Annotated in this window: 56 protein-coding genes and 1 pseudogene (2 of these 57 running past the window's edge); 24 read left to right on the top strand and 33 right to left on the bottom strand. The window is 75.1% G+C overall.

The genetic code is table 11. From position 1 onward, the window contains the following. Window positions 1–630 carry the 5' portion of a response regulator transcription factor gene (locus tag AB0C87_RS17425; protein WP_345172030.1) on the bottom strand. 60 nt of this gene lie to the left of the window's left edge, so the window shows 630 of its 690 coding nt (coding positions 1–630); its start codon is at window positions 628–630; its stop codon lies off the left edge, out of view. Window positions 631–833: 203 nt separating this feature from the next. Between AB0C87_RS17425 and AB0C87_RS17420 the strand changes: the two genes are divergently transcribed. Further along, a complete protein-coding gene (locus AB0C87_RS17420; protein WP_360578419.1) occupies window positions 834–1,841 on the top strand; it encodes a hypothetical protein in 1,008 nt (335 codons plus the stop codon). Here AB0C87_RS17420 and AB0C87_RS17415 read toward each other — a convergent pair. Next, window positions 1,822–2,256 carry a pyridoxamine 5'-phosphate oxidase family protein gene (locus AB0C87_RS17415; protein WP_345172034.1) on the bottom strand — a complete coding sequence of 145 codons (435 nt, stop codon included), beginning with the start codon at window positions 2,254–2,256 and terminating at the stop codon, window positions 1,822–1,824. The two genes, AB0C87_RS17420 and AB0C87_RS17415, sit on opposite strands and share 20 nt — an antisense overlap. A 90-nt stretch (window positions 2,257–2,346) precedes the next feature. Between AB0C87_RS17415 and AB0C87_RS17410 the strand changes: the two genes are divergently transcribed. Further along, complete coding sequence (locus tag AB0C87_RS17410) at window positions 2,347–4,068, top strand: GAF domain-containing protein (RefSeq protein ID WP_353834446.1); 1,722 nt, start codon at window positions 2,347–2,349, stop codon at window positions 4,066–4,068. A gap of 28 nt (window positions 4,069–4,096) precedes the next feature. Here the strand turns inward: AB0C87_RS17410 and AB0C87_RS17405 are convergent, their stop codons facing one another. Next, entirely contained in the window at window positions 4,097–4,678 is a 582-nt protein-coding gene (locus tag AB0C87_RS17405; RefSeq protein ID WP_353834447.1) for a hypothetical protein, read from the bottom strand. Window positions 4,679–4,916: 238 nt separating this feature from the next. On the opposite strand from AB0C87_RS17405, the gene AB0C87_RS17400 reads away from it, so the two are divergent. Continuing rightward, window positions 4,917–5,480, top strand: a complete 564-nt coding sequence (locus AB0C87_RS17400) for a hypothetical protein (protein WP_345172040.1) — start codon at window positions 4,917–4,919, stop codon at window positions 5,478–5,480. Window positions 5,481–5,598: 118 nt separating this feature from the next. On the opposite strand, the gene AB0C87_RS17395 is transcribed toward AB0C87_RS17400, so the two are convergent. The 7 genes from AB0C87_RS17395 to AB0C87_RS17365 form a co-directional block, all read right to left on the bottom strand. Next, window positions 5,599–7,077, bottom strand: a complete 1,479-nt coding sequence (locus tag AB0C87_RS17395; RefSeq protein WP_353834448.1) for an AAA family ATPase — start codon at window positions 7,075–7,077, stop codon at window positions 5,599–5,601. Between the two features lie 5 nt (window positions 7,078–7,082). Continuing rightward, entirely contained in the window at window positions 7,083–7,763 is a 681-nt protein-coding gene (locus AB0C87_RS17390) for a CBS domain-containing protein (RefSeq protein WP_360578416.1), read from the bottom strand. Between the two features lie 28 nt (window positions 7,764–7,791). Then, window positions 7,792–8,235 (bottom strand): universal stress protein, encoded by a 444-nt coding sequence (locus tag AB0C87_RS17385; RefSeq protein WP_353834450.1) that lies wholly within the window; start codon window positions 8,233–8,235, stop codon window positions 7,792–7,794. 125 nt (window positions 8,236–8,360) lie between these two features. Beyond that, the gene (locus AB0C87_RS17380) at window positions 8,361–9,140 is read right to left on the bottom strand and encodes a TSUP family transporter (RefSeq protein ID WP_353834451.1); all 780 of its coding nucleotides are present in this window, start codon (window positions 9,138–9,140) and stop codon (window positions 8,361–8,363) included. 33 nt (window positions 9,141–9,173) lie between these two features. After that, window positions 9,174–9,758 carry a rhodanese-like domain-containing protein gene (locus AB0C87_RS17375; protein ID WP_345172050.1) on the bottom strand — a complete coding sequence of 195 codons (585 nt, stop codon included), beginning with the start codon at window positions 9,756–9,758 and terminating at the stop codon, window positions 9,174–9,176. Between the two features lie 55 nt (window positions 9,759–9,813). Further along, window positions 9,814–11,199, bottom strand: a complete 1,386-nt coding sequence (locus tag AB0C87_RS17370; RefSeq protein ID WP_360578414.1) for an MBL fold metallo-hydrolase — start codon at window positions 11,197–11,199, stop codon at window positions 9,814–9,816. A 101-nt stretch (window positions 11,200–11,300) separates the two neighbouring features. Then, entirely contained in the window at window positions 11,301–11,582 is a 282-nt protein-coding gene (locus AB0C87_RS17365) for a metal-sensitive transcriptional regulator (RefSeq protein WP_345172054.1), read from the bottom strand. Window positions 11,583–11,748: 166 nt separating this feature from the next. On the opposite strand from AB0C87_RS17365, the gene AB0C87_RS17360 reads away from it, so the two are divergent. The 3 genes from AB0C87_RS17360 (at window position 11,749) to AB0C87_RS17350 (ending at window position 13,617) form a co-directional block, all read left to right on the top strand. Continuing rightward, a complete protein-coding gene (locus tag AB0C87_RS17360) occupies window positions 11,749–12,162 on the top strand; it encodes an OsmC family protein (protein WP_345172056.1) in 414 nt (137 codons plus the stop codon). Window positions 12,163–12,256: 94 nt separating this feature from the next. Continuing rightward, the gene (locus AB0C87_RS17355; RefSeq protein ID WP_345172058.1) at window positions 12,257–13,102 is read left to right on the top strand and encodes a universal stress protein; all 846 of its coding nucleotides are present in this window, start codon (window positions 12,257–12,259) and stop codon (window positions 13,100–13,102) included. A gap of 44 nt (window positions 13,103–13,146) precedes the next feature. Further along, window positions 13,147–13,617 (top strand): cyclic nucleotide-binding domain-containing protein, encoded by a 471-nt coding sequence (locus tag AB0C87_RS17350; RefSeq protein WP_345172504.1) that lies wholly within the window; start codon window positions 13,147–13,149, stop codon window positions 13,615–13,617. A 42-nt stretch (window positions 13,618–13,659) separates the two neighbouring features. Here the strand turns inward: AB0C87_RS17350 and AB0C87_RS17345 are convergent, their stop codons facing one another. The 4 genes from AB0C87_RS17345 to AB0C87_RS17330 all read right to left on the bottom strand — a co-directional run bounded on the left by AB0C87_RS17345 (window position 13,660) and on the right by AB0C87_RS17330 (window position 17,214). Continuing rightward, window positions 13,660–14,544: a universal stress protein gene (locus tag AB0C87_RS17345; protein ID WP_360578412.1), complete on the bottom strand. Its 885-nt coding sequence runs from the start codon at window positions 14,542–14,544 to the stop codon at window positions 13,660–13,662. A gap of 90 nt (window positions 14,545–14,634) precedes the next feature. Beyond that, window positions 14,635–15,408 carry an FAD:protein FMN transferase gene (locus tag AB0C87_RS17340; protein ID WP_360578410.1) on the bottom strand — a complete coding sequence of 258 codons (774 nt, stop codon included), beginning with the start codon at window positions 15,406–15,408 and terminating at the stop codon, window positions 14,635–14,637. Further along, the gene (locus AB0C87_RS17335; RefSeq protein ID WP_353834168.1) at window positions 15,401–15,841 is read right to left on the bottom strand and encodes an FMN-binding protein; all 441 of its coding nucleotides are present in this window, start codon (window positions 15,839–15,841) and stop codon (window positions 15,401–15,403) included. The genes AB0C87_RS17340 and AB0C87_RS17335 overlap by 8 nt, the downstream gene beginning before the upstream one ends. A gap of 14 nt (window positions 15,842–15,855) precedes the next feature. After that, window positions 15,856–17,214: a ferric reductase-like transmembrane domain-containing protein gene (locus tag AB0C87_RS17330; RefSeq protein ID WP_345172066.1), complete on the bottom strand. Its 1,359-nt coding sequence runs from the start codon at window positions 17,212–17,214 to the stop codon at window positions 15,856–15,858. A 114-nt stretch (window positions 17,215–17,328) separates the two neighbouring features. Here AB0C87_RS17330 and AB0C87_RS17325 point away from each other — a divergent pair, with 114 nt between their 5' ends. Both AB0C87_RS17325 and AB0C87_RS17320 read left to right on the top strand, forming a co-directional pair. Further along, window positions 17,329–18,069, top strand: coding sequence for a response regulator transcription factor (locus tag AB0C87_RS17325; RefSeq protein ID WP_345172068.1), 741 nt, complete (start codon window positions 17,329–17,331; stop codon window positions 18,067–18,069). Next, window positions 18,066–19,481, top strand: coding sequence for an ATP-binding protein (locus tag AB0C87_RS17320; protein ID WP_353834165.1), 1,416 nt, complete (start codon window positions 18,066–18,068; stop codon window positions 19,479–19,481). Before AB0C87_RS17325 ends, AB0C87_RS17320 begins: the two co-directional genes overlap by 4 nt. Before the next feature lie 63 nt (window positions 19,482–19,544). Here the strand turns inward: AB0C87_RS17320 and AB0C87_RS17315 are convergent, their stop codons facing one another. Further along, the gene (locus AB0C87_RS17315; protein WP_360578408.1) at window positions 19,545–20,663 is read right to left on the bottom strand and encodes a class I tRNA ligase family protein; all 1,119 of its coding nucleotides are present in this window, start codon (window positions 20,661–20,663) and stop codon (window positions 19,545–19,547) included. A 145-nt stretch (window positions 20,664–20,808) separates the two neighbouring features. Between AB0C87_RS17315 and AB0C87_RS17310 the strand changes: the two genes are divergently transcribed. Next, window positions 20,809–23,451 (top strand): GNAT family N-acetyltransferase, encoded by a 2,643-nt coding sequence (locus AB0C87_RS17310; RefSeq protein WP_360578406.1) that lies wholly within the window; start codon window positions 20,809–20,811, stop codon window positions 23,449–23,451. A gap of 75 nt (window positions 23,452–23,526) precedes the next feature. On the opposite strand, the gene AB0C87_RS17305 is transcribed toward AB0C87_RS17310, so the two are convergent. Both AB0C87_RS17305 and AB0C87_RS17300 read right to left on the bottom strand, forming a co-directional pair. Then, entirely contained in the window at window positions 23,527–24,897 is a 1,371-nt protein-coding gene (locus tag AB0C87_RS17305; RefSeq protein ID WP_360578405.1) for a wax ester/triacylglycerol synthase family O-acyltransferase, read from the bottom strand. A 31-nt stretch (window positions 24,898–24,928) separates the two neighbouring features. Further along, the gene (locus AB0C87_RS17300; protein WP_345172078.1) at window positions 24,929–25,510 is read right to left on the bottom strand and encodes a hypothetical protein; all 582 of its coding nucleotides are present in this window, start codon (window positions 25,508–25,510) and stop codon (window positions 24,929–24,931) included. A 278-nt stretch (window positions 25,511–25,788) separates the two neighbouring features. On the opposite strand from AB0C87_RS17300, the gene AB0C87_RS17295 reads away from it, so the two are divergent. The 3 genes from AB0C87_RS17295 to AB0C87_RS17285 all read left to right on the top strand — a co-directional run bounded on the left by AB0C87_RS17295 (window position 25,789) and on the right by AB0C87_RS17285 (window position 28,554). Beyond that, the gene (locus AB0C87_RS17295; protein ID WP_345172080.1) at window positions 25,789–26,511 is read left to right on the top strand and encodes a hypothetical protein; all 723 of its coding nucleotides are present in this window, start codon (window positions 25,789–25,791) and stop codon (window positions 26,509–26,511) included. A gap of 278 nt (window positions 26,512–26,789) precedes the next feature. Then, on the top strand, window positions 26,790–27,566 hold the full coding sequence (locus AB0C87_RS17290) for a universal stress protein (protein WP_360578402.1): 777 nt from the start codon (window positions 26,790–26,792) through the stop codon (window positions 27,564–27,566). Between the two features lie 121 nt (window positions 27,567–27,687). After that, window positions 27,688–28,554 carry a universal stress protein gene (locus tag AB0C87_RS17285; RefSeq protein ID WP_360578400.1) on the top strand — a complete coding sequence of 289 codons (867 nt, stop codon included), beginning with the start codon at window positions 27,688–27,690 and terminating at the stop codon, window positions 28,552–28,554. 75 nt (window positions 28,555–28,629) lie between these two features. Here the strand turns inward: AB0C87_RS17285 and AB0C87_RS17280 are convergent, their stop codons facing one another. The 4 genes from AB0C87_RS17280 to AB0C87_RS17265 all read right to left on the bottom strand — a co-directional run bounded on the left by AB0C87_RS17280 (window position 28,630) and on the right by AB0C87_RS17265 (window position 33,812). After that, window positions 28,630–30,081 carry an MFS transporter gene (locus tag AB0C87_RS17280; RefSeq protein ID WP_360578398.1) on the bottom strand — a complete coding sequence of 484 codons (1,452 nt, stop codon included), beginning with the start codon at window positions 30,079–30,081 and terminating at the stop codon, window positions 28,630–28,632. 209 nt (window positions 30,082–30,290) lie between these two features. Beyond that, window positions 30,291–30,659: an STAS domain-containing protein gene (locus AB0C87_RS17275; RefSeq protein WP_360578396.1), complete on the bottom strand. Its 369-nt coding sequence runs from the start codon at window positions 30,657–30,659 to the stop codon at window positions 30,291–30,293. Between the two features lie 129 nt (window positions 30,660–30,788). Then, on the bottom strand, window positions 30,789–31,379 hold the full coding sequence (locus tag AB0C87_RS17270) for a flavodoxin domain-containing protein (RefSeq protein ID WP_360578394.1): 591 nt from the start codon (window positions 31,377–31,379) through the stop codon (window positions 30,789–30,791). A gap of 117 nt (window positions 31,380–31,496) precedes the next feature. Next, entirely contained in the window at window positions 31,497–33,812 is a 2,316-nt protein-coding gene (locus AB0C87_RS17265; protein ID WP_360578392.1) for a heavy metal translocating P-type ATPase, read from the bottom strand. 229 nt (window positions 33,813–34,041) lie between these two features. Between AB0C87_RS17265 and AB0C87_RS17260 the strand changes: the two genes are divergently transcribed. Then, a complete protein-coding gene (locus tag AB0C87_RS17260; protein ID WP_345172095.1) occupies window positions 34,042–34,890 on the top strand; it encodes a universal stress protein in 849 nt (282 codons plus the stop codon). A gap of 64 nt (window positions 34,891–34,954) precedes the next feature. On the opposite strand, the gene AB0C87_RS17255 is transcribed toward AB0C87_RS17260, so the two are convergent. From AB0C87_RS17255 to AB0C87_RS17225, 7 genes are all read right to left on the bottom strand, one after another. Beyond that, window positions 34,955–36,094: a site-2 protease family protein gene (locus tag AB0C87_RS17255; protein ID WP_345172098.1), complete on the bottom strand. Its 1,140-nt coding sequence runs from the start codon at window positions 36,092–36,094 to the stop codon at window positions 34,955–34,957. Between the two features lie 67 nt (window positions 36,095–36,161). Beyond that, window positions 36,162–37,334 (bottom strand): 4Fe-4S dicluster domain-containing protein, encoded by a 1,173-nt coding sequence (locus tag AB0C87_RS17250; RefSeq protein ID WP_353834156.1) that lies wholly within the window; start codon window positions 37,332–37,334, stop codon window positions 36,162–36,164. Next, window positions 37,331–37,795, bottom strand: coding sequence for a hydrogenase maturation protease (locus AB0C87_RS17245; protein ID WP_353834155.1), 465 nt, complete (start codon window positions 37,793–37,795; stop codon window positions 37,331–37,333). The genes AB0C87_RS17250 and AB0C87_RS17245 overlap by 4 nt, the downstream gene beginning before the upstream one ends. Continuing rightward, window positions 37,792–39,087: a nickel-dependent hydrogenase large subunit gene (locus AB0C87_RS17240; protein WP_353834154.1), complete on the bottom strand. Its 1,296-nt coding sequence runs from the start codon at window positions 39,085–39,087 to the stop codon at window positions 37,792–37,794. The genes AB0C87_RS17245 and AB0C87_RS17240 overlap by 4 nt, the downstream gene beginning before the upstream one ends. After that, entirely contained in the window at window positions 39,071–39,859 is a 789-nt protein-coding gene (locus AB0C87_RS17235) for an oxidoreductase (protein WP_353834153.1), read from the bottom strand. Before AB0C87_RS17235 ends, AB0C87_RS17240 begins: the two co-directional genes overlap by 17 nt. Before the next feature lie 3 nt (window positions 39,860–39,862). Beyond that, window positions 39,863–40,714, bottom strand: a complete 852-nt coding sequence (locus tag AB0C87_RS17230; protein WP_345172108.1) for an FAD/NAD(P)-binding protein — start codon at window positions 40,712–40,714, stop codon at window positions 39,863–39,865. After that, window positions 40,711–41,193, bottom strand: a complete 483-nt coding sequence (locus tag AB0C87_RS17225) for a cyclic nucleotide-binding domain-containing protein (protein WP_360578389.1) — start codon at window positions 41,191–41,193, stop codon at window positions 40,711–40,713. The genes AB0C87_RS17230 and AB0C87_RS17225 overlap by 4 nt, the downstream gene beginning before the upstream one ends. A gap of 177 nt (window positions 41,194–41,370) precedes the next feature. On the opposite strand from AB0C87_RS17225, the gene AB0C87_RS17220 reads away from it, so the two are divergent. Further along, window positions 41,371–42,222 carry a universal stress protein gene (locus AB0C87_RS17220; RefSeq protein ID WP_345172112.1) on the top strand — a complete coding sequence of 284 codons (852 nt, stop codon included), beginning with the start codon at window positions 41,371–41,373 and terminating at the stop codon, window positions 42,220–42,222. Window positions 42,223–42,243: 21 nt separating this feature from the next. On the opposite strand, the gene AB0C87_RS17215 is transcribed toward AB0C87_RS17220, so the two are convergent. Continuing rightward, window positions 42,244–43,596: a nicotinate phosphoribosyltransferase gene (locus AB0C87_RS17215; RefSeq protein WP_360578386.1), complete on the bottom strand. Its 1,353-nt coding sequence runs from the start codon at window positions 43,594–43,596 to the stop codon at window positions 42,244–42,246. A gap of 209 nt (window positions 43,597–43,805) precedes the next feature. Between AB0C87_RS17215 and AB0C87_RS17210 the strand changes: the two genes are divergently transcribed. The 8 genes and pseudogenes from AB0C87_RS17210 (at window position 43,806) to AB0C87_RS17175 (ending at window position 50,239) form a co-directional block, all read left to right on the top strand. Beyond that, window positions 43,806–44,057 (top strand): DUF1876 domain-containing protein, encoded by a 252-nt coding sequence (locus AB0C87_RS17210; protein ID WP_345172115.1) that lies wholly within the window; start codon window positions 43,806–43,808, stop codon window positions 44,055–44,057. Between the two features lie 40 nt (window positions 44,058–44,097). Further along, complete coding sequence (acsA, locus tag AB0C87_RS17205; protein ID WP_360578384.1) at window positions 44,098–45,873, top strand: acetate--CoA ligase; 1,776 nt, start codon at window positions 44,098–44,100, stop codon at window positions 45,871–45,873. After that, window positions 45,870–46,904: a pyruvate dehydrogenase (acetyl-transferring) E1 component subunit alpha gene (gene pdhA / locus AB0C87_RS17200; RefSeq protein ID WP_345172119.1), complete on the top strand. Its 1,035-nt coding sequence runs from the start codon at window positions 45,870–45,872 to the stop codon at window positions 46,902–46,904. Before acsA ends, pdhA begins: the two co-directional genes overlap by 4 nt. Beyond that, window positions 46,901–47,926 carry an alpha-ketoacid dehydrogenase subunit beta gene (locus tag AB0C87_RS17195; protein WP_360578382.1) on the top strand — a complete coding sequence of 342 codons (1,026 nt, stop codon included), beginning with the start codon at window positions 46,901–46,903 and terminating at the stop codon, window positions 47,924–47,926. The genes pdhA and AB0C87_RS17195 overlap by 4 nt, the downstream gene beginning before the upstream one ends. Next, window positions 47,919–48,083: pseudogene (locus AB0C87_RS17190) on the top strand (biotin/lipoyl-containing protein); the annotation flags it as partial. The gene AB0C87_RS17195 and the pseudogene AB0C87_RS17190, both read left to right, overlap by 8 nt. After that, on the top strand, window positions 48,062–49,243 hold the full coding sequence (locus AB0C87_RS17185; RefSeq protein ID WP_360578380.1) for a 2-oxo acid dehydrogenase subunit E2: 1,182 nt from the start codon (window positions 48,062–48,064) through the stop codon (window positions 49,241–49,243). The pseudogene AB0C87_RS17190 and the gene AB0C87_RS17185, both read left to right, overlap by 22 nt. Continuing rightward, window positions 49,240–49,482 (top strand): phosphopantetheine-binding protein, encoded by a 243-nt coding sequence (locus tag AB0C87_RS17180; protein WP_345172126.1) that lies wholly within the window; start codon window positions 49,240–49,242, stop codon window positions 49,480–49,482. The genes AB0C87_RS17185 and AB0C87_RS17180 overlap by 4 nt, the downstream gene beginning before the upstream one ends. Window positions 49,483–49,597: 115 nt before the next feature. Beyond that, a complete protein-coding gene (locus AB0C87_RS17175; RefSeq protein ID WP_353831223.1) occupies window positions 49,598–50,239 on the top strand; it encodes a phosphoribosyltransferase in 642 nt (213 codons plus the stop codon). 63 nt (window positions 50,240–50,302) lie between these two features. Here the strand turns inward: AB0C87_RS17175 and AB0C87_RS17170 are convergent, their stop codons facing one another. Together AB0C87_RS17170 and AB0C87_RS17165 are read right to left on the bottom strand one after the other, a co-directional pair. Continuing rightward, the gene (locus AB0C87_RS17170) at window positions 50,303–50,677 is read right to left on the bottom strand and encodes a CBS domain-containing protein (RefSeq protein WP_345172130.1); all 375 of its coding nucleotides are present in this window, start codon (window positions 50,675–50,677) and stop codon (window positions 50,303–50,305) included. Window positions 50,678–50,734: 57 nt separating this feature from the next. Continuing rightward, window positions 50,735–51,673: a universal stress protein gene (locus AB0C87_RS17165; protein ID WP_353831224.1), complete on the bottom strand. Its 939-nt coding sequence runs from the start codon at window positions 51,671–51,673 to the stop codon at window positions 50,735–50,737. Between the two features lie 227 nt (window positions 51,674–51,900). Here AB0C87_RS17165 and AB0C87_RS17160 point away from each other — a divergent pair, with 227 nt between their 5' ends. Together AB0C87_RS17160 and AB0C87_RS17155 are read left to right on the top strand one after the other, a co-directional pair. Then, entirely contained in the window at window positions 51,901–52,167 is a 267-nt protein-coding gene (locus tag AB0C87_RS17160; RefSeq protein ID WP_360578378.1) for a histidine kinase, read from the top strand. 37 nt (window positions 52,168–52,204) lie between these two features. Continuing rightward, entirely contained in the window at window positions 52,205–52,675 is a 471-nt protein-coding gene (locus AB0C87_RS17155) for a CBS domain-containing protein (RefSeq protein WP_345172136.1), read from the top strand. 30 nt (window positions 52,676–52,705) lie between these two features. Here AB0C87_RS17155 and AB0C87_RS17150 read toward each other — a convergent pair whose 3' ends face one another. Further along, entirely contained in the window at window positions 52,706–53,599 is an 894-nt protein-coding gene (locus AB0C87_RS17150) for an RNA polymerase sigma-70 factor (RefSeq protein WP_360578376.1), read from the bottom strand. 95 nt (window positions 53,600–53,694) lie between these two features. Continuing rightward, a protein-coding gene (locus tag AB0C87_RS17145; protein ID WP_360578374.1) for a TetR/AcrR family transcriptional regulator crosses the window boundary here: on the bottom strand, window positions 53,695–53,914 show its final stretch. It continues 434 nt past the right edge of the window; the window shows 220 of its 654 coding nt (coding positions 435–654); its start codon lies beyond the right edge, outside the window — the gene reads right to left on this strand; it ends in the stop codon at window positions 53,695–53,697.

The following is a 53,914-nucleotide window of genomic DNA, read 5'->3' as shown; positions in this document are numbered from 1 at the left end:
GGCCTGCGTGCGGCGGCTCATGCCGAGCTTGGCGAAGATGTTCGAGATGTAGTTCTTGACCGTCTTCTCGGCCAGGAAGAGGCGCTCGCCGATCTGCCGGTTGGTCAGGCCCTCGCCGATGAGCTCCAGGATGTGCCGCTCCTGCTCGGTCAGGCCCTTGAGCGGGTCGCTCTTCTCCTGGCGGGTGCGGAGCCGTTCGAGCATGCGGGCGGTGCTGCGGGGGTCGAGGAGCGACTGCCCGGTGGCGACGGTGCGGACGGCGCCGACGAGGTCGGAGCCGTGGATCTGCTTGAGGACGTAGCCGGACGCCCCGGCCATGACCGCCTCGAAGAGGGCGTCGTCGTCGTCGAAGGAGGTCAGCATCAGGCACGCCAGCTCCGGCAGCTGGGAGCGCAGCTCGCGGCAGACGCTCACGCCGTCCCCGTCGGGCAGGCGGACGTCCAGCACGGCCACGTCGGGCCGGACGGCCGGGATCCGCGCCAGCGCCTCGGCCGCGGTGCCGGCCTCGCCGATGACCTCGATGTCGTCCTCGGCGGACAGCAGCGCGGCGACTCCGCGGCGGACGACCTCGTGGTCGTCCATCAGAAAGACCCGGATCGTCCCCGCGTTCCCTGGCGTCTGGGCGGTCATGGCTCTCGTTTCCTCGGTCCGGTGGTGACGGAATGGACGCTACCTCGCCGCCGGCCCCGTCCCCAGCCCGCGGAGGTCCCCCGCCCGCGGGACCTACGTCCCGACCCGGAACACGTCCCTGCGCCCCTTCGGGATGGACCTTCGGCCCTGCCGCGGGGGCGGGGGCCGCTGGTGAGGTGAAAGCTGAGGGGAAGGAGCGATCCATGCAAACCAGGTTCAGGACTTCCGCGGACATCGCGGACGACATAGAGCGCGCCGTCGAGGACGCGCTGTGGGCGCCGTCGGTGCACAACACCCAGCCGTGGCGGTTCGGCGTGCGCGGCCCCCGCGTCAGCCTGCGCGCCGACCCGGACCGCCGCCTGGGCGTCGCGGACCCGAGGGGCCGGGAGATGCTGATCAGCTGCGGCGCCGCGCTGTACAACCTCCGGCTGTCGCTGCGCGCCCAGGGCTACGACCCGCTCGTGCGCCTGCTGCCCGATCCGGACCGCCCGCACCTGCTCGCCGACGTGGTCCTGGAGCCCGACGAGCCCGCGGACCGGCAGATCCTGCGGGAGCACGAGCAGATCCGGCGCCGGCGCAGCCATCGGGGCGCGTTCCGTCCCGAGACCGTCCCCGCCGGGGTCCTGTCGGCCATGCGCTATGACGTCGAGCGCGAGGGCGCCCGGCTGATCGAGGCGGTCGACCCGCACGTCAAGGGGGCCCTGGCCGCCCTGACCGACGCGGCCGAGCACATCCAGCGCCGCACCCCCGCGTACTCCACGGAGATCGGCCGCTGGGCGCCCTCGCCCAGGACGGCCCGCAAGGACGGCGTCCAGGAGGGCGCCTACCCCAGGCGGACTCCCGAGACCAGCCCGAACTTCCCCGCCCGCGACTTCGCCCGCGGCCAGGGGTGGGGCGCCGAACCCGCGCACCCGGAGGGGAAGAGCACGGCGGGGGTGGCGCTTCTCCTGGTCTCCGACGGCGACGGGCCCGCCGACTGGCTGCGCACGGGCCAGGCGCTGCAGCGGGCGCTGCTGAGGGCGGCCGAGGGCGACCTGGCGGCCGCCTTCCACACCCAGGCGCTCGAAGTGCCGGAGCTGCGCGCCTTCATCCGCGCCCACTTCTGCCGGGACGCCTACCCGCAGATGCTCCTGCGCATCGGGGCGCCGGAGGGCGAGGGGCTGGACACCGTCCGCCGGCCCGTCGCCGAGGTCATGATCGTGGAGCCCTGAGCGGGACGGCTTCGGGGATGCGGCGGCCGGTGATGAGCCGGGGCCGGACGACGATGAACTGGTCGTGCTCGCCCGGCGCCCAGCTGCGCAGCGGGAGCGCGGACAGCCGGGCGATCTCGCCGGGCTCGGTGACGCGGCGGGCGGGCCCCACGGTGACCACCGACCAGCCCCTGCCGCCGTCCGCGTCGATCTCGTCGATCTCGAAGGCGACGATCGTGTCGGAGGCGGCGGTGGCCAGCCGCGAGGCCGATGACGTCTTCACCACGATGAGCTCGCCGTCGAAGACGAAGTTGACCGGTTGTACGGTGGGCAGCGCCTGGAGGGTGAACACGATCCGGCCGACCGTCGATCGGCCGAGCAGGGCCCGGCATTCCCCGTCGTCGAGGATCTCCATGCCGCTGTGGTCGAGGTGCATGACCCCAATGTGGTGCACCGGCGGCCCGGGCATCAGGGTCTAAGGTCCCTGACCTGACTTCTCGCCCCGGGGCAGGGTAATACTGGACCTGTGGTTCATGATTCGGGCGCCGGCCATGACCGGGCACGGCTGATCCTGCCGCAGCTGCAGCTGGACGATCTTCTGTCGGAGCTGCAGTCGAGGCTGGAGGCGGCGAGGTCCACCCGGGACCGGGTGCACGCGCTGCTGGAGGCCGTGGTCTCGATCGGCAGCGAACTCGACCTGGAGTCGGTGCTGCGGCGCATCACCGAGGCGGCCACCACCCTCGTCGACGCCCGCTACGGAGCGCTCGGCGTCATCGGCGAAGAGGGCGAGCACCTGGTGCAGTTCGTCACCGTGGGCGTCAGCGACGAGGAGATCGAGGCGATCGGCCACTGGCCGCACGGGCACGGGATCCTCGGCCTGCTGATCCGGGAGCCGCGCTCGCTGCGACTCCCGGACCTCGGGGACCACCCCGCCTCCAGCGGCTTCCCCTCCAACCATCCGCCGATGCGGACGTTCCTCGGCGTCCCGATCCGCGTGCGGGACGAGGTGTTCGGCAACCTCTACCTGACGGAGAAGGCCGGCGGCGGCCAGTTCGAGGAGGAGGACGAGGTCGTGGTGATCGCGCTGGCCACGGCCGCCGGCGTCGCGATCGAGAACGCCCGCCTGTACCAGGAGACCCGCCGGCGCGAGCGGTGGCTGGAGGCGTCGGCCGAGGTCTCCACCGCGCTGCTGTCGGGCACCGACCCGCACGAGGTGACCACGCTGGTGGCGCAGCGGGCGCAGGAGATCGCCGAGGCCGACCTCGCGGCCGTGGCGCTGGTGGAGGAGGGCGGCGCGCACTTCGCGGTGGAGGCCGCCCGAGGACAGGGCGCCGAGCGGCTGGAAGGGCTGCGGGTGCCGCTGGAGCACTCGGTGGCCGGGCCGGTGTTCACCGAGGGGACCGCCCTGCGGCTGGCCGACGGGGAGAAGGCGGCGCGCGATGCGAACCTGCCCACGCGGGTGCCGATCGGCCCGCTGCTGATCGTGCCGCTGGGGCTCGGGTCGGCGGCGCGCGGCGTCATCTCGGTGGTCAACCCGCCCGGCGGGGCGCTGTTCTCGGAGGGGACGCAGCGGCTGCTGGAGGCGTTCGCGGGACAGGCGGCGGTGGCCCTGGAGCTGGCCGAGCGGCGCCGGGACGCCGAGCGGCTGGCGCTGCTGGAGGACCGCGACCGCATCGCCAAGGACCTGCACGACACCGTCATCCAGCGGTTGTTCGCGACCGCGATGGGGCTGATGGCGGCGATCAAGATCACGCAGAAGCGGGAGGTCGCCGTCCGGGTGCAGCGGGCGGTGGACGACCTGGACGACACCATCCGGCAGATCCGGTCGTCCATCTTCGCGCTGCAGGGCCCCGAGACCGACGAGACGTCGCTGCGCAGCCGGGTGCACTCCCTGGCCGACAGGGCGGCGGAGCATCTGGGGTTCGCGCCCTCGGTGCGGCTCGACGGGCTGCTGGACACCTCGGTCGACGAGGAGATCGGCGAGCAGCTCCTCGCGGTCGTGCGGGAGGCCCTGTCGAACGTCGCCCGGCACGCGCACGCCACCGAGGCGGCCCTGACCATCGACGTCGGGGACGACGTGACGGTGCGGGTGGCGGACAACGGCGTCGGCATCGCCGAGGGCGGTCGCCGCAGCGGGCTCCGCAACATGGAGTCCCGCGCCGAGGGCCTGGGCGGCACGTGCACCGCCGAACGGCGCCCGGAGGGCGGCACGCTGCTGGTCTGGTGCGTCCCGCTCAAGCCCGCCTGATCTTCCGCACGCACCGGTCCCGCCGGCATCAGGGGCCGATGCGGTTGTCGAGGCGCGCCCACTCGGCGTCCCACGACCGGGAGCGGCAGCGGTCGCACCGCGCCCGGACGAGCCAGTAGAGGCAGAGCGCGGGCAGCCCCGTGGCGATGACCACGCCCGTCCCGTCCACCGCGGTGTGGATGACCGTCTGCGCGTGCCGGCGGGGCGGCGTGATCGAGACGCCGTCGGGCCCGGCCCACAGGATGAGGCGCTCCCCGACGCCGGCTCCCCGCCACGTCGTGTAGTCACCGGTCCGCCGGGTCCCGTCGGGTTCGGTCCAGGCGACCGTGACCGTGCGGCGGCCCCCCGGATCCTGGACCTTCACGATGGTGGCCTCGACGCGGTGCCGTGTGGCGGCCTGCTGGCGCTCGGCCCGCACGCCCGAGCCGTACGCGGCCTGGACGGCATGGGCGAGCAGCGGCGGCGTCGCGCTGAGGAAGACGATGAGCAGGAGCAGTCCGAGCCGCCACTGGACCCGGTCCACGTGGCGCCGCAGGTCGTTGCGGTCGAAACCGCAACTGCGACGCCAGCGGTCGATCCGTGCTGTCCAGCGGCCGGTCCGTGCTCGCATGGTCGTCGCTCCCATGACGCCGTCCCTTCACCTTCCTTCCACCCTGACGCTACGCATCCGCCCTGGACGGCTGCAGAGGCGGAAGCCCTACGCGGGAGGGACCTCCCGGGCCCTCCAGCCCTCGGAAGGCGGGACCTTGGTCCCGCCGATCATGCGCCGAACGTACCTACAGGCCAAGGGCGATCCAGGGTTGAGTCATGGGTGACGAGATCATCGATGCGATGGAAGGTGAGTGGCGATGGCACTCTCCGAGCACAAGACCCACGTGGGCCGCGACACCCTGATCCGGGTGGTGACCCCCAAGCCGCTGACCGAGTCGCACGCCGCCCGTTACGCGTGGGCCGCCGCCCGCCTCGCGCTCGGCTGGATCTTCCTGTGGGCGTTCCTGGACAAGACCTTCGGGCTCGGCCACGAGACCCCCGCGGCCAAGGCGTGGGTCGACGGCGGCAGCCCGACCGAGGGGTTCCTGGCGCACGCGACCGCCGGGCCGTTCGCCGGCTTCTACCACGACATCGCGGGAGCGGCCTGGGCCGACTGGCTGTTCATGCTCGGCCTGGCCGGCATCGGCGCCGCCCTCGTCCTCGGCGTGGGCATGCGGATCGCCGCCGCGGCGGGAGCCGCGCTGCTGGTGATGATGTGGTCGGCGGTCCTGCCCCCGGAGAACAACCCCTTCATGGACGACCACCTGGTCTACGCGATCCTGATCATCGGACTGGCCCTGGTCAGCGCCGGTGACACCCTGGGTCTCGGCCGCTGGTGGGGAGCGACCCGCCTGGTCGAGCGCCTCCCCTTCCTCAAGTGACCTGATCCGCGACACGAGGGGCGCTCTCCGTGAGCGCCCCTCGTACGCGTGTCCGGCAGGAGGGGACGGCGCGTCGGACGGCCGAGCGGTCGGGCGTGGTCGGGCGCGGTCGGGCGGGTCAGGCTGGCCGCGGCGGAGGAGAATGCTCAGGCGGACCCGCGGGATGGAGGACGGCGAGGGCCTGGTCGACCGCGCGGGACAGGGACCCGCCGGTGTCGACGGCGGCCGATCCGGGCCAGGGCGCGGAGTCCGCGCGCATGGCGGCGGCGATGCCCGCGTCGGCGTCGGAGGCTCCCCGGGGACGGGTCCGCATCCGTTCGGCGCAGACGGCCTCCGGCGCTTCGCAGCGCAGCGGCGTCAGGCGCGCGTGCTCCCGCTCGGCGACGGCGGCGACGGCCTCGCGGTCGGCGTCCGACGTCCAGGAGGCGTCCAGGACGACCGTCTCGCCCATCCGGAGCAGCCGCGCGGCGCGCGCGGCCATCTCGCGGTAGGTGCGCCGGCTCCATTCCGGCGTGTAGATGCCGGAGCCGTAGGGGGCGCCCGCGGGGTCGGCGGGGGCCAGCCCGGCGAGCTCCTTGCGGATCCGGTCGCTGCTGAGCACCGTGCAGCCGAGCCGGTCGGCGAGCGCGCCGGCCAGGGAGGTCTTCCCGGTGCCCGGGAGCCCGCCCACCATGATCAGACCGACGCGGCCGGCGCGCAGATGGCGCAGCGCGACGTCGGCGTAGGCGCGGGCGTCGGCGGCCGCGTCCGGGGCGCCCTGGCCGTGGCGCAGGCACGCCACCTTGGCGCGGACGAAGGCGCGGTAGGCCACGTAGTGGTGGCGCAGTGAGGACGGGGCCGGGTCGGCGGCGTACTCGGCGTACCAGCCGAGGAAGCGTCCGGCGAGCTCCGGGGCGCCCAGGCGTTCGAGGTCCATCGCCAGGAACGCGGCGTCGTCCAGACCGTCCAGGTAGCGGAGCCGGTCGTCGAACTCCAGGCAGTCGAGGATCCGGGGGCCGTCGTCGAGGCAGAAGACGTCGCCGGCCAGTAGGTCGCCGTGCCCGTCGACCACGCGGCCGTCGGCGATGCGGGCGTCGAACAGGGGCTCGCGGCCGGCGAGGAACTCCTCCGCGAGGTCCTCGGTCTCGGCGGCGGCCGCGGCGTCCAGGACGGCGCCGTGGAACGGCCGGACCTGCTCGAAACTGTCGTGCCAGCGCCCTCGGACGGCGTCGCGGGTCTCCTCGGCCGCGATGCGGGGACCGCGCGGCGCCCTGGCGTGCCAGGCGGCCAGGATCCGGGCGGTGTCGCGCAGCGCGTCCCGCACCGGCGCGCCGGCCCGGACCAGGGTGGACAGGCGCCGGTCGGCGGGCATCCGCCGCATCACGACCAGATGGTCGCAGACGTCGCCGCCGGGCCCGCGCACGTCGGCGACGCCGAGATAGACGTCGGGGGCGAACCGCCGGTTCAGCCGGACCTCCTCGTGGCAGGCGCGCTCGCGCAGCTCACGGGTGCTGAAGTCCAGGAACCCCAGGTCCACGGGCTTCTTCAGCTTGTAGGCGCGGTCCCCGGCGAAGAACACCACGCCGATGTGGGTCTCGGCGACGGCGGCGTCCTCCATGGGCCTCATGCCCTCGGGTGGGGGGCGGGGCCGGTGTCGTCGTAGTCGTAGCCGAGGGTCGGGACGACGTCGACGACGCCTTCCGTGGCGGCGGCCATGCGCACGACGATCGGGATCAGGCTCTTCTGCTCCACGCGCCCGGTGAGGTGGACGACCCCCTCCTGGACGCGGACGTGCACCTCGGCGGGGTCCTGCCAGAGCCGGGAGACCAGGACGTCGTCGATGATCTCGTCCCGGATGTCGTCGTCGGAGCGGTGGAACACCGAGAGCAGGTCGCGGCGGGCCACGATCCCGGCCAGCCGGCCGTCCCTGACGACCGGCGCGGCCTTGAAGCCGTGGGCGTTCAGCACGCGGGCCGCCTCGGCGACGGGCGTGCCCGGCGCGACGGTGACGACCGGCGCGCTCATCAGCCCGCGGGCGTCCGGAGCGGTGGCCCTGGCCCGCGCCTCGTCCTGGGTGCGGCGCAGCAGCCGGGGCCGGCGCGGTCCCGCGCCGCCGCCGTACTCCTCCCTGCGCAGGAGGTCGGCCTCCGTGACGATGCCGGTGAGCCGGCCGTCGTCGTCCATGACGGGCACCGCGCTGATGCGGTGCTCGGCCATCGCGTCGGCGATCTCGGTGAAGGGGGTGTCCTCGGAGACCGTCACGACGGTCCTGGTCATGACGTCCCCGACCGTGCGGCGCTTCATGGCTCTCCTCCCGGGCTCGCCGCGGGCCTCAGAGGCCGTCGCCGGCGGTGGCCCTCTGGTCCGCGCAGATCACGACCTCGCAGCGCGCCCGCTCCCGCACGACCGGGACGGTGTCGCCGCCGAGCGGGTTGCCGTGCTCGGAGTGCGTCCGGGCGCCGACCACCAGAAGTTCGGCGCGCTCCGCCGCCCCGGCCAGCACCGGGCCCGGCTCGCCGTGCAGGACGCGCAGCCGGGTGGTCAGGTGCCGGGAGCGGGGGATGAGCCGGGCGACCAGGCGGCGCAGCCGCAGCCACTCCCTGATCGCGTTGAACGGGCGCCGCGCGGGGCCGTCGCCGGGCTCCATGACGCGGACCACGTCCAGGCGCGCGTGGCGTTCGGAGGCCTCGCGGGCGGCGCGGCGCAGCGCGGCCATGGAGTTGGGGGAACCGTCCACCCCGACGACGACGGACCGTTGTTCGGGCACGACCCACATCAGCGACCTCCCTCAGTCACCTCCACCCTCCCGCCCGGCGGGATCCGCGGGTCAGTGCCGAGCGTCCCCCCGAATTAGGACTTTTGGCCTGATCCGGGCATCCGGCGCGGGTCGGCGCCGCCAGGTCATCCGGTGGCTCCCGGATGGAGGAGGGCCTGCGCGGCCACGAAGGCCGCAACGGCGAAGACCAGGTAGGCGAACCAGCGCCGCAGCCGGTCGGCGTCCAGGCGCCGGGCGAGGCGGGCGGCGGTGAGCGACCCGGCGACGGCCGCCAGGGTGAAGGCCGCGATGACGCCGTAGTCCAGCGTCGCGTCCCCGGCGTGCGCGGCGAAGCCGGCGATCGAGTTGACCACCACGATGACCAGGGAGGTGCCGACCGCCGCGGCCATCGGCAGGCCCAGCCCGACGACGAGGGCGGGGATGATGAGGAAGCCGCCGCCGACGCCGAAGAGCCCGGTCAGCACGCCGACGGCCGCGCCCGCGCCGATCGACTTGGGCAGGCAGGAGCGCCAGTCGACGCCGCCGCCGGGCAGGGCGCACGCCCCGCCCAGCCGGTCGCCTCCGGCCAGCATCCGCCAGCCCGCCGCCACCATGAGCGCAGCGAAGCCGAGCAGGACGGCCTGGTCGGGCAGCAGGCGGTTCAGGGCGGCGCCGCCGAAGGCGGCCACCGCCCCGGCGGCGCCGAAGACGCCCGCGATCCGCCAGCGCACCTGCCCGGCGTGGACGCGGGGCAGCGCGGCCGTGGCCGAGGAGATGCCCACGACCAGCAGGGACGCCGGAACCGCCGAGGCCAGCGGCAGGCCCGCCCCGTAGACGAGGGCGGGAACGGCGAGGATGGAGCCGCCGCCGCCGAGCAGCCCGAGCAGGACGCCGATCAGGGCGCCGAGGACGAGCGCGGTCAGCATGTCGTCACCTCCTTGGCGGACGCGGCCGGCGGGTCAGGGGCGCTCCGCGGCCAGCGCGCCCAGGACGGCGGCCATGTCGCACTTCGGCCCGCGGTTGTAGGGGAGCTTGGACAGGGCCATCCCCATGGCGCACGTGTTGGACAGGGCGGCGAAGGTGAGGCCGCCGCCGATGGCCGCCGCGAGCCACTTGGCGCGCGGGACGGTCGTGCTGGCCAGCACCGAGCCGAGCACGATCGAGCCCGCGACCAGGCGGACCTGGCGCTCCAGGTCCCAGCGGGGGCGTCCCGCGGCGACCGGTTCGCCCGCGGCCTGCCAGGCGCCGATGCCGCCGTGCAGGACGCGCAGGTTCGGCAGGCCCGCGGTCGCCAGCGCCCGCGAGGCCTGGCCGGCGCGCTGCCCGGAGCGGCAGACGAGCACCACCTGCTCGTCGAGGTGGGCGCGCAGTTCGGCGCGGTGCTCGCGCAGCAGGTCCAGCGGGACGTTGTAGGAGCCGGGGATGTGCCCGGTCTCGAACTCGCCCGGCGTCCGGACGTCGATGAGCCGCGGCCGGTCGACGGAGTCCAGGAGTTCGCGCAGGGCGGGGACGTCCACGGTGGACGCGGTGGGCGGGGTGGTCACGGAGTCTTCTCCTGTGTCGTGGTGTCGGATCGTCGTGCGGTGTGGTCGGTCCGGGTCAGCGGTCGGTGATGGTGAGGCCCGCGGGCGCGGCCTCGGAGTAGGCGTCGTCGATGTGCACGGTCGGGATTCCGGCCCGCTGGAGCAGGCTGGTGGCCGCGGCGGCCCGGTAGCCGGAGCCGCAGTGCACCCAGATCGTCCCGTCGGGCAGTTCTTCGAGCCGCCCGGTCAGCTCGGGCAGCGGGATGTGGACGGCGCCCTCGACGTGCCCGTCCCTCCACTCGTTGGTCATGCGCACGTCCAGCACGGCGTCCGGTGCGGGGAGGTGCCGGGGGACGCGGCCGGCGCGGGCGGCGGCCAGGTCGCCGAACGTGGCGACGGGCGTCTCGCGCAGCCGGCCGGCGTCGCCGCCGGCCCACTGCTCGGGCTCCCCGGAGGCCGCCGCGGCCGGGCGGTCGACGCCGATGCGCGCCAGCTCCCGCTGGGCGGCGGCGATCTGCTCGGGGCTGTCGCCGAGCAGGGTGAGGGGCGCGCCCCACGGCGCCAGCCAGCCGAGCCACGTCGACATCGCGCCGTCCAGGCCGAAGCTGAGGGTGCCGGCCAGGTGCCGCTGCGCGAAGGCCTTGCGGGAGCGCAGGTCGACGACCCATTCCCCGGCGGCGATGCGGTCGCGCAGCTCGGCGGGGTCGGCGGTCCGGGCGGGAGTGAGGTCGAGCAGGTCGGCGCCGGCGCTGTTGCGGACGCCCATGTGCGCGTAGTAGGCGGGGTAGGCGTCGAGCCCGTCCAGGGTCTGGGTGACGAAGTCGTCGGCCTCCAGCCGCAGCGCCGGGTTGGCCCGCCGCTCCTGGCCGATGGTCGAGGACGCGGCGTCGGACTGGCTCGCCGAGCAGAAGCTGCCGAACCCGTGCGTGGGCCAGACGTGCGCGCCGTCGGGCAGCAGGTCGGCCAGCCGCCGCGCCGACGCGTGCTGCCGCTCGGCCAGCAGGTGGGCGTGCTCGGAGCCGAGGAGGTCGGTGCGGCCGGTGGTGCCGAACAGCAGCGAGCCGCCCGTGAAGACCCCTTCGGGCCCGCCGGAGCCCGACAGGATGTAGGACAGGTGGTGGAAGGTGTGCCCCGGGGTGGCGACGGCGCGGATGCGCAGCGCGTCGGAGACGGCGATCTCGTCGCCGTCGGAGAGGGCGGTCCGCTCGAATTCGACGTCCTCGTCGGCCGAGAGCAGGTACGCCGCCCCGGTCGCCCTGGCCAGGGCCAGCCCGCCGGAGACGTAGTCGTTGTGCAGGTGGGTCTCGGCCACATGCGTGATGCGGACGTCCAGCCGCCCGGCGAGGGCCAGGAAGCGGTCGATGTCGCGCTGCGGGTCGACGACCAACGCCACCCGCCCGTCGTGGGCGAGGTAGCTGCGGTCGCCCAGGGACGAGGTCTCGACTACCTGGACATGTACCATCTGCGTTCACTCCTTATACCCCGGGGGGTATGCTTCGGTCAGATCGCGGCCATGGTCGTATTCCCCTCGTCGAACGATGAGGGGCGGCCCTTTCGCCGTCCTCAGGAAAGGGCGAGGAAGAGCTTCTCCAGGCGCTCCGTGCTGATCGGCGGCTTCTCGCCGCGGTCGGCCGCCGCCTGGCAGTGCCGCAGCCCGGTCGAAATGATCTTGAACCCGGCCCGGTCGATCGCCTTGGAGACCGCCGCAAGCTGGGTCAGCACCCGCTCGCAGTCGTCGGCGTTCTCGATCATCGAGATCACCCCGCCCAGCTGGCCGTGCGCCCGCCGGAGCCGGGTCAGCGCGTCCGCCAGGGCGGTCGCGTCCATCTCCAGATGCTCTTCCATCGTCCACCTCCGGCGCCCACCATACCCCCTGGGGTATCCGTTCGCGCGTGAGGTGCCTCACGCCCCCACCGGGACCTCCGGCAGGACGTTCGGCTCTACCTGCGAAGACTCCCGAAAACGAGGCTTGGGTCCAAGCGAGGAACCGTCAGCAGAGGAGGTGGCACCGATGAGCGAGATGCTGGTCGTCCACCGTGAGGACGACGCCTTCGCGGTGATCGTCCGCGACCACGTGATCCACGTGGACCAGCCGTACATGGGGGGAGGCATGGACGCCGGGCCGACGCCGGTCGAGCTGTTCGTGGCGTCCCTCGCCGCGTGCACCGCGCACCACGCCCGCCGCTACCTCAAGGCGCGCTGCCTGCCCGCGAACGGGCTGGAGGTCGCCGTCGACTACGCGATGAGCCCGGAGGGCCCCGCCCGGGTGTCGCGCGTCGAGCTGCGCCTGCGCCCTCCCGTCCGGCTGCCCGACCGGGACGTGGGAGGACTGATGGCGGCCGTCATGGCCTGCACGGTCCACAACTCGATCCTCGACGCCCCCCGCGTCGGCGTGCGCCTGGAGAGCGAGCTCACGGCGGCCTGAGCGGCGCCGGAGGTCCCGCCGCCGAGGGCCGTTCGGCCCTGGGGAGCGGATCCCGCGGGCGGTGGAATGGAGGCGGACCGAGGAGGAGGGCGTCATGAGCCACGTCGTCGTCGGATACGACGGAACGAGTGAGAGTGACCGCGCCCTGCGCTGGGCGGTGGAGGAGGCCCGGTTCCGGCGGCTGCCGCTGACGGTGTGCCACGCCTGGCAGTGGCCGTATCCGATCCACTTCAGCGACCGCGAGGGCGTCGCCATCGTCCGCCGGATGGGGGAGCACATGCTCGACCACGGCGTGGCGCTGGCGCATGAGCTGGCCCCCGGCCTGAAGGTGCGCAAGCGGCTGGACACCGGAGGCCCCTCGCTGGCGCTGCTGAACCAGGAGCCGGACGCGGATCTCCTCGTCGTCGGCTCGCACCCGCCGGAGGAGAGGTCCGTCGGGTCCACCGCGCTGCGGGTGGCGGCCCAGGCCGACCATCCGGTCGCGGTCGTGCGCTCGGCCTCCTCTCCCGACGGTCTCGTGGTCGTGGGCGTGGACGGGTCCCGGGGCGCCGACGCGGCGCTGGCCTTCGGGTTCGAGGAGGCGGCGCTCCGCGGCTGGCGGCTGCGGGCGGTGTACGGGTGCTGGGATCCGGGTGCAGCGCCCGACGACGACCTGTCGCTGTTCGGCGATGAGGACAAGCTCCGCCACGTGTGCGGAACGGTCCTGGAACGGGCGGTCGCGCCCTGGCTGGTGAAGTACCCCCTTGTGCAGGCCGCGACGTCGCTGGTGCTCAGGTCGCCCCGCGAGGCCCTGCTGGAGGCGGCGGAGAGCGCGACGCTGACGGTGGTGGGCTCGCGCGGCGCCGGCGCCGTCAAGGCGCTGACGCTCGGCGCGACGAGCGACGCGCTGCTCAAGCACGCGCCCTGCACGATCACGATCGTCCCGCAGCGGGCCGGATGACGCCGGACGGCGCAGAACACCGAAGGTAGGCGAGCCAAGTGAGCATGGTGACCGCGGCCGATCTGGCACGCGAGCCGTTCTTCGACGGTATGCGGAGCCCGGACCTGACCAGGCTGGCGAAGGCGGCCCGGCACACCGACATCCCCGCGGGACGCCGCATGTTCGCGGAGTCCGCCGCGGCCGAGCGGTTCTGGCTCCTGCTCGACGGGAGCGTGGCCGTCGACATGAACCTTCCCGACGGCGGGACCCTCGTGGTCGACACCTTCGGGCCCGGGTCGGTGGTGGGCTGGTCATGGCTGTTCCGCCCGCACCGGTGGCGGTTCGGCGCGGTCGCGAGCACGCCGGTCCAGGCGATCGAGTTCGACGGCCGGCTGGTCCGGACGCTGAGCGCCGTCGACCCGTCCCTCGGCTACGAGCTGACGCGCCGCTTCGCCGAGCAGGTCGTCGGCCGCCTGGAGGCGACCCAGACCCGGCTCGCCGAGGCCGCCCCCGGCGCCCTGGGCCGCGCGGTATGACCCTTCAGACGCTGTGACCCTTCAGCCGGGGCGGGCGGCGTGTCAGTCGCGGGGGCGGACGACGGCGACGGGGCAGTGGGCGTGGTGGACGACGCCGTGGCCGACCGATCCGAGCGGGAACGAGCGGCCCCGGGACCCGACCACGACCAGGTCGGCCTCCGCCGAGGCCTGCGCGAGCGTCTGGACCGGGTGGCCGGTGACCACGTCCTCGACGACCTTGAGGTCCGGGGCGCGCCCGCGCCACGGCGCCAGGGCCGCGGCCAGGCGGTCGTGGCGGCCGTTGGCGGCGAGGTGGACGTCCGCCCCCGAGCCGGCGGCGGGCCGCCAGGCGTGCAGCACGCGGAGCCGGGCGCCGCGGGCGGCGGCCGCGGCGAACGCGTGGCCGAGCGCGGGGGCGGGGTCCTCCGCCAGGTCCAGGCCCACCACGACCTCGCCGATGGGGGTGTCGGAGTGGCCGCGGACGATGACCACCGGGCCCGGGTAGTGCCCGGCCAGGTGAAGACCGGTGGAGCCGAGCAGCAGCGAGGCGAAGCCGCCCCGGCCGCGATGCCCGACGACGACCTCGGCGGCCTCGCCGGCGTAGTGCCGCAGGCCGCCCGCCACGGTCCGGTCGTGGACGAGCATCGTCTCGACCTTGAGGCGGGGGTGCCGCCGCAGGGCCGCGTCCCGCCCGGCGCGCAGCACCGGGTTCCAGGCGTCGATGAGTGACTCGGCGTCGCCGCCCGTGTCGCCGGGCGCGGTCCTCGTCGGGGTCTCCAGGACGTGGAGGACGTGCAGTTCCTTGCCGAGGCGCGCGGCCTCGTCGGCCGCCCAGCCGATGGCGCGTTCGGAGGAGGCGGAACCGTCGGTCCCGACCAGGACCGCGCGATCGCCTGCGGTGCCCGACGATGGGGGGCCGTCAGGCCCGAAGGGGGAGGGCTTTGCCATGAACACAGCGTCGTCCGCGCGGTCGCTCGGCCGTAGGGACCTTGGTCCCCGCCTCGGACGGCGACGGTCCTTTCGCCCCGGGTTCGGCCCTCAGCCCCTCCTGGAAGGAAGCAGGGCGAAGTCCTCGAAGCCGGGCGTCCACCACAGGCCGCCCTCGGACGTGACGCCGAGTGCCTCGATCCCCGGCCGGGCCTCGAGCCAGGCGCGGGCGGCGTCGCCCATGGCGAAGGCCGCGGTGGCGAGCGCGTCGACGTCGGTGAGGTGGCGCCCGACCAGCGTGACGGAGACGAGGCCCGCGGCGGGGAGCCCGGTGCGGGGGTCGAGGATGTGCCGGCCGCGCTCGGCGGTGCCGGACGTGGCGACGGCGATGTCGCTCCCGGACACGGCGGCGATGAGGCTGCCGCGGTCGCCGGGGTCGGCGATGCCGATCCGCCACGGTTCGCCGGGCCCGGCCTCGCCGCGCGCCTGCACGTCGCCGCCGCCGTTCACGCAGTGGTCGTGGGCGCCGGCGTCGTGGAGGATCGTCGACGCCCGCTCGATCGCCCAGCCCTTGACCACGCCGCTGGGATCGAGCCGGCCCCCCGGTTCGCAGGTGAACGCGCCGCCCGTGGCCCGTTCGAACTCCGCGCCGAGGCGCAGGACCTCGGCGACCTCGGGATCGCACTCGCCGAGCTCGGCGCGGCCGTCCGCCAGGCGCGTGACCTGGCTGTCGGGGCGGTAGGGGGAGAAGACGCGGTCGACGTGGTGGAGCCAGGCGACGGCCTGCGCGAGGGCCGCGGCGATGGCCGGCGAGCGCGGCGTGCGGACGTCGAAGGAGAACACCGTCCCCATCGCGTGCTCCACGTGGCGGATCCCCTCAGGCACGGGCGCTGTCCAGGGCGCTCTGGAGGGACGTGATGTATCCCTCGCTGGTGTAGGTGGCGCCGGACACGGTGTCGATGCGCGCGCTGCCCGCCGCGAGGGCCTTCTTGGTGAGCTTGGGGAGGGCGAAGGAGGCGATCTCGCGGTCGCGGCCGTTCTCCGACGGCGAGCGCAGGACGCGGACTCCGGTGAGGTGGCCGCCCGACATCGTGATCTCGACCTGGACGGGCCCGTAGCGGGTGTCGACGCTCTCGCCCCGGTAGGTCTTGCTCACCGGGTTCGCCCCGCCGCTCGTGCCGCCGCTCGTCCCGTTGCTCGTGCCGCCGCCCGCGGTGGGCGGGGGCGCCACGGCGGTGTCGTGGTGGTGCGGCTTCAACGACAGCAGCAGCACGACTCCCGCGATCGTCGCGCTCGTGGTGAACACGGCTCGGCGCATAGGGTGCGGACCTCTCAGAACTCGAAGGATTCGGATCGGACGTGGCGGCGTCGCACGCCGGCCTGCTTCAGCGCGCCCTGGGCGGCGGCCATCATGCCGGGCGGCCCGCACAGGTAGACGTCCCGGTGCCGGATGTCGGGGACGAGGTCGCGCAGCGCCCGGCCGTCCAGCGACAGGGAGTAGTGGGACGGCTCGTCGACGAAGTAGTAGGCCCGTGCGCCGCGGACGCGGGCGATGTCGTCGAGCTCGCCGCGCAGGGCCAGGTCCTCGGGCCGGCGGGCGAGGTAGACGAGGGTCACGTCACCGGGCAGGGTCTCGAACAGCGTCCGCAGCGGGGTGATGCCGACGCCGCCGGCGATCAGCAGGGCCCGGTCGTGGTGCGGCCGCGCCCCGGTGAACCCGCCGTAGGGCCCCTCGGCCCAGACCCGCGTCCCGGGGCGGAGCCGGGCCAGCGCACGGCTGTGGTCCCCGGCCTCCTTGACGGTGATGCGGAGCCGGTGCCCGCGGGGCGGCTCGGACAGCGAGTAGGGGTTGGCCGTCCACCAGAAGCCCGGGGCGAGGAACCGCCAGCGGAAGAACTGGCCCGGTTCGGCGCGCAGCTCGTCCAGGTGGCGGCCGCTCATGTAGACGGAGACGATCCCGGGCGCCTCGGCGTGGACGGCGGTGACCCGCAGCCCGTGCCGGATCCCGCGCACGGCGGGCATCAGGAACCGGAACCAGGCGAGGGTGACGGCGACGCCGATGTACAGGGTGTACCAGGCGGCCTTCGCCAGGGGCGATCCGGCGAACTGGGCTCCGTTGGCGAGCTGGTGCGAGAACGCCAGGAAGATGGCCAGGTAGGTCGCGAAGTGCAGGTAGTGCCAGGTCTCGTAGCGCATCCGCCGCCGGGCGGCCCTCGCGGACGTGATCCCGATGCCGAGGAGGAGCAGGAACCCGGCCGTGCCCTTGATCATCTCCGGGTAGTCGACGACCACCGTCGCCGTCTCGTGGACGACGTCGGTGCGGGCCGTCACCGCGTACCCCCAGATGATCAGGAGGGCGTGCGCCAGCGCGAGGCAGACGGTGTACCGCCCGCCCATCGCGTGCCAGCGGGCGAGCCGGTCGGTGCCCACGCCCCGTTCGAGCGCCGGCACGCGGGCCATCAGGGCCAGCAGGACGGCGCAGCCGTATCCCGCCAGCAGCCCGGTGACGCGCCCGGCCTCGGTCAGCCAGCCGTCCAGACCGGTGATCGAGCCGGTGCTCCGCCACCACAGCGCCAGCACCGCGAGCGCGCCGGCGTAGATCAGTACCTGCGGCCACCAGTGCGGGACGCGCCACGACGGCCGCCTGACCTGCGGGGTCGGCCGCATGATGTCGTACCTGGTCGTCGTCATGGCGGCCACCCTGCCAACGCAGTTTCTGAGTTCCCTCTGACGCGATGGGGAATGGCGTCTCTCAGAGCCTTTTCAGAGGGAAGGCAGAGGTTGGAGAGGGATGCTGGTCCGACCATGACAAAGGACGAACCCGCGGTGGCGGGCCTGCGGCGGGCCGACGGGACGCCCGTGCGGGTCCTCGTCGTCGACGACGAACCGGACCTGGCGGAGGTGCTGTCGCGCGTGCTGGCCTCGGAGGGCTGGTCGGTGCGGAGTGCCGGGGACGGCGCGGGCGCGCTCGCCGCCGCGCGCGACTTCCGCCCCGACGCCGTCGTGCTGGACGTGATGCTCCCCGACATCGACGGCCTGCAGGTGCTGCGGCGGCTGCGCGCCGACTCGCCCGAGGTGTGCGTGCTGTTCCTGACCGCCAAGGACGCCGTCGAGGACCGCATCGCCGGCATCACCGCGGGCGGCGACGACTACGTGACCAAGCCGTTCAGCCTGGAGGAGGTGCTGGCGCGGCTCCGGGGGCTGCTGCGCCGGGCGGGCATGGCGCGGACGGCCGGCACGGACCGGCTGCTCACCGTCGGCGCCCTGGCCATGGACGAGGACGCCCGGGAGGTGACCCGCGACGGAGAGGTCGTGGAGCTGACGCCCACCGAGTTCGAGCTGCTGCGGTTCCTGATGCGCAACCCGCGCCGGGTCCTCAGCAAGGCCCAGATCCTCGACCGCGTCTGGGACTACGACTTCGGCGGGCAGGCCCACGTCGTCGAGCTGTACATCAGCTACCTGCGCAAGAAGATCGACGCGGGCCGGGCACCGATGATCCACACGGTGCGCGGCGTCGGGTACGTGCTGAAGCCGGGGGCCTCGTGAGGGGCCTGCGGACGCTGCGGGCACGGCTCACCGCCGGGCTGCTCGTCCTGCTGGCGCTGAGCTGCCTCGCCGTGGGCATCGCCACAGCGACGGCGCTCGACCGGTTCCTGATGGGGCGGCTGGACGAGCAGCTGACCGCGTCCGGCGGGCGGTTCCCGGCGAGCCTCGAACACGAGCGGCGCCATGACGCCGACAACGGTCCGGACACCCGGGGGCAGGCGCCGGGGACGTTCGGCGCGCGGCTGTTCCGCCGGACGGTGACGGAGGCCGCGGTCGTGCGCGACAGCTCCGACGTGCCCGTGCCGCTCGACGCCGCCGACCGGCGCGCCCTCGCCGCACTCCCGCCCGACGGCCGGGCGCGCTCGCTCGACCTGTCGGCGCTGGCGGAGTACCGGATGATGGCGCTCCGCGGCGACGACGGGGACGTCCTGGTCACCGGGCTGCCGCTGCGGCCCGCCGAGGAGACGCTGCGCCGCGTCATCCTGGTGGAGGCGATCGTCTTCGCGGCCGTGCTCGCCGCCGCCGGGATCGCGGCGGCGGCGTGGGTCGGGCTGGCCCTGCGCCCGCTGCGGCGGGTCGCCGCGACCGCGTCCCGGGTGACCGAGCTGCCGCTGGCCAGCGGGGAGGTGGCGATGCCCGAGCGCGTCCCCGACACCGATCCCCGCACCGAGGTCGGGCAGGTCGGCGCCGCGCTGAACCGGATGCTCGGCCATGTCGAGAACGCGCTGGCCCGCCGGCACGCGAGCGAGGAGCGGCTCCGCCGCTTCGCCGCCGACGCGAGCCACGAGCTGCGCACCCCCGTCGCCGCGATCCGGGGCCACGCCGAACTCGCCCTGCGCACCACCGAGCCCGTTCCGCCCGAGGTGCGGCACGCGCTCGGACGGATCGAGGCCGAGTCGGTCCGGATGTCCGAACTGGTCGACGACCTGCTCCTCCTCGCCCGCCTGGACGCCGGCCGCCCGCTGGAGACGGACCAGGTGGACCTGACCCGCATCGTGCTGGACGCCACCGCCGACGCCCGCGCCGCCGGCCCGCGGCACCGCTGGGAACTGGTGCTCCCGGAGGAACCGGTGACCGTCACCGGGGACGCCCGGCGCCTCCACCAGCTGGTCGCCAACCTGCTCGCCAACGCGCGCGCCCACACGCCTCCCGGCACCCACGTCACCGTGAGGCTCGCGGACCGGGGGGACGCCGTGCTCCTCGACGTGGAGGACGACGGCCCCGGCATTCCGGCCGGCCTGCGCGAGGAGATCTTCCAGCGGTTCGTCCGCGCCGACCAGAGCCGGTCCCGCAGCGCGGGCGGCACGGGACTCGGACTGGCCATCGTCCAGGCGGTGGCCGCCGCCCACGGCGGCCGCGCCGAACTCGTCGAGGCCCAGCACACGCTGTTCCGCGTGACCCTTCCGCACTGAGTCAGCGGCCCGCCCGCACCCCTGCGCGGGGCGCGCCACGTGCGCCGGCGCCCGGGCGGCCGCTCAGCCGAGGGCCAGGACCCGCGTCACCAGGCGAGCGGTCCGGCCGCCCTCCTGCTCCGCCACTTCGAGCGCCGTCCGCACGTCGAGGTCGTCGAGCAGCGCCCGCGTCACGGCGGCCTCCGCCGCGGGGGAGGAGCGGCCGCGGCCCGCCGCCGCGAGGAGGCGGTCCAGCCCTTCCGCGGCGCGGTCGAGGGCGCCGGGCGTGTACTCCCACTCCCGCGCCCAGGGCTCGGCGAGGAGCATGAAACGGACCGCGGAGGCCGGGTGGTCCTGGACCAGATCGGAGACCAGCACCAGGTTGCCGGTGGACTTGGCCATCTTGGCGCCGTCCCGGCGGACCACCCCGACGTGCAGCCAGGCCCGGGAGAACGGCCGCACGCCGGTCAGCGCCTCGGCCATGGCCGCCTCGTAGGCGTGGTGGGGGAACCGCAGGTCTTCGCCGCCGGCGTGCAGGTCCAGCGCCGGGCCGAAGGCCGTCATCGCCATCGCGGCGCACTCGGCGTGCCAGCCGGGCCGCCCCGCGCTCCAGGGGCTGGGCCAGGCGGGCTCGCCCGACCGCGACGGCCGCCAGACCGCGACGTCGAACGGGTCGTCCCTGCCGGGGTCGTCGGGCGCGTCGCCGTACTCGGCGAGGAGCGCGCGTGCCCGGCCGGCGTCGAGGCCGGCGCGCCGGGGGACCTCGCCGCCGCGGAAGTGGACCGCGCCGCCCCGCACGTAGGCGTGTCCGGAGGCGAGGAGTCCCTGGGCCAGCGCGACGACCTCGCCGACATGGTTGTGCGCGCGGGGCTGGTGGTCGACGGCGTGGACCCCGAGGACCTCCAGGTCGCGTTCGAAGTAGAACTGCTGGACGGCGGCGAAGCTGTCGTACGGGCTGCCCGCACGGTGCGCGGCCTGGTCCAGCACGTCGTCGACGTCGGTGACGTTCCGGCACACGCGCACCTCGCCGCCCGCGTGCCGCAGGACCCGGGCGGCGACGTCGGCCCAGACGAAGGTGCGGGCATGGCCGAGATGGGTCGCGTCGTACGGGGTGATCCCGCAGACGTACATGCGGGCGGGGCCGACGACCGGGAGGGGGCGGCCGCCGATCCGCAGCGTGCGGCCGGGCGAGTTGAGATCCACGAGAGCGCCGCTCCTCAGGATGGCGGAACCGGTGTTCCCCCCTGTCCTACCCGGCGGGCCTCTCCGGGGCGTGGGGACGAAGGTCCCGACGACCCGTGACCTTGGGACGCTGACCGGCCGCGCCGCCCCGTCCGACGCTGGGGGCATGACGAAGAGCCTTTCCGGCGCGCGTGTCTTCGCGCTGCTGACCGACGGGACGCAGGTCGAGATCCGGCGGCTCGGGGAGGCGGACCGGGCGGCGGTGCGCGACCTGCACCGCGGCCTCAGCGAGGAGAGTCTCCACCTGCGGTTCTTCGGCCTCAACCGGGCCGTCTCCGAGCAGGTCGCGGGCCGGGTCTGCCGGACGGACTGCGACGGCCACGCCGCGCTCGGCGCGTGGCTGCGCGGCGGACTGGTCGGCGTCGCCGAGTACGAGCCGACCGACGTGCCCGGAGAGGCCGAGTTCGCGATGGCGGTGGCCGACCGGATGCACCACCGCGGGGTCGGGACGCTGCTGCTGGAGCACCTCGCGTCCGTGGCCCGGGACCACGGGATCGTGGCCTTCCGCGCCGACACGCTGGCCGAGAACACCGCGATGCTGCGGGTCTTCGCCGACGCCGGAATGACGGCGCGGCGCCGGTTCTCGGGAGGCGTGGTCGAGCTGACCCTGCCGCTGGTCTCCGACGAGCGCTACCTGGACGCGGTGGCCGAGCGGGAGCGGTGCGCCGACGTCGCCAGCCTGGAGCCGCTGATGCGGCCGCGGACGGTCGCGGTCGTCGGCGCGTCCCGGCGGCCGGGGACGGTCGGCGCCGAGATCCTCCGCAACCTCCTCTCCGCCGGCTTCGGCGGCGCCGTGTACGCGGTGAACCCGCACGCCGCCGGCGGCGACCTGCACGGCGCGCCGTGCGTGGCGGCGCCCGCCGACCTGCCGGAGCGGCCCGACCTGGCCGTCGTCACCGTGCCCGCCGGCGCGGTGGTCCGCGCGGCGGCCGAATGCGGGCGGTACGGGGTCCGCGCGCTGGTGGTGGTCAGCTCGGGGCTGACCGCCGGCCAGGGGCGCGACCTGCTGGCGGTCTGCCGGGAGCACGGCATGCGGCTGGTCGGCCCGAACTGCCTGGGGACGGCCAACACCGAGATCTCCCTCGACGCGACGTTCGGCGCCCGGCACCCCGTCCCCGGGGGCGCGGGGGTGGTGGTGCAGTCGGGCGGCGTCGGGATCGCGCTGCTGGAGCAGCTGTCCCGGCTGGGGATCGGGATCTCCTCGTTCGCCTCGGTCGGCGACAAGTACGACGTCAGCTCCAACGACCTGCTCATGTGGTGGGAGTCGGACGAGACGACCCGGCTCGGCGTCCTGCACGTGGAGTCGTTCGGCAACCCGCGCAAGTTCGCCAGGACGGCCCGGCGGGTGGCGGCCCGGATGCCGCTGCTGACCGTCCTCGCCGGGCGGTCGGCGCCCGGCACGCGGGCGGCCGCCTCCCACACCGCGGCCGCCGCGACCCCCGAGATCACCCGCCGGGCCCTGTTCGAGCAGGCGGGCATCGTCGCCACCGACGACCTCGGGGAGCTGGTGGACGCCGCCGCGCTGCTGGCCGCCCAGCCGCTCCCGGACGGGCCGCGCGTCGCGGTGGTGTCCAACGCGGGCGGGGCGGGCGTGCTGGCGGCCGACGCCTGCGCCGACGCCGGACTCTCCGTCCCCGTCCTGACGCCGGCGACGCGGCGTCGCCTCTCCGGCCTCCTGCCCGCGTGCGCGGCGGTCGCCAACCCGGTCGACACCACGGCCGGGGTCTCCGCCGAGCTGTTCCGGAGCGCCCTGGACGCGGTCGCCGCGGACGGGTCCGTCGACGCCGTCCTGGCGCTGGTGGCGCCGACCGCGCTCGCGGACCTGCGCGGAGCGCTCGGCGGCTGCGGCAAGCCGCTCGCCGCGGTCGTGCTCGGGCAGCCCGAGACCGTCGTGGTCAACGAGCGCGGCGTGCCCTGCTACGCCTACCCGGAGAACGCCGTCCGCGCGTTCGCCCGCGCCTTCTCCTACGCGCGGCGGCGGGGCGCCCCGCCCGGCGCGCCGCCCGCGCTGACCGGGCTGATGCCGGTCGAGGCGGCGGGCATCATCGACGGGTTCCTGTCCGCGAGACCGGAGGGCGGCTGGCTGCCGCCCGTCGGCACCTTCCGGTTGCTGGAGTCCTACGGGCTTCCGCTCGCCCCCTGGTGCTGGGCGCGCACCGAGGAGGAGGCCGCGTCGGCGGCCCGCGAGATGGGCGTCCCGGTGGCGATGAAGGCGCACGTGCCCGGAGTCGTGCACAAGACCGCCGCCGGAGCCCTGCGGCTCGGCCTGGACGGCGACCGCGAGGTCCGAGAGGCGTTCGGGAGCCTCGCCGGACGGTTCGGCGGCGCCCTGGAGGGCGTGGTCGTCCAGGCCATGGTGGACGAGGGCGTCGAGGTGCTGTGCGGCGCCGTCCAGGAAGAGGTGTTCGGAGCCGTCGTGGTCTTCGGTGCGGGCGGCTTCGACGCCGACGCCCTGGCCGACCGCACCGCCCGCCTCGCCCCGCTGACGGCGCGGGAGGCCGACGACCTGATCCGCGAGCCGCGCCTGTCCGCCCTGCTGCTCGGCCATCCCGCCCGCCCCGCGGGCGACCTCGCCGCCCTGCGCGACCTCCTGCTCCGGCTGTCCAGGCTGGCGGCCGAGCATCCCGAGATCGCCGAGCTCGACCTCAATCCCACCGTCGTCCGGCCCGACGGCGCGGTGGCCGTCGACGCCCGTGTCCGGCTCCTTCCCCGGCGCGCCTGGGACCCCTACCTGCGCCGCCTGAGATGACGGGACGCCGCGTACGTTCCTGGTGAACGCCGTGCTCGCGCCGCCCCAGCGAGTTCCGCCGCCGTGCGCGGGCGGTCATGCCGGAACCTTCCGCGCCGCCTCCTTGAGGAGCTCGTCGACGCCCTCGCGGATGCCCGCGCACAGGATCGGCAGGTCGGGCAGGGCGTCGCGGTCGCCGGTGATCCCGAACGACAGGACGCCGTCGTAGGAGATGATGCCGACGGAGACGCGCGACCCGGCGGCGATGGGGATGTAGGGGTCCATCTCCAGCATCCGCCGCCCCATCGCGTACAGCGGGAACGAGGGGCCGGGCACGTTCGTGACGATCGTGTGGACCAGGGGCTGCCGCAGCCGCAGCGCCGTGCGGGCCGCCACGGCGAGCAGCCCGGGGGCGGCGCCGACGAGCCGCAGGAAGGCGTCGAGCCCGGCCGCCTGGTCCGCGCTCTTCGCGCCGTCCATCTGCTCCCGCAGCAGGCGGAGGCGGCGCAGGGGGTCGGGCTCCCCGCAGGGCAGGTCGACCAGCACCGCCGACACCCGGTTCGTCAGGATCCCGCGCTCGTCGGGCGACCGGACCGAGACGGGCACCAGGGCGCGGACGGCCGACTCCGCGGTGAGCACGCCCCGGGCGGCCAGCAGCGACCGGAAACCGGAGGCGGTCGCGGCGAGCACCACGTCGTTGACCGATCCGCCGAGGGCGCACCTGATCCGGTTCACCTCGTCCAGGCCCGCGCAGGTCCGCGACCAGCGCCGGAGGGGAGCGGTCGGGCCGTTGAGCGAGGACGCGCCGGGGCCGGTGAGGCGCGCGGCGTAGCCGGGGGCCGCGCCCGCGACGGCGATCGACTCGCGCAGGGCCGGGAGGAAGAGCCGGGCGGCCTGCCGGCCGAACCCCCTCAGCCGGTCCGCCACGGCGCCGCGCACGACGGCCCGCGCGGACGGTTCCGGGGCGGGCGTCCACAGCCGGGGACCGGCGGGCGACCATCCGGGGCCGGCGTCGAGCAGGACGCTCAGCAGGTCGATCCCCGCGAGCCCGTCGACCATGCAGTGGTGCACCTTGGAGATCAGGGCCCAGCGTCCGTGCTCCAGCCCCTCGACCAGCCACACCTCCCACGGGGAGCGGGTGAGGTCCAGCCGCCTGCCGAGGACGCGGCCCGCCAGCTCCCGCAGCTCGTCCGGGCCGCCGGGCGCGGGCGCCTCCACGTGCCGGACGTGGTCCGCCATCCGGAAGCCGCGGTCGTCGATCCAGACCGGGTGCGCGAGGTGGAGCGGGACGGTCCGGACGCGCTGCCGGCAGCGGGGAGCGAACCGGAGCCTGGCGAAGATCTCCCGGACCAGCTCCGCGTGGCCGGGCGCGGGGCCCTCGAACACGGTCACCGTGCCGATCTGGAGCGGCGTGGTGTCGTTGTCGGCGAAGAACATCCCCGCGTCCAGCGCGTTCATCCGCTGCATCCCGCACCTCCGGCGTGCCGTCTCGGGTCTGCTAGGCCGAACGGGAGCGGCGGTCGAAGTCGGCCCACTCCTCGTCCCACTGCCGGTACCGGCGCCTGTCGCAACCCCAGCGGAACGCGAGGTAGACGGTGAGCATCGGCAGCCCCGTCACCGCCAGGACGGCCGCGCCGGCCGACACGTCGTCACCGATCGTCCGCGCGTGCTTCCGCGGGCCCATCTCTCCGAGGGTGTGGCGGGGACCCGTCCAGAGCACGCGGTGCTCGCCGACCACGGTCGCGCGCCAGCTGGTGTACCGGCCGTTGTGCGGAGTGCCGTCCGCGCCGGTCCAGACCACGTTGACCTCGCGTCCGGACTCCAGCTGCGTGACCCCGACCACCGTCGCGTCGACGCGGTGGCGCGTCGCGGCCTCGTACCGTTCGGCGCGGACCCCCGCGGCATCGACGGACGAGACCACGTGGGCGCAGGCGATCGGTGCGGCGACCAGGAAGAGCAGGAGCAGAAGGAGCCCGACGCGCCACTGCGCCCGATCGACCCTCCGCCGCAGGTCGTTGCCGTCGAGCCCGCAGCGGCGCCGCAGGCGGTCCGCGTGTGTGCCGGCGTCCGGCGGCCTCATGCCTGCTCCCCGGGTCGATGACCGAACGACCTCGGAAGTCGCCCTCAACGGCTCATCCCTCCAAGTACCTCCAGCCTTTCCCGGGGACGCGCCGGGCGCCACGGACGGATGTCCTCGACGCCGCGGCCCGAAGGTCCCTTTCTCCGGTCCGGCGACGGCGCGCCGCCAGGTCAGAAGGGACGAACGTCCCCGGCCGGCGTGGCGAAGGCCTCTGCCGGACCGGACCGCCGCCCGCCAGCGTGGAACCCGAGCGGTCATCGACTGGGGGAGGACTCGCCATGAGCAAGAGGGTTCGCGGTCTCGCGCTCGCCTGCGGCGCGGCAGCCGCCTACGCGGCCGCGGTCCGTCCCGCGCTGCTGTCCTGGGGGGCCACCGACACGGAGGCGGAGACCTCGTATCCGAGCGACGAGCTGATCGAGAACGCGACGAGCCAGTCCACCATGGCGGTGTCGCTGCCCGCGCCGCCGGAGGCGGTCTGGCCGTGGCTGGTGCAGATGGGATACGGGCGGGGCGGCTGGTACAGCTGGGACCTGCTCGACAACAGGGGGCGGCCGAGCACGGACCGCATCGTTCCGGAATGGCAGGATCTGGCGGCGGGCGACCGCGTGCCCACGGTCCCCGGCGGGACGACCTACTTCCGCGTCGAGGTCCTCGATCCGGGCAGGACCCTGGTGCTGCGGAGCGACATCGAGCTGCCGTCCGGAAGGTCGTTCGACCCGCGCGGACCGAAGCCGCGGGCGTACGCGGACGGGCTCTGGGCCTTCCACCTCCACCGCCTGCCCGACGGGTGCACGCGCCTGATCGTGCGGACGCGCGGACACGGGGTGCCGTCGGTCCCGGACCGCCTGTTCACCTGGCTCCTCGGGGAGCCGGCGCACTTCATCATGCAGCACAGGCAGTTCCGCGAGCTCCGCCGGCGCGTCGCCCGGCGCGGGTTCGCCGGTCTGGAGGACGCGGAGGCCGCCCGGCCCCGCCGAGGGGACCTTCGGCTCCTCCGCTGACCAGCCCGCCGGAGCACATACTCCCGTCCCAGGCCCGAGGCGAACGAAGGACTTTCGTCCCTGTACCGGGCGCCGGCGGCGAGATGGAATGAAACCGGGCGAGAGAAGTCGAGCGGAAAGGGACGGAGAAGTGGGAGACCACGCACCGTCCATCTCGAAACGCTGCCTAAGCGGCGGAGGGCTTCTCCCGCCCCCTTCACGTTCCGCGGACGCCGTCTCCCGGCCACCGGCCGGGAACGCCTTTTGCGGATCCATCCGGACGGAGACGGGGGTTCGCGATGTCCGACGGAAGCGGTGCGCGCGAGGTGGTCGTCGGATTCGACGGGTCGGTGTACGCCATGCAGGCGCTGGACTGGGCGCTGGACGAGGCGGAGCTGCGCGGATCTCCGCTGGTGCTGTGCCACGCGTGGCACTGGCCCTACCAGGGGGTCGCCCCCGAACTGGAGGAGGCGGGCCGGCGGTCGCTGCACGAGGCGGCGCAGCACGTGCTGGCCCACGGCGTCGAGTGCGCCCGGCAGCGCACGGCCGGGGTCGCGGTCAGGCCGGTGTCGGAGGAGGGGTCGGCGGCGGAGCGGCTCACGGAGCTGTCGGCCGGCGCCGAGCTCCTGGTGCTCGGGTCCCGCGGGCTCGGGCGGCTCGCGCGCGTGCCCGTCGGCTCGGTCGCCGCCCACGTCGCCGTGCACGCGCGATGCCCGGTCATCGTGGTCAGGGGCGTGGGCGCGCTGCCCCGCCCCGGAAGCCCGGCGCCGGTCGTGGCCGTGGTGGACGGTTCGCCCGCGGCGCGGAGCGCGCTCGCGTTCGCCGCGCGTGAGGCGGAGCTGCGGCAGCTTCCCGTGAAGACCGTCTCCTCGGGCGCCGAGGGGGAGGAGGCGCCGGGGGCGGAGCGCGGGCACCCCGAGAACCCGCTCGCCCCTCCGCCCGAAGCGCTGCGGGAGGCCGCGCAGGAGGCGCGCCTCCTGGTGGTCGGGGCCGCGCATCCCGCGTTCGGCTCGGTCGCGCAGTGGCTGCTGTACAACGCAGTCTGCCCGATCGCCGTGGTGCCGCTCGCCCGGTGACGCGGGTGGCGGACGAGGGCCGAAGGTCCCTGATCCTGCGGACCGTCGCCCCTCCTGCGCGGGGCCACGGCGGGCGAGTCTGGACTCGACCCGGCAGGAACCCCCGAAGGAGAGTTCGCACATGAACGACGAGCCGATCACCGGAGTGGTCGTTGGCTACGACGGCTCCACGGGCGGTGTGCAGGCCCTGGAGTGGGCCGCCGCCGAGGCCCGCATCCGGGGCCTGCCCCTGACCGTGCTCCACGTGTGGGACGTCTACGTCGGGGGCGGCCCGATCGCCATGCCGCTCGTCGACCTGCGCGCCGTGGCGGAGGAGAACCTCGGCAACGGGGTCGAGCACGTCCGGAAGGTGGCGCCGGGCCTGAGCGTGCGGGGCGTGCTGGCGCGGGGGCAGGCGGCGGCGCGGCTGATCGAGGCCGGGCACGGCGCGGACATGCTCGTCCTCGGCCCGCGGGGGCTCGGCGGGTTCGTCGGGCTGGTGCTCGGTTCCGTCGGCGCGCAGGTGGCCGCGCACGCCCCCTGCCCGGTCGTGATCGTCCGGGGCGACCTCGTCCCGCCGCCGGAGCAGGTGCACGGGCACGTCGTCGTCGGCGTGGACGGGTCGCCGGCGTCGCGCGAGGCGCTGGCGCTGGGCTTCGCCGAGGCCGCCGCGCACGGCTGGGACGTGCGCGCGGTCGTCGCCTGGGAGGCGGTGCCGGAGAAGGAGGTGCCCCCGCTGGTGGACGAGGCGGGGATGCGGGACGCCGCCGCGGCCAGGATGGCCCGGCTGATGATCCCGTCGCGCGAGCTCCACCCCGACGTGAAGGTCCAGATCGACATCGTGACCGGGGCGCCGCGCGAGGTGCTGCTGGCCGCCGCGGAGGAGGCGCGCCTGCTGGTCGTCGGCTCGCGGGGCCTCGGAGGCTTCCGCGGCCTGCTGCTCGGCTCGGTCAGCCACGCCCTGCTGCACCACGCGCCCTGCCCGGTCGCGGTCGTGCACGCGGCCTGAGCAGGGCGGGCGGCCGGTCCGCCGCCCGGACGGGCTTCCGCGGGACCGCCGGCTGCGGTCCCGCGGAGGTGCCGGTCAGCGCCCCGGGGCTTTCTCGTGCTCCGGCGCGGGCGCGGGCGCGCCCTCGGGCCGCGGGGTGCGCAGGGTGACGGCGGCCAGCGCCGCGCCGGCGAGCGCGACCAGTGCCGCGCCGGCGAACGCCGCCGAGAAGCCGTCGGTGAGCGCGGGCAGGTCGCCGATCCGGTCGGCGCCGAAGGAGGCGGCGATGGCGGTCATCGCGGCCAGGCCCAGAGCCGAACCGACCTGGTAGCTGGTGTTGACGATGCCGGACGCCAGGCCGCCCTCCTCCGGACGGGCGGCCGAAAGCGCGGTGCCCAGGGAGGGGATGAAGGCCAGGGACATGCCCAGGGCGGCCACCAGCGAGGCGGGCAGGACGTCCACCCAGTAGTTCCCGTCCGGGCGGATGAGCGCCAGCCAGCCCATGCCGGCGGCCAGTACCAGCAGCCCGGTGACGACGGAGCCCTTGGAACCGAGGCGCCTGATGGCCCGCGGCGCCAGGACGATCATCCCGAGCATGATCAGTGCCGTCATCGGGACCAGCGCGGCCCCCGCGGGGAAGGCGCTGTAGCCGAGGACCCGCTGCAGGTAGAGGTTCAGGAAGAACCACATCGGGATCCACGCGCCGCCGAGCAGGAGCTGGGCGAGGTTCGCGGCGCCCAGGTTCGGCGCCCGGAAGATCGACAGCGGCATCAGCGGGGTGCGGCGGGACGCCTGGACGGCCAGGAACGCGCCGAGCAGGACGAGCCCGCCGGCCAGCACGGCCCAGGTCGCCGCCGCGTCCCAGCCGACCTCGGGGGCGCGGACGACGGCGAAGACGACGGCGCCGAGCCCGGCGGTCACGGTGAGCGCGCCGACCACGTCCACCGAGCCGCGGGCGCTCCCGCCGCCCCCGGGCATCAGCGCCGGCGCGGCGGCCAGCGCCAGCACGGCGATGGGGATGTTGATGTAGAAGACCCACGGCCAGGCCGCGTACTCGGTGATGACGCCTCCGAGGAACACCCCGGCGGTGCCCCCGGCGGGAGCCGCGGCGCCGTAGAGCGACAGCGCCTTGGTCAGCTCGCGGGGTTCGGAGCCGAACAGCATCATCAGCAGGGTGAGCGCGGCGGGCGCGATGAGCGCGGCGCCGACGCCCTGCAGCGCGCGGCCGGTCAGCTCGACGGCGACGGTGCCGGCGGCCCCGGCCACCGCGGAGCCGCCGAGCAGGACGACCCAGCCCGCCGAGAACAGCCTGCGGGCCCCGAGCAGGTCCGACAGCCGGCCGCCGAGCAGGAGCAGGCCGCCGAAGGCGACGACGTAGGCGTTGAACACCCAGGACAGGTTCTCCTGGGAGAAGCCCAGGTCGTCCTGGATGCGGGGAAGCGCCACCCCGATGATCGAGGTGTCCATGATCACCATGAACTGGGCGGTCGCGATGAGCGCCAGCGCCCACCACCGGCGGGTGGCGGGGGGTGCGGAACGAGCGGACATGTCTCCTCCTCATTACCCCTAGGGGGTATCCTTGCGGGTCCGGCTTACCCTAGGGGGGTATCTCCGAAACCACAAGCTCAGGAAGAAGACGGGTGATGTGAGGTGCTGCACTCTCGGCTGGTCGATGAGTGCCTAATACGGGGTACGGGTACCCGTCGCGGTCGGGTCGGGGTGCTCTGGCCCGTCGGGAGACCCCGCGCGGGGACGCTTCAGCGGACGGCCGTGCGGACCGGCGTGAACCGGCGGTCGAGGCCGGTGAGCCGCAGGATCTTCGCCATCTGCGGGCGGGGCGCGGTCAGGGTGACGGCCCCGCCGCGGCTGCGCGCGAGATCGTCGGCGGCGACGAGCGCCGCGAGGCCCCGCGCGTCGCAGAAGGTCAGGCCGGAGACGTCCACCACGACGTCCGGTCCCCGTTCGCCGATCAGCCTCGCCAGCTCGATGCCGAACGCGGCGGACGAGGCGATGTCCAGTTCGCCGCGGGCCGTCACGCGCGCCGCTCCGTCGCCGTCGCCGTCGCCGTCGTCGATCGACGTGACGAGCTCCCCGAACGCTTCGAAGCTGATCTCCTGCGTGCCCATGGCTTCCCCCTAGGCCTTTCCCTGATGCCCCAAGACTCCTTCGCCGGGCGGCCCCGCCGCCAGGGACCTAGGTCCTCGCGTCGTCCTGCCGAAGTCCGTCCGGCCCTCTGCCCGTCGAGCTCCGCGGCCTCACCGGGGGCTGAGCGGACGGGCGGGCCGGCCGTCCGCGACGGGTGAGGGGTGACCGGCGCGCGGGCGCGGGCGGAGCCGCCCGGAGAGCGCCGGCCTCGCCGTGATCGTCGACGCCCAGGTGTCGATCCCGGCCCAGTCGCGGTAGTCGCCGTACCGGCATCCCAGCGCCCGGAAGAGCAGATGCCCGACCAGGGACGTGTGCTCGCGGATGAAGACACCCGAGAACAGGCGGTGGTCGACGGCGTCGACCCTCGTCCGCAGGTCGTCCCGCAGGAGGCCCTCCTCCTTGGCGCCGAAGTGCTGCCACGGTCCGCGCAGGGCGGCCGGCACCCCGACGCTGAAGAGCCACACCGGCCGGCGGGCGAGGGCGTCCCCTTCGCGCGCGAGGAAGCCGAGCGCCTCGGGAAGCCAGGCGCGGTCGTGGATCGCGCTTCCGAGCACGAACGCGTCGTAGGCTCCGGCGTCCTCCACCTCGGCCATGGGGCGGACGTCCGCCCGGAGCCCGCGCTCGGCCAGCACCGCGCCGATCCGCCCGGCGATGGTCCGCGTGGAGCCGTTGGCGCTCGCGTACGCCACCAAGACCGTCAATTTCCTCACCTCCGGCGGTGTCTGCCTCAAGCCTCGTCTCCGGCGGCGCCCGCCCCCAGGGGCGAACGTCCCGGGTGTGCGGGGCCGAACGGGGAGGGGCGGCAGGTGATCGGCCGGTCAGGGGCCGGCCTGGTCGTGGACGTCGGCGAGGACGAAGTAGTTCTCCTCCTCCTGGGCGAAGTGCAGGCGGAGGACGGCGTAGAGCTCCTGCACGGTCCGGCGCAGGTCGTCCGCGGGCTCCGGCGCCTCCGGCGCGGTGCGCAGTTCCGCCGTCAGCGCGCCGATCCGGCGCGCCAGCTCGGCGATCTCGGCGTGCCCGCGGCTCATGGCCCCGGTGGGGTCGGAACCGCCGAGGGCGCGCGCGACCGCCGGGTAGAGCAGCCGCTCGTCCTTGCGCTCGTGGACCTCCAGGTCCGCCAGGAACTCCGAGAGCGCGTCCAGGGCGGCGTCCCGGCGCCGTCCGGCGGGACCGGCCGCCGCGCCCGCCAGCGCGGGAAGGCGCTCGATCCGCGGCCACAGCGCGCGGTGCTCCTCGTCCAGCCGCCGGACGAGTTCGGCCTCGTCGCCGCGCAGGCGCGGCGCCCGGTCGCGGCCCGGACCGAGCACGCGCAGGGCGGACAGGATCGCCGCCACGTCGATGCCCTCCTGGAGCAGCGCCCCCGCCGCCGGGGTCAGGAACCCCAGCGCCGCGACGACCATCGCGGCCAGCGCGAGCCCCATCCCGGCGAGCACGCTCTGGCGCGCGACCGACCGGGTGCGCCGCGCGATCGCGAGCGTCTCGGCCAGCCGCTCCAGGCGGTCCACGGTGATGACCACGTCGGCCGCCTCGGACGAGGCCGTGGCGCCGCGGGCGCCGAGCGCGACGCCGACGCCCGCGGTGGCCAGCGCGGGGGCGTCGTTGACTCCGTCGCCGACCATCACGGTCGGCGCGCGGGCGCTCTCGTCCCGGGCGACCTCGACCTTCCCGGCCGGCGACAGGCCGGCGTGCACGGCGTCGGCCCCCACCAGCCGGCCGATCGGACCGGCGACGTCCGCGCGGTCGCCGGTCACCATCACCGCCCGGCCGATCCCCGCCCGGCGCAGCAGCCGGAACGTGCGCGCCGCGTCGGGCCGCACGCGGTCGCGCAGCAGCAGGACGGCCGCGAGCCGGCCGTCCACGCCGACGAACACGGTGATCGCGCCGCGCGCGGCGGCCCGGCCGCGGACCCGCTCCAGCCACGCCGGGTCGGCCCGCCCGGCCCAGCTCGCCTTGCCGACGCTCACCCGGTGGCCTTCGACGGTTCCCCGCACCCCCTGCCCGGCGCGCTCGGCGACGTCCTCCGGAGCGGCGAGGCGCATCCCGCGCTCGCGGGCGCCGCGGACGATCGCCGAGGCCAGCACGTGCGGGGACACCTGGTCCAGGGAGGCCGCGAGGAACAGGGGGTCCTCGCCGCGGGCCGGATCGGCGGGGATGATCTCGGTGAGCGCGGGACGGCCCGTGGTGACGGTGCCGGTCTTGTCGAACAGCAGCACCCGCGCCCCCGCGAGCCGCTCCAGCGTGCCGCCGCCCTTCACGACCACCCCCCGCCGCGCGCATCTCGACAGGCCGGAGACGAAGGCGATGGGCGCCGCGAGGATCAGGGGGCAGGGAGTGGCCACGACCAGCACCGCCACCGCCCGGACGGGGTCGGCGGCGGCGATCCACGCCGCGCCGGCCAGCAGCAGCGTCGCGGGGATGAAGAGGGCCGAGTACCGGTCGGCCATCCGGATGAACGGCGCGTTCCCGGCCGCGGCCTCCTCGGCCAGCCGGACGATCCCGGCGTAGGTGCTGGACCGGGCGTCGTTGGTCGCGCGCAGCTCGAACGGGTCCCCGGCGTTGACCGTGCCGCCGCGCACCGCGTCTCCCGCGGGGCGCTCCACCGGCAGCGGCTCCCCGGTGAGCGTCGACTCGTCCAGCACCGCCGTCCCGCGCTCCACCAGCCCGTCCACCGGCACGGTCTCCCCGGCGCGGACCAGCAGCAGCTCGCCCGGCCGCACCTCGGAGACGTCGACGGTGTCGAGGCCGGTGCCGGTCCGGCGGTGCGCCACCCGGGGCGCGAGCGACAGCAGCGCCCCGAGGTCGCGGCGGGCGCGCCGCCCCGCCCGCTCCTCCAGCAGCCGGCCCCCGGTGAGCATCACGGCGATCACGGCGCCGGCGAAGGGCTCGCCGACCGCGATCGTCCCGGCCAGCGCCAGGACGGCGATCACATCGCTGCCGAACCTGCGGTGCAGGAGCCCCTCCACGACCCACCACACGGCGGGGCAGAGCGCGACCGCCGTGGCCAGCAGCCAGGCCAGGTCCGCGGCGCCGGAGCCCACCGACCAGCGGAGCGCGGCGCCCGCCGCCAGCCCGCCGCCGGTCAGCGCGAAGAGCGTCTCGTGAGCGTTGCGCGTGAACGCGCCCTTGACCGACATCCCACCTCGCCGCCTGTGTGAGTCCGTGCCGTCCACGCTTGCAGGCCGCGACCGGGGGCCGCAGGGGCGGTCGGCTCGTCACCGGCGGGACGAGGGGGTGCCTGAGATGGGGACCTTAGTCCCTAGGGGCGCGCGTGACCTGCGATGGAGCGTGGAAAGGAGCGGCCGCGCCGCTCTGCGCGGGGTCGCGCCGAAGGAAGCGACAGCCGCTGAGCCGGGAGGAGAACCGATGTCCGAGCCGATCGTCGTCGGGACCGATGGTTCCGACGAGGCGGCGGGCGCCCTCGACTGGGCCGCCGCCGAAGCCGCCTCGCGTGAGCGCCCCCTGCACATCGTCCACGCCGTGGAGAGCTGGCCCTACAAGACGCCGCTGTTCGCGCCGCCCGACACCGCCGAGCGCATGACCCGCGCGGGGCGCACGCTCCTGGCGGCCGCGCGCGAGCGGATCCGGGAGCGGTGGCCGGACCTGGAGATCACCACAGAGCTGGTGGCCGAGGAGGCGTGGCAGGCCCTGCGGGCGCAGTCGGAGAAGGCGTTCGAGCTGGTGGTGGCCAGCCGCGGCCGGGGCGGCTTCTCCAGCCTGATGCTGGGGTCCACCAGCCTGCGCCTGGCCGGCCACTCCGCGGTGCCGGTCGTGATCGTTCGCGGGGGCGGGGCCGACCGCGGCGAGGTCGTGGTGGGGATCGACCTGGCCCGGCAGATGGATCCGGTCCTCGACTACGCCTTCGAGGCGGCCGCGCTCCACGGCGCCCGCCTCCGCGTCGTCCACGCGTGGCAGACGTTCGCGACGCTGATCGAGGCCGGCTACGCCGTCGACGCCGACCAGATCGAGGACGATCTGCGCAAGGAGGTCGCCGCGGCCTACCAGCCCGTGCGGCGCACGCATCCGGGGGTCGACGTCACCGACGAGATCGTCCTGGAGCATCCGGTGACCGCGCTGGCCAACGCGTCGGGGAGCGCCCGCCTGCTGGTGGTCGGCGCCCACGACCGGCGCTGGAGCGCTCCCCAGCTCGGGTCGACCTGCCACGGGGTCATCCACCACGCGCAGTGCCCCGTCGCCGTCGTTCCCGCCCACTGACCCCAGCGCCGGTCCCGCCGGCGGCTCCCGCCGCCGGCGGGACCGGCGCTTCCGGGCTCGGGGCTCAGGCGGGGGCGGGGCTGCCGCGGCTGAGCCGGGTCCGGCGCATCATCCGCTGGAGGTCGTCGGTGGTGACGATCCCGAGCAGGTGGTGGTCGGCGGCGACGACCGCGACGAGGCTGCCCGCCACGGGGGCCATCTGGAGCAGGACGTCCGCCGGCCGCTCCGGGTCGATGATCCGGTCGGCGCCGAGCGGCACGCTCAGATCGCCCAGGGTGACGCCGGCCTCCCGCTCCGGGACGCGGGACAGCCGGTCCACCGTGACGGCGCCGACGGGGTCGCCGGCCACGCTCACGACCGGGAACACCGTCTGGTGCGACCGCACCGCCACGTCCTGGACGAACGCGGCCGCGGGCTGCCACGCCCAGCCGTGGTCGGGGTCGCGCGTCATGACGTCGGCGACCCGCAGGTCCTTCGCGGCCTCGCGCAGGTCGGTGAAGCGCGCCTCGGCCCGCGCCGAGCCGGCGATGAACCAGCCGACCACGGCCAGCCACAGCCCGTTGAACCAGCTCCACAGCAGCAGCGTCAGCAGACCTGCGCCGATCATGACCTGGCCGAGCACCATCCCGGCGCGCTGGGCGCTGCGGGTCGCGGCGGCCCGGTCCCCGCTCCGGCCCCACAGCAGCGCGCGCAGGATGCGCCCGCCGTCCAGCGGCGCGCCGGGGAGCAGGTTGAACACCGCGATCAGGAGGTTGGTCGCCGCCAGCCAGCTCAGCGAGGCGGTGACGATGACGGGGGCGCCGAGCGCGTGCCCGGCCGCCCAGGCCCCGGCGAACGCCGCCCCGGCCACCGCGCTGGTCAGCGGGCCGACCCCGGCGATCTGGAGATCGTCGCGGGCGGTGCCGGGTTCGCCGTCCAGTTCCGCGAGGCCGCCGAGCGCCCACAGCGTGATCGAGCCGACCCGCACGCCGCGGCGGCGGGCGACCAGCGCGTGCGCGAACTCGTGCGCGGCCAGCGAGCCCATGAACAGCACCGCGGCCACCACGGCTGCCGTCCAGCGCACGCCGGAGGACGCGCCCGGGTCGGCGGTGGGCAGCACCGAGCGCGCGAGGATCTCGGCGATCACCAGCATGATCACCAGAACCGACCAGTGCATCCCGACCGGGATCCCGCGGAAGGTGCCGAATCTGAACGTCTGCTTCATCGCGAGCCTCCTACCGATGCCACCAGGCTCGCGCGGGGCCGGCTGGGCGGTCAGAGGCGAATTGCTCCTATTTTTGGGTCTTTGGGCCTCCCGGGCCCTCCCCGGCGGCCTCGGTGCGCAGGGCCGCGACCTCCACGGTCAGGTCGATGCCGACCGGGCACCAGACGATGCACCGGCCGCAGCCCACGCAGCCGGAGGAGCCGAACTGGTCGTGCCAGGTCCCGAGCTTGTGGGTCAGCCACTGGCGGTAGCGGCTCTTGGCGGACGCCCGGACGTCGCCCCCGTGCAGATGGGTGAAGTCCGGGTCGAAGCAGGAGTCCCAGAGCTGCCAGCGCTCGGCGTGGTCGCCGGTCAGGTCGGTGGTGTCGGCGACCCTCGTGCAGAAGCAGGTCGGGCACACCATCGTGCAGTTTCCGCAGCTCAGGCAGCGTTCGGCCACCTCGTCCCAGCGGTCGGCCTCCAGGGTCCCGGCCAGGAGCTCGCGCAGCCCCGCGGCGGGCATCTCCCGGCCCATCCGGCCGGCGGCCGCCGACACCTCGGCGCGGGCGCGGTCGACGTCGGAGGCCTCGGCGGGGGCGCAGTCCAGGCCGTCGATCAGGGCGGCGCCCGCCTCGGTCGCGACGTCGACGACGTAGCGGAGGCCGCCCTCGCCGACCAGTTCGGTGAGCGCGAGGTCGTAGCCGGGGCCCGCCTGAGGGCCGGTGCCCATGGAGGCGCAGAAGCACGTCCCGCCGGGCTCTGTGCAGTTGACGGCGATGACGAAGTTGTCGTGCCGCCGCGCCTCGTAGGAGGGGTCGACGTGGCGGCCGCCCATGAGGACGCGGTCCTGGATCGCCATCGCGCGCAGGTCGCAGGGCCGGACGCCGAGCAGCGCGAGCCGGGCCGGTTCGGGCGCGTGCTCCCGGACCTCGAACCCGTCCTCCGTCCGGTCCGCCTCCCAGAGCTTGACCTTCGACCGGTGCAGGAACGGCTTCCAGGACTGCGGTCCGGCCGCGTGCGCGAAGGCCGCGCCGTCCTCCCGCCGCCGCAGCCGGTAGGCGCCGGCGCTGAGCGTGACGCCCCAGCCGTGGGGCAGGCGGTCGGCCGAGTCGAGTTCGGCGAGGACGATCGCGTCGTCGCGCACGGTCGGGCCGATGACGGTGTAGCCCGCGCGCCGCAGCGCCTCGCAGAGCGGGCGGAGGCTCCTCAGCTCCAGCGCCGCGGGGCCGCCGGGCTTCGACGTGCTCGTCGGAGCGGTCATCCGTTCTTCCTTCCTGCGTGGTCGTCCATCGTGAGCGCGTCCGCCAGGCGGTCGGCGACCGCGCCGACCGCGGCGGCGACGCTCGGGGTCAGGCCCTGGCCGAACCCGAAGTCGGCGCCCTCGATCGCGAGGACGCGGAGACGGGCGGGCATCTGGCCCACGGCCCGCCCGAGCGCGACGGCGTCGCCGAGGCCGAGGGCGTGGTCGGTCACCGGCCGCGCGACGAGCGCCGCGGTCTCGGCGTCCAGTTCGCGGACCCTGCCGGGTGTGGGCGGATGAGCGCGCACGGCGTCCACGACGATCGCGAGGTCGGCGCCCGCCCACAGGGCGACGAGCCTCGCGGGCTCGCCGTCGGTGACGGCGAGCCCGGCCTCGACGCGGCCGCGGAGCGCCGCGACCACGGCGGGTCCGGCGCCGTCGTCGCGGCGGAAGTCGTTGCCGACGCCGATCACGAGGGTCACGACCGCTCCACGGTCAGGTCGAGGAAGTGGGTGGAGCAGGAGATGCATGGGTCGTAGTTGCGGATCGCCTGCTCGCAGCGGCGGGTCAGGGCCTCGTCGTCGAGGTGGAGGCGGGCCGCGACGAAGCGGCGCAGGTCGTCCTCGATGGCGGCCTGGTTCTGAGACGTCGGCGGGACGATGCGGGCGGCCCTGATGAGCCCGTCCGGGCCCAGGTCGTAGCGGTGGTAGAGCAGGCCGCGCGGAGCCTCGGTGACGCCGTGGCCGGTCCCCTCGCGCGGGGGCACCGGCACCGCCGGGCGGGACGGCGGCTCGTAGCCGGCGATGAGCCGCAGGGCCTCGTCCACGGCGTAGACGACCTCGACGGCCCGGACCAGGATGCTGCGGAACGGGTTGCGGCACTCCGGGCCGAGCCCGGCCCGGTCGGCGGCCTCCAGGGCGAGCGGGGACAGCCGGTCGCGGTTGAGGGAGTAGCGGGCCAGGGGACCGGTCAGGTAGCGGCCGCCGTCGGCGAAGCGGGCGTGCAGCGCGGTCGAGTGCGGGACCTGCTCCTCGACGACGTTGCGCTCGAACTCGGCGGCGGGGAAGGAGCGCCCCGTGCCGCCGCGGACGGTGCCGCGCTCCAGCGGGTAGCGATCGGCCGTCAGCGCGAGGAACTCGTGACCGTGGTCGAAGTCGGGGAACTCGAAGCCCGCCGCCCATTCCACGGTGGCCAGGGCGTCGTCGCGCGCCCGCCGCAGCGTCTCCGCGAGTGGTGCCAGCTCGGTGGGCGCGGGGGTCCGGTAGAACCCGCCGACGCGGACGTTCACCGGGTGGATCGCGCGGCCGCCGAGGAACTCCATGAGCGCGTTCCCCGCCTTCTTCAACCGCAGCCCCCGCTCCACGGCGGCGCGGTGGTCGCGGGCCAGTTCGACCGCGCCGGGATAGCCGAGGAAGTCCGGTGCGTGCAGCAGGTAGATGTGCAGGGTGTGGCTCTCGATCCACTCACCGCAGTAGAGCAGGCGCCGCAGCTCGCCGATGGCCGGGTCCACGGTCACGCCGCAGGCGGCCTCGACGGCCTGGCAGGCGCTCATCTGGTAGGCGACCGGGCAGATCCCGCAGATCCGGGCGGTGATGTCGGGCGGCTCGGTGTGGGCGCGGCCGCGCAGGAAGGCCTCGAAGAAGCGCGGCGGCTCGTAGATTTCGAGCCGCACCTCCTCGACGTCCGGGCCGCGCACGCGGACGTACAGGGCGCCCTCGCCCTCGACCCGCGCGAGGGCGCCGACGGCGAGCGTCCTCTCATTGCGGTGCGTCATCGCCGCCTCCCCCGGCCGGGGCCTCCTCGCGGAAGGCGGTGACGTTGAAGGTGGACAGCACGCGGTCCGCCTCGTCCTCGGACATGTCGAGCCAGGGCAGCAGCCCGCGCGTGTTGGGCCGCCCCCCGCTCCACGCGGGGGCGGGGCCGAAGCAGCCGTAGCAGCCCCGCCCGTACGCCGGGCAGATCGCGCCGCAGCCCGTCTGGGTGATCGGGCCGAGGCACGGGGTGCCGCGGGCGACCATCACGCAGACGTTTCCGCGGATCTTGCACTCGAAGCAGACGCTGTGGGACGGCACGTCGGGTTTGCGGCCGGCGAGGTGCGCCGCGAGCACCTCCAGGAGCTGGCGGCGGTCGATCGGGCATCCCCGCAGCTCGAAGTCCACGGGGACGTGCGCGGCGATGGGCGTGGACCGCGCCAGCGTGGCGACGTACTCGGGCCGCGCGTAGACGAGCGAGGCGAACTCCTCCACGTCGGCGAAGTCGCGCAGCGCCTGGATCCCCCCGGCGGTCGCGCACGCGCCGATCGTGACCAGCTTCCGCGAGACCGCCCGCACGTGCCGGACGCGGTCCAGGTCCGCGGGCGTGGTGATCGACCCTTCCACCAGCGACACGTCGTAGGGGCCCTCCCCGGCGGCGCTCGACGCCTCCAGGAAGTGCGCGATCTCGATCTCGCCCGTAAGCGCGAGCAGCTCGTCCTCGCAGTCCAGGAGGGTGAGCTGGCAGCCGTCGCAGGAGGCGAACTTCCACACGGCCAGCGTCGGTCGTCCCATGGGCTACAGCTCCCTGACGGTCATCAGCGCGGCGGCGCGCGGGTAGGGCACGACCGGCCCGTCCCGGCAGACCAGCAGCGGGCCGAGCTGGCAGTGCCCGCACCAGCCGACCCCGCACCGCATGCTGCGCTCCAGGGAGAGCCGGACGTTCCCGGCGGGCACCCCCAGCCCGGTGAGCGCCCGCGCGGTGAGGCGCATCATGATCTCCGGTCCGCAGACGAAGGCGGCGGTCCGGGCCGGGTCGACGTCCGCGGCGCCCGCCAGGGCCGTGACCAGGCCGACCTGGCCGCTCCAGCCGGGGGCCGGCCGGTCCACCGTGACCTCGACCTGGGCGCCGCGCGCCCGCCAGGCGTCCAGTTCCCCGCCGAACAGCAGGTCGCCGGGGGTGCGGGCGCCGATCAGGACGGCGATGCGGCCGAAGGCGTCCCGGTCGGCCAGGGCCCGCAGCACCACCGGCCGCAGCGGGGCCAGGCCTATGCCGCCCGCCGCCACGACCAGGTCGTGGCCGCGGGCCTCGTCCAGCCCCCAGCCGGCCCCGAACGGGCCCCGCAGCCCGAGGACCTCGCCGGGCCGCGCCGCGCACACGGCCTGGGTCACGGCGCCGACGGCGCGGACCGTCTGCTCCAGCGCCCGCGAGGACTCGGAACCCATGCCCGGCCCGACGCGGCTGACGGAGATCGGCGCCTCGCCCACGCCGAACGCGTACATCATCGTGAACTGGCCCGGCGCCGGCTCGGCGAGCGCCGCCGCGACGGGCTCCAGCCTGAGCGTCACCGTGTCGGCGGTCTCCGCGCGCCGGGCCGTCACGCGGTAGGGGACGGGAGCCATGGGGCCGTCCGCGCCGGCCGGGCTCACGCCCGCTGCTCCGGGTGCGCGTACAGGTCCAGGACGCGGACCCGGGTGGCTTCGAGGCGGTCCAGCAGCACGGCGGCGAACCGGAGGGTCAGGTCGTAGCCGAGCCGCAGGTCCGCGGCGCACAGCTCCCGGACCTCGGCCCCGTCGAACCGGAGGCTCCGCACCGGCTCGGTGGAGACGGCGCCGAACCTCCACACGTGCGGAGGGAACATCCACGACCAGCCCAGCACCGAGGAGGCCGGGAGCGTCTCCACCACCACCGCGCCCCGTCCGGGGACCTGGAGGTCGAGGGCGACCGTCCCGGAACGCAGGAGCCAGAAGTGCTCGGCGGCCCAGCCCTCCTCGAAGAAGCGATGCCCGGACGGGACGTCCGCGGCCCGGGCCGCGGCGGCCAGGGCGGCGTGGTGCCGTTCGGGCATGCCGGAGAAGAACCGCTCCCGCGCCAGCGTTTCGGGCGTGACGCCTTTCCGTGCCTCCACCTGCCGTGACCTGCCCTGGTGACGGGATGCGCATACCGTGGGAACGGTCAAGATCAGGCGCGGACCGGCGGCGCCGAAGGTCCCCGGCGCGGCGGACCTTGGTCCCTGTCCCGAGCCCGGCACGTCCGCGAAGGCTGGAGGGAGGCCGGGAGAGGGCGTGTGATCGTCGGAGGAGCCATGTCCGCACCGATCGTCGTGGGGACCGACGGGTCCGCCGCCGCGGCCCGCGCCGTCGACTGGGCGGCGGGTGAGGCGGCGCTGCGGCACCGGCCCCTGCACATCGTCCACGCGGCGCAGATCTGGCCGTACCAGGTCCGCCGGTTCGAGCTGCCGGTCCCGTCCGAGCGCTCCTCGCCGGCCGGGCACGCCGTGCTGCTGGAGGCCGAGGGCCGCGTCCTGGAGCGCAGGCCGGAGCTGCGGGTGACGACCGCCCTGGCCGTCAACGCGACGCCGGACGCGCTGCGCGAGGAGGCGGAGAAGGCGTTCGAGCTGGTGCTCGGGCACCGCGGGCACGGCGGCTTCGCCGGGCTCCGGCTCGGCTCGGTCGCCCTGCGCATGGCGGGGCGGACCGCCGTCCCGCTGGTGATCGTGCGCGGCGGCGTCGGCGGCGGCGGTGAGGTCGTCGTCGGGCACGACCTCGCCGAGGAGCCGGGAGAGGCGCTCAGGTACGCCTTCGACGCGGCCGCCGTCCGCGGGGCGCGGCTGCGCGTCGTGCACGCGTGGCAGCTTTCCGTGGACATGGCCGAGGCCGGATACGCCCTCGACGAGGAGCGCCTCAACGACGAGCGGCGGGCGCGGGTCATCGAGGCCTACGCCCCCCTCCACGAGAGGTATCCGCTGGTCGATGTGGTCAACGACGTCCTGGTCGGGCACCCGGTGTCCGAGATGACCAGGGTGTCGCGCTCGGCGGATCTGGTCGTCGTCGGCGCGCGCCCCCACCGCTGGGGCCTGTTCCGGCTCGGCTCCGTCGGCCACGGGGTGATCCACCACGCCGAGTGCCCGGTGGCCGTCGTCGGCGGGCCCCGGTAGGGCGCCGGCCTGATCCGGCGGTCACCGTCCTTGGAGAGGACCGTCGCCGGCGGCCCGATGCCCTGCGGCGAGTTCCTCGTAGAGCCGGTCCCGAACCCGCCGGAGGCGCGTGCTCAGCCGGACGGGACGGGTCTCGGGGGCGCGGAGCCGCGTGATCCGGTCGGGTAGGGCGGCGATCTCGGCGGCGCACCTCGCGCGCACGGCGTCGAGCGGCTCGGGTCCCGCGACGCGGCGTCCCGCCTCCATGACGGGGACGAGCAGCGGCTCCATGCCGTCCGGAGCGGGCTCGTCGCGGAGCGCGACCACGTCGCCGTCCGGGCCCCGGTAGACCTGCTTGGAGCACGGGGCGGTGATCTTGCCGGTGGACAGCTTCATCACGGGGCGGTCCTCGTAGGCGACGAGCTTGTAGGCGCTGTCGAGGTAGGGGGCGTCCGCGGACACGCCCATCCTCGTCCCCACCCCGTAGACGTCGATCGGCGCGCCGGCCGCGGCCAGGTCCGCGATCCGGTACTCGTCCAGCCCGCCGCTGGCCACGATCCGCGTGCCGGTCATGCCGGCCTCGTCCAGCATCGAGCGGGCCCTGACCGCCAGGTCGCCGAGGTCGCCGGAGTCGAGCCGGATCCCCGCCAGGGCGGGCAGCCCCGCCAGGCGGGCCGTGCGGATGGCAGCGGCGACCCCGCCGAGCGTGTCGTAGGTGTCGACCAGGAGCGTGGTGCGCTCGGGGAAGTCGGCGGCGAAGGCCGCGAACGCCTCGCCCTCGCCGGGGAAGGCCTCGATGTAGGAGTGGGCCATCGTGCCGGTCGCCGGGACGCCGTACCGCCGGGCCCCCTCGACGTTGCTGGTGCCGGCGAAACCGGCGAGGTAGGAGGCCCGCGCGACGGCCATCGCCGCGTCCACCCCCTGCGTGCGGCGGAAGGAGAAGTCGATGACCCGCGCGCCGGCGGCCGCGCGCACGCAGCGGGCGGCCTTCGTGGCCACCGTCGTTTGGAACGTGATGTGGTTGAGCAGCACGGTCTCCACCAGCTGGGCCTCCGCGATCGGCGCGGTGACCTCCAGGAGGGGTTCGCCCGGGTAGACGACGCGCCCTTCGGGGACCGCCCGGACCTCTCCGGTGAACCGGAGGCGCTCGAACGCGCGGAGCGAGGCGTCGTCCAGTCCCTGCTCCGCCGCCAGGTAGTCGAGGTCCTCCTGGGAGAAGCGGTAGTCCTCGACGAACGACAGGCAGTCCTCCAGCCCGGCGGCGATCAGGAAGCCGCGGTCGCGGGGCAGTTTCCGGACGAAGAGGCTGAACGTCGCGGGCCCGGCCATGCCGCGGCGCAGGTAGCTCGCCGCCATCGTCACCTCGTACAGGTCGGTCAGCAGTCCGCCGCTCATGGGGTCCGTCCTCGCGCCCGTCGATCCGCCGCTGTTCGGGGCGAGCCTTCCCCGCGCCGGAGCGGCCGCGCGCCTCCATCGGTCCCGCGGACCGGGGCCGAAGGTCCCTCCGGACGGTCTGATCAGCGGATTCGGGACTTCCGCCCCTAGGGCCGCTCCGGCCGCCTTCCGACGATGGAGGGTGAACGGCCGAGCGAAGGAGGTTCGTCATGAAGGCCAAGGAGTGGAGCGTCGAGCTCTACATCACCGAGGAGGGCATGGACACCGTCGCGCACGCGGTCCTGTTCAGCGGCGGCGAGAAGAGGACCACCGGGCGCGGGCACGCGCGCCGCAACCCGGCGGACCGCGAGGTTCCGGAGATCGGCGACGAGCTCGCGGTGAGCCGGGCGCTCGCCGATCTGGCCGGCCGCCTCCACGGCGTCGCGGACAGGGACATCGCCCAGCTCGCGGGACGCGCGTGAACGCCGGGGGATCGCGGTCTTCTTCGACGAGGTGAGCCGCATGGGCTGGGAACCCATCACCAAGGCCGGGCGCCCGGGCCTCCCGCCGAACCTGGACGACTACGGGAAGGTCTACGACCGCTTCCGCTGGGACGAGGCGCGCGCCGCGATGGACGGCCTTCCGGGCGGCCGGGGCCTCAACATCGCCCACGAGGCGGTCGACCGGCACGCCGACGGGCCGCTCGCCGACCGCGTGGCGCTGCGCTGCCTGGACCGGCACGACCGGACCACCGAACTCACCTACGCGCGGCTGCGGGAGGAGACCTCCCGGTTCGCCAACGTGCTGCGCGCGCTCGGAGTCCGCAAGGGGGAGCGGGTCTTCTCCCTGCTGGGACGCGTTCCGGAGCTCTACGTCGCGGCGCTGGGGACGCTGAAGAACACCAGCGTCCTCGCGCCGCTGTTCCCCGCGTTCGGGCCGGAGCCGATCCGCGACCGGCTCCGGCTCGGCGACGGGAAGGTGCTGGTCACCAGCCCCGAGCTGTACACGAGGAAGATCGCCCAGATCAGGGGAGAGCTCCCGGGGCTGAGGCACGTGCTGGTCGTCGGCGGGTCGGACGCGCCGCCCGGAACGGTCTCGTACCGGGAGGCCATGGACGGCGCCGACCCGTTCTTCGAGATCCCACCGACCGGCCCCGAGGACATGGCGCTGCTGCACTTCACCAGCGGCACCACCGGGACGCCCAAGGGCGCGGTCCACGTCCACGAGGCGGTCGTGGCGCATCACGCGACCGCCGCGTACGCGCTGGACCTCCGGCGCGGGGACGTGTTCTGGTGCACGGCCGACCCCGGCTGGGTCACCGGCACCTCCTACGGGATCATCGCCCCGCTCACCCACGGCGCGACGCTGCTGGTGGACGCCGCGGAGTTCGACGTGCGGCGCTGGTACCGGATCCTGGAGGAGCAGCGGGTCTCGGTCTGGTACACGGCGCCGACCGCGCTGCGGATGCTGATGCGGTACGGGACCGGGCCGGCGCGCGGCCGCGACCTGTCCGCCCTGCGGTTCGTCGCCAGCGTGGGGGAGCCGCTCAATCCCGAGGCCGTCGTGTGGGGCGTGACGGCGTTCGGCCTCCCCGTCCACGACAACTGGTGGCAGACCGAGACCGGCGCGATCATGATCGGCAACTACGCGTCCATGGACATCAGGCCCGGCTCGATGGGGCGTCCGGTGCCCGGCGTGGAGGTCGCCCTGCTGGAGCGCGGCCCGGACGGGCGCGCACGGGTGTCGGCCGACGGGCGGGTGGCGGCGGCGCCCGGCCCGCAGGCCGAGGGCGAGCTCGCGCTCCGGCCCGGATGGCCGTCGATGTTCCGGGGCTACCTGCACGACGAGGCGCGCTACGCCGAGGCGTTCGCCGGAGGGTGGTACCTCACCGGGGACATCGCCCGCCGGGACGCCGACGGCTACTACTGGTTCGTCGCGCGCGCCGACGACGTGATCAAGTCGGCCGGGCACCTCATCGGGCCGTTCGAGGTCGAGAGCGCGCTGATGGAGCACGAGGCCGTCGCCGAGGCGGGGGTCATCGGCCGGCCGGACCCGGTCGCGGGGGAGGTGGTCAAGGCGTTCGTGACCCTGCGCCCGGGCCACGAGGCCAACGAGGAGACGCGCCGCGAGCTGGTCGCGTTCGGCCGCCGGCGGCTGGCCTCGCTGGCGCCCAAGGAGATCGCGTTCGACCCGCACCTCCCGCACACCCGCAGCGGCAAGGTGATGCGCCGCCTGCTGAAGGCGCGCGAGCTCGGCCTGCCCGAAGGGGACCTGTCGACACTGGAGCAGAGCCCATGACCAGGAAGAAGACGGCGGAGACCGGCCCCGGCCCCGCGGCCGGCCGGAGCGATGCCGCGCCGGAGGACGAGGAGCGCCGGGCCCTGCTGCGGGAGATGCTGCGCATCCGGCGCTTCGAGGAGCGCTGCGTCGAGCTGTACAGCGCGGCCGAGATCCGCGGCTTCATGCACCTGTACATCGGCGAGGAGGCCGTGGCCGCCGGGGTGATGCCCGCGCTCGGGCCGCGGGACGCCGTCGTCACGACCTACCGCGAGCACGGGCACGCCCTCGCGCGCGGCATCCCGGCCGAGGCGGTCATGGCGGAGATGTTCGGCCGGACCACCGGCTGCAGCCGAGGCCGCGGCGGCTCGATGCACCTGTTCGACGCGGCGACCCGGTTCTACGGGGGCAACGCCATCGTGGCCGGCGGGCTGCCGCTCGCGGTGGGGCTGGCGCTCGCCGACCGGATGCGCGGCGCCGACCAGGTCACGGCGTGCTTCCTCGGGGACGGGGCGGCCGCCGAGGGCGAGTTCCACGAGTGCCTGAACCTGGCCGCGCTCTGGCGGCTGCCGGTCCTGTTCGTCTGCGAGAACAACCGGTACGCGATGGGCACCGCGCTCGCCCGCGAGCACGCCCAGACCGACCTGGCCCTGCGCGCCTCGTCCTACGGCCTGGTCTCGTGGGCCGTGGACGGCATGGACGTGCTCGCCGTCTCGGCGGCCGCGCGGCGGGCGGCCGAGTCGGTGCGCTGGGGCGGCGGCCCCCACTTCCTGGAGATGCGCACCTACCGGTACCGGGCCCACTCGATGTACGACCCGGACCGGTACCGCGCCAGGACCGAGATCGAGGAGTGGCGGCGCCACGACCCGATCGACGCCCTCGCCGCCCGGCTGCGCGCCGACGGCGTCCTCGGCGACGAGGACCTCACCGCGATGGAGAAGGAGATCGCCGCCGAGATCGACGGCGCCGTGGAGGCGGCGAGGGACGCGCCGCTGGAGCCGGTCGCCGACCTGACCCGCTTCGTCTACTCCGAGAGGGCGGTGCGGCCATGACCACCACCCGGACGGCCTCCGCCGCCCACGCGTCCGCCGAAGGCCCCGTCACCTATCGCGAGGCCGTGCGGGAGGCTCTGCGCGAGGCGCTGGCGAGAGACGAGCGCGTGTTCCTGATGGGTGAGGACGTCGGGCGCTACGGCGGCTGCTTCGCCGTCAGCCTCGGCCTGCTGGAGGAGTTCGGCCCCGAGCGGATCCGCGACACGCCCCTGTCGGAGTCGGCGTTCGTCGGGGCGGGCATCGGCGCGGCCCTCGCCGGGATGCGCCCCGTCGTGGAGATCATGACGGTCAACTTCAGCCTGCTCGCGCTCGACCAGATCCTCAACAACGCCGCGACGCTGTCCCACATGTCCGGCGGGCAGTTCGGCGTCCCCCTGGTGATCCGGATGACGACCGGGGCGGGCCGGCAGCTGGCCGCCCAGCACTCGCACAGCCTCGAAGGCTGGTACACCCACATCCCCGGCCTGCGGATCGTCGCCCCCGCGACCCTGGAGGACGCCCGCGGCATGCTGTGGACCGCCCTGCGGGACCCCGACCCCGTCCTGATCTTCGAGCACGGGTCCCTGTACACCGTGTCCGGCGAGCTGCCGCCGGACGCCGGGGCGGTGGACATCGACCGCGCCGCGGTGCGCCGGTCCGGCTCGGACGTCAGCCTGATCACCTATGGCGGGACCCTGCGCACGGCCCTGGAGGCCGCCGGGCGGCTCGCCTCCGAGGGCGTCGAGGCCGACGTCGTCGACCTGCGGTCGCTGCGCCCGCTGGACGACGCCACGATCATGGACTCGGTCCGCCGCACCCACCGCGCCGTGATCGTGGACGAGGCGTGGCGGTCGGGCAGCCTCTCCGCGGAGATCAGCGCCCGCATCACCGAGCAGGTGTTCTACGAGCTCGACGCGCCGGTCGCCCGCGTGTGCGGCGCCGAGATCCCGATCCCCTACCCCCGGCACCTGGAGGAGGCGGCGCTGCCCCAGCCGGACGACGTCGTCTCCGCCGCGCGGCGGGCGGTGAGCGGCGATGCCTGACTTCACGATGCCCTCGCTCGGCGCCGACATGGACCGCGGCACCCTCACCGAATGGCTGGTCGAGCCCGGGGACCGGGTCCGCAGGGGCGACACCGTCGCCGTCGTCGAGACCGACAAGGCCGACATCGAGGTCGAGTGCTTCGACGACGGCGTGGTCGACGCGCTCCTCGTCCGGCCCGGGACCAGCGTCCCGGTCGGCGCCCCGCTCGCCCGCCTGACCTCGCCGGCCGCCGCGCCGGAGCCGTCCCGCCCCGCGGCGCCCGAGCCGGAGTCGTCCGCCCCCGCGGGCCCCCGGCGCCGCAGCGCGAGGAGGCCGGCCGCGCCCCCGAGCACCGGCCCGCGGCGACACCGCTCGTCCGGCGGCTGGCCGAGGAGCGGGGCGTCGACCTGGACTCGGTGCACGGCACGGGCCACGACGGCAGGATCGTCCGCGCGGACGTGGAGAGGGCCACCCGCCCGGCGTCCCGTCCGAGGGTCTCGCCCCTGGCCCGCCGGCTCGCCGGCGAACTCGGCGTCGACCTGGGCCGGGTGCGCGGCTCCGGGGCCCGCGGCGCCGTCCGGGCCGACGACGTCCGCGCCGCCGCCCGGACACCGCGGGCGCCCGCCGAGCCGCGCCGGAGGGCGGCGGCTCCCCGGCGCGCGGCGGCGGACAAGCAGGCCGCGATGCGGCGGGCGATCGGCGAGCTGATGGCCCGCAGCAAGCGCGAGATCCCGCACTACTACCTCGGCACCACCATCGACATGGACGCCGCGACGGCCTGGCTCCGGGCGCGCAACCGCGAGCTCCCGGTGGCGGGGCGCCTCCTCCCGGCCGCGCTGCTGCTCAGGGCGAGCGCGCTCGCGGCCCGCGAGGTGCCCGAGCTCAACGGGCACTGGCTCGACGGGGCGTTCGTCCAGGGAGACGGCGTCCACGTCGGGATCGTCACGGCGCTGCGCGGCGGCGGACTGGTGACCCCCACCCTGCGCGGCGCCGACGAGCTGTCCCTGGACGACCTGATGGCCGCCCTGAAGGAGATGCTCGTCCGCGCCCGGACGGGTCGGCTGCGCGGCTCCGAGCTGGGCGACGCCACGATCACCGTCACCGATCTCGGCGACCGGGGCGTGGAGTCGGTGACCGGCGTCGTCTTCCCGCCGCAGGTGGCCCTGCTCGGCTTCGGCGGGATCGTCCGGCGGCCGTGGGCGGTGGACGGGCTGCTGGGCGTCCGCCCGGTGGTCACCGCGACCCTGGCCGCCGACCACCGGGCCACCGACGGCCACACCGGCGCGCGCCTGCTGGAGGCCGTGGACCGGCTGCTGCAGAGCCCGGAGGAGCTATGACACCCCGAGAGGCACGCGATCTGGCTGCCCGCTCGCTGGAGAAGGCGGCACCCGACGTCGACGCCGCGACGGTCGGCGGGGACGCCGATCTGCGCGAGGACCTCGGCCTCGACTCGCTCGACTTCCTCGGCTTCGTCGAGGGGCTGAGCGACGGCTCGGGCCTGCGCATCGACGAGGACGACTACGCGGAGCTGGCCACCCTGGACGGCTGCGTCGCCTATCTCGCCCGCCGAACCTGATCACGCGGGGGAGACGGGGACGAAGGTCGGTCCGGGGGAGGGCCGATGCGCACTGGAACGCCGTACGCCCTCTCCGGATCCTGGTGGAGGGAAGGCAAGCGAGCGAGGTGGGGCGATGTACTCCGATCGGCAGGACGCGGGACGGCAACTCGTCGCCAACCTGAGGCGGTACACGGGTGGGGACGTCCGGATCCTCGGCCTGCACGGGGGCGGCGTCCCGGTGGCGGCCGAGACCGCCGCGCGGCTCGGGTGCGCGCTCGACGTGCTCGTCGTGCGCGAGCTCGTCGTCCCGGGGCCGCCCCGCGTCCTGGTGGGCGCGGTCGCGGAGGGGCCGGCGCGCGTCCTGGACGAGGAGGCCGCCCGGCGGGCGGGGGCCGGGGAGGCGCATCTGGGGGAACTGGAGCGGGACGCCCGCGTCGAGGCGCGGGCCCTCGGGCTCCGGCTGCGCGGGCGGCGCCCGAGCCTCCCGCTGGCCGGGCGGGACGCCATCGTGGTCGACGACGGCGCGGCCTGCCGCCTCGTCGCCGAGGCCGCGTGCCGCGACGCCCGGGCGCGGGGGGCCGGGCGGGTCGTCTTCGCCGTGCCCACGGCGTCGCCCGCCACCGTCGACCATCTGTGGACCGTCGCCGAGGAGGTGGTGTGCCCGCTCTCGCCGACGTTCTTCGTCACCGCGAGCGACTTCTACCTGGACTTCCCGCCGGTCTCCGAGATCGAGGTCGGCCGGCTGCTCGAACGGGCGTCCGAGCGCACCGCGTGAGCCCGCCCCGGTCTCATCGCGCGGCCCGCCCGACGGTCGCCCGCCCGGCGGGCCCCACGGGTCTCAGGCCGCCCAGGTCTCCAGCGCGAGCAGGTCGCGCATCGAGACCATCCCCACCAGCCGACCGTGATCGTCCACTGGCAGGTGGCGGATGCCCGCCTCCAGCATCCGTCGCGCGACGTCCCGCGCGTCCTCGTCCAGGGCGGCGGTCTCGACGTGCGCCGAGGCGTACCCCGCCGCCTCCTCGGACGCCGGGTCGGCCGACGAGGCGAGGGCCCCGGCCAGGTCGCGCTCGGTGATGATCCCGGCGACCCGCTCCCCGTCGAGCACCGCCAGCGCGCCGACCTTCCTCTCGATCATCCGCCGCGCGACGTCGGCGAGCGGCTCGTCGGCCCGGCAGGCGAAGACCGTCGGCCGGTAAACGTTGCTGACCAGCATGTTCCCTCCCCGTTGGATCGGTGGCTCCAGGCGTCCGGGCGGACGCCCGCGCGCTCCTCAGCCCGTCCCGCCGCGCGCCGAGGCCCCCGCGGCCGCCTCGGTTCCGCGCCGCCCGGTTCCCCGGGCGGGCACCACCGCCACCGGGCAGAGCGCCTCCTGCAGCGCGGCCTGGGTCACCGGACCCAGGAGCGTCTGGGGCCCCGAGCCGATCCCGCGCGCGCCCAGGACCAGCAGCGCCGCGCCGCGGGCGGCGCCGATCAGGGCCTGCCGCGGAGTGTCGACCACGAACTCGCTCTCCAGCGGCACCTGCGGGAACCGGCTCCGCCAGAGCGCGAGGTCCTCCTCGAACCGCGCCATCGCCTCGCGCCTGATCAGTTGGGGGTCGCTGAAGGGGACGCGGTCCGGCCCGCGGAACGCGGCCGGGTCCCACCAACTGCACACCGCCGTCACCGAGGCGTCGCGCAGCGCGGCCTCCTCGAAGGCGAAGCCGATGGCCGACTCGCCGCCCGTCGAGCCGTCCACGCCCACCACCAGCCGCTCACGGCCCCGGGGGGCGGACGGAAGGTCCGGCCCGACGACGACGACCGGGCGGTCGGCATGGGACGCCACCTGGACCGCGGTGGAGCCGACCGACAGGCCCTCGAACCCGCCGTGCCCCCGCGAGCCGAGCACGACGAGGGAGGCGTCGCGCGACGCCTCCAGCAGGACGGCGGAGGCCCATCCCCGCTCCAGGCGCCAGCGGACGTCCAGGCCCTCGGCGAGGGCGTGGGCCTTGCGCACGCCGTCGTCCGCCACGATCGCGCCCGCGCCGCGCAGGACCTCCAGCGTGTCGTTGTCCGGCTGGCGCAGCGGATAGGGCCAGTGCCAGGCATGGCAAACCGTGAGGGGCAGGCGGCGGAACCGCGCCTCCCGCACCCCCCACCGCAGCGCCTGGTCGGCGGCGGGCGACCCGTCGTACCCGACCAGGACGGCGCCCGTCCTCTCGTGATCGTTCATGGCCGATCCCTCCCCCTGTCGGTGTGTCCAGCCTTCCCCCGGGCGGAAAGGCGCAGGCAGGGGCCGCTGTCCCCGGTTCGAGGGACCTTCGGCCCTGGGACCGGGGCAGGAATGCGGACAGAATCGACAAAGCGCCCGCAAATCCGCACCTCGCGGGCGTGGCTGGGCGTGCGCTCCGGGGAATGACCTTGTTTGTACCGTTTGTTCCCCGTGCAGAGGGCGGAGGGATGACCCATCCATCGCCCGCGCTCAGGCGCGAGCACGAATCGATTGACGCGCAGCGCCTCGCCCGCGACCTGGCCGACGAGATCACCCGTCGCCTGTTCGGCATCGGCCTGGAACTGCACGCCGCCCTGGCCCGCATCCAGGACCCCCACGCCACCCGGCGCGTCCGGGCGGCCCTGACCGGACTGGACGACACCATCGACGACCTGCGCCGCGTCGTCTTCGACCTCCACGCCGCCGCCCGGGACCGGGACGCCGCCGACCGCTGAACCCGCGCCCCGCCCGGCGGTCGGTTACGTTGGAGCGGTGCGCGCACGAGATCTCGCCGTCGAATACCCGATCGTCACGCCGGACAGCGGTGCGCTGGACGCGGCGCGGCTGGTGGCCGAGCACCGGCTCGCCGGGCTGATCGTGGTCGACCCCGGCCGCCGGCCCGTCGCGGTGATCCCCGCCTCGCAGCTGCTGCGGTCCATCATCCCCCCGCACGTCCGCGACGACCCCGCCCTGGCCCGGGTCTACGACGAGCGGCACGCCGACATGCTGTGCGCCCGGCTCGGCGAGAAGAGCGTCGCCGATCTGCTCGGCGAGGAGCGCAAGGCGCTGCCCGTCGTCGACGCCGACGCCACCGTCATGGAGATCGCCAGCGTCATGGCGGCCGACCGCAGCCCCGTCGTCGCGGTGAGCGGCGAGGCCGACCGCACCGACGCGCCGATGATCGGCGTCATCACCGTCGCCCACCTCCTCGACCGGCTCCTGCCCGAGCGGCCGCCGAGCTGAGCCGGAGGCCCCGCCGGCGCCTCCCCGGGGTCATCGCGTGAGCGGGGTCTCGGCCTCCACGCGGGTCAGCTTCTCGGGATTGCGGACGTAGTAGAGGCCGGTGATGCGGGCGCCCTCGACGCGGACCGCCAGGACGCCGTCGAGTTCGCCGTCCAGCCGCATGACGAGCGCGGGGTTGCCGTTGACCACGGTCTGCTCGACGGTGACCGTGCTCTTCACCCTGCCGGTGCCGCCGACGATGTAGCGGGCCACCTTCTCGGCGCCGGTGACCGGCCGGAGCGCCGCCTGCTTGAGCCCGCCGCCGTCGCCCACCATCACGACGTCGGGGGCGAGCACGTCGAGCAGCCCCTGGAGGTCGCCGGTGTCGAGAGCGCGTCTGAACGAGTCCAGCACGGCCCGGGTCTCGGCCTGCGAGACCGCCTCGCGGGGGCGGCGGGCGTCGACGTGCCGGCGGGCGCGGTGGGCGATCTGGCGGACGGCGGCGGTGCTCTTGCCGACCGCGGCCGCGATCTCCTCGTAGCCGACGTCGAAGACCTCCCGCAGAACGAAGACGGCGCGTTCGGTGGGCGCCAGCGTCTCCAGGACGAGCATCAGCGCCATCGACATGCTCTCGGCGAGCTCGACGTCCTCCGCCACGTCCGGCGAGGTGAGCAGCGGCTCGGGCAGCCAGGGCCCGACGTAGGCCTCCCTGCGCCGCGTCAGCGTCCGCAACCGGTTGAGCGCCTGCCGGGTGGTGATCCGGACCAGGTAGGCGCGCCGGTCGCGCACCTGCGCCAGGTCGACCTTGACCCACCGCAGCCAGGTCTCCTGGAGGACGTCCTCGGCGTCGGCGGCGGAACCGAGCATCTCGTAGGCGACGGTGAAGAGGAGGTTGCGGTGGGTGACGAAGTCCTCGGTCGCCGGATCGGCGGCGTGGTCGCTCACGGAATCATCCTTCCTGCACGGGTCTTCCACAGGACACCGCGGGCGGCCCGTCCGTAACACCGGCGCGCGTGTGCTCCGTCACATCCGCGCGTCGGTCAGTGGAGGCGGTGGTGGAGGGGTGTGGCCAGTTCGGCGGTGCTCAGCGTCAGCGCGACGGTGTAGTCGATCAGGTGGTCGCGGTCGACGTCCAGGTCTCCGCGGAACCAGGTGGTGAACAGTTCCCAGAGCCCCGCGGTGAGGGTCAGGCCGGTCAGTTCCACGTCGACGTCGGGAAGCGGGACCTGGTCGAGGGTCTCGTGGGTCTGCGCGGCGAAG

This window comes from Actinomadura sp. NPDC048021, from assembly GCF_040653135.1.
In the GTDB taxonomy this organism is placed as follows: domain Bacteria; phylum Actinomycetota; class Actinomycetes; order Streptosporangiales; family Streptosporangiaceae; genus Spirillospora; species Spirillospora verrucosospora.
The sequence above is the reverse complement of the archived record's forward strand: the minus strand, read 5'-3'. Positions and strand labels throughout refer to the sequence as shown.

Coding starts and splice junctions, on each gene's coding strand:
- AB0C87_RS17345 (WP_360578412.1), bottom strand. CDS start 14,544: ATGGCAAAGCCCTCCCCCTTCGGGCCTGACGGCCCCCCATCGTCGGGC.
- acsA (WP_360578384.1), top strand. CDS start 44,098: ATGGGCTGGGAACCCATCACCAAGGCCGGGCGCCCGGGCCTCCCGCCG.
- AB0C87_RS17175 (WP_353831223.1), top strand. CDS start 49,598: ATGTACTCCGATCGGCAGGACGCGGGACGGCAACTCGTCGCCAACCTG.
- AB0C87_RS17380 (WP_353834451.1), bottom strand. CDS start 9,140: ATGCTGACCGCGCTCGTCCTCGGCGCCCTGATCGGCGTCCTGCTCGGG.
- AB0C87_RS17360 (WP_345172056.1), top strand. CDS start 11,749: ATGAGCGAGATGCTGGTCGTCCACCGTGAGGACGACGCCTTCGCGGTG.
- AB0C87_RS17325 (WP_345172068.1), top strand. CDS start 17,329: ATGACAAAGGACGAACCCGCGGTGGCGGGCCTGCGGCGGGCCGACGGG.
- AB0C87_RS17165 (WP_353831224.1), bottom strand. CDS start 51,673: ATGAACGATCACGAGAGGACGGGCGCCGTCCTGGTCGGGTACGACGGG.
- pdhA (WP_345172119.1), top strand. CDS start 45,870: ATGACCAGGAAGAAGACGGCGGAGACCGGCCCCGGCCCCGCGGCCGGC.
- AB0C87_RS17180 (WP_345172126.1), top strand. CDS start 49,240: ATGACACCCCGAGAGGCACGCGATCTGGCTGCCCGCTCGCTGGAGAAG.
- AB0C87_RS17420 (WP_360578419.1), top strand. CDS start 834: ATGCAAACCAGGTTCAGGACTTCCGCGGACATCGCGGACGACATAGAG.
- AB0C87_RS17215 (WP_360578386.1), bottom strand. CDS start 43,596: ATGAGCGGCGGACTGCTGACCGACCTGTACGAGGTGACGATGGCGGCG.
- AB0C87_RS17370 (WP_360578414.1), bottom strand. CDS start 11,199: ATGGTACATGTCCAGGTAGTCGAGACCTCGTCCCTGGGCGACCGCAGC.
- AB0C87_RS17240 (WP_353834154.1), bottom strand. CDS start 39,087: ATGACGCACCGCAATGAGAGGACGCTCGCCGTCGGCGCCCTCGCGCGG.
- AB0C87_RS17385 (WP_353834450.1), bottom strand. CDS start 8,235: ATGTGGGTCGTGCCCGAACAACGGTCCGTCGTCGTCGGGGTGGACGGT.
- AB0C87_RS17170 (WP_345172130.1), bottom strand. CDS start 50,677: ATGCTGGTCAGCAACGTTTACCGGCCGACGGTCTTCGCCTGCCGGGCC.
- AB0C87_RS17195 (WP_360578382.1), top strand. CDS start 46,901: ATGACCACCACCCGGACGGCCTCCGCCGCCCACGCGTCCGCCGAAGGC.
- AB0C87_RS17390 (WP_360578416.1), bottom strand. CDS start 7,763: ATGAAGCGCCGCACGGTCGGGGACGTCATGACCAGGACCGTCGTGACG.
- AB0C87_RS17265 (WP_360578392.1), bottom strand. CDS start 33,812: ATGTCGGTCAAGGGCGCGTTCACGCGCAACGCTCACGAGACGCTCTTC.
- AB0C87_RS17350 (WP_345172504.1), top strand. CDS start 13,147: ATGGTGACCGCGGCCGATCTGGCACGCGAGCCGTTCTTCGACGGTATG.
- AB0C87_RS17405 (WP_353834447.1), bottom strand. CDS start 4,678: ATGCGAGCACGGACCGGCCGCTGGACAGCACGGATCGACCGCTGGCGT.
- AB0C87_RS17335 (WP_353834168.1), bottom strand. CDS start 15,841: ATGCGCCGAGCCGTGTTCACCACGAGCGCGACGATCGCGGGAGTCGTG.
- AB0C87_RS17255 (WP_345172098.1), bottom strand. CDS start 36,094: ATGAAGCAGACGTTCAGATTCGGCACCTTCCGCGGGATCCCGGTCGGG.
- AB0C87_RS17220 (WP_345172112.1), top strand. CDS start 41,371: ATGTCCGCACCGATCGTCGTGGGGACCGACGGGTCCGCCGCCGCGGCC.
- AB0C87_RS17355 (WP_345172058.1), top strand. CDS start 12,257: ATGAGCCACGTCGTCGTCGGATACGACGGAACGAGTGAGAGTGACCGC.
- AB0C87_RS17290 (WP_360578402.1), top strand. CDS start 26,790: ATGTCCGACGGAAGCGGTGCGCGCGAGGTGGTCGTCGGATTCGACGGG.
- AB0C87_RS17235 (WP_353834153.1), bottom strand. CDS start 39,859: ATGGGACGACCGACGCTGGCCGTGTGGAAGTTCGCCTCCTGCGACGGC.
- AB0C87_RS17160 (WP_360578378.1), top strand. CDS start 51,901: ATGACCCATCCATCGCCCGCGCTCAGGCGCGAGCACGAATCGATTGAC.
- AB0C87_RS17365 (WP_345172054.1), bottom strand. CDS start 11,582: ATGGAAGAGCATCTGGAGATGGACGCGACCGCCCTGGCGGACGCGCTG.
- AB0C87_RS17300 (WP_345172078.1), bottom strand. CDS start 25,510: ATGAGGCCGCCGGACGCCGGCACACACGCGGACCGCCTGCGGCGCCGC.
- AB0C87_RS17275 (WP_360578396.1), bottom strand. CDS start 30,659: ATGGGCACGCAGGAGATCAGCTTCGAAGCGTTCGGGGAGCTCGTCACG.
- AB0C87_RS17295 (WP_345172080.1), top strand. CDS start 25,789: ATGAGCAAGAGGGTTCGCGGTCTCGCGCTCGCCTGCGGCGCGGCAGCC.
- AB0C87_RS17310 (WP_360578406.1), top strand. CDS start 20,809: ATGACGAAGAGCCTTTCCGGCGCGCGTGTCTTCGCGCTGCTGACCGAC.
- AB0C87_RS17285 (WP_360578400.1), top strand. CDS start 27,688: ATGAACGACGAGCCGATCACCGGAGTGGTCGTTGGCTACGACGGCTCC.
- AB0C87_RS17210 (WP_345172115.1), top strand. CDS start 43,806: ATGAAGGCCAAGGAGTGGAGCGTCGAGCTCTACATCACCGAGGAGGGC.
- AB0C87_RS17330 (WP_345172066.1), bottom strand. CDS start 17,214: ATGACGACGACCAGGTACGACATCATGCGGCCGACCCCGCAGGTCAGG.
- AB0C87_RS17400 (WP_345172040.1), top strand. CDS start 4,917: ATGGCACTCTCCGAGCACAAGACCCACGTGGGCCGCGACACCCTGATC.
- AB0C87_RS17415 (WP_345172034.1), bottom strand. CDS start 2,256: ATGCACCTCGACCACAGCGGCATGGAGATCCTCGACGACGGGGAATGC.
- AB0C87_RS17250 (WP_353834156.1), bottom strand. CDS start 37,334: ATGACCGCTCCGACGAGCACGTCGAAGCCCGGCGGCCCCGCGGCGCTG.
- AB0C87_RS17280 (WP_360578398.1), bottom strand. CDS start 30,081: ATGTCCGCTCGTTCCGCACCCCCCGCCACCCGCCGGTGGTGGGCGCTG.
- AB0C87_RS17305 (WP_360578405.1), bottom strand. CDS start 24,897: ATGCAGCGGATGAACGCGCTGGACGCGGGGATGTTCTTCGCCGACAAC.
- AB0C87_RS17260 (WP_345172095.1), top strand. CDS start 34,042: ATGTCCGAGCCGATCGTCGTCGGGACCGATGGTTCCGACGAGGCGGCG.
- AB0C87_RS17395 (WP_353834448.1), bottom strand. CDS start 7,077: ATGGAGGACGCCGCCGTCGCCGAGACCCACATCGGCGTGGTGTTCTTC.